The organism is Azospira sp. I09 (assembly GCF_009177135.1).
Classification (GTDB): Bacteria; Pseudomonadota; Gammaproteobacteria; order Burkholderiales; family Rhodocyclaceae; genus Azospira; species Azospira oryzae.
Window position 1 is genome coordinate 2,357,234 of record NZ_AP021844.1, and the last position, 54,710, is coordinate 2,411,943.

Here is a 54,710-nt window from a genome sequence, read left to right on the forward strand (position 1 = left end):
CACGCTGGGGCGCTCGCCGCACTGGTCGCGGAAGACGTCGCAGACCGCGTCCTTGATGCGCAGGGTGATGAACTCCAGGCTCTTCAGGGGCGACTTGATGGCGGTGACGTATACCCGGATGGTGCGGCTGACGTCGAAATGGCGGGGCCAGTCGATCTTGCTCGCCTGCTTGTAGATGTCCTCCTCCTTCAGGTACTTGCCGAAGGAGAGCTGCAGCATGAGCCGGGTGGCGATGCGGGAGTTGAGGTTGGTGCGGTACACCGTCTCCCAGGTGCCGCGGCAGGCGACGCCGCTGGCGACGATGCGGATGTCGCTGGCGCCGGCAGCGGTGAGGTCTTCCGCCAGCAGGGCTTCCAGACCCCGGGGACAGGTTGCGAAGAGTTTGAACATGGAAGCAGCTTTCAGAAGGGTTTGAGGACGACCAGGAAGACCACGACGAAGAGGATCAGCACCGGCAGTTCGTTGAACCAGCGGAACCAGACATGGCTGCGCCGGTTGGTACCGGCGGCGAACTGCTTGAGCAGGGTGCCGCAGTAGGCGTGGTAGCCGATCAGCACCAGCACCAGGGTCAGCTTGGCGTGGAGCCAGCCGCCGGCAAAGCCGTAGCCGAGCCACAGCCAGGTGCCGAAGACCAGGGCCAGCACGCCCAGGGGGGTCATGAAGCGGAACAGCTTGCGCGCCATGAGCAGCAGCCGCTCCCGCTCCGCCGTGCTGTCCGCCGGCACCATGGCCAGATTGACGAAGATGCGCGGCAGGTAGAAGAGGCCGGCGAACCAGCTGGCGACGAGAATGATGTGCAGGGCCTTGAGGATCAGCATGGGGTTTTCTCCGAGAGGGCGGCGGCAATGCCGTCATCCACGTGGGGGTAAAGCAGGTGGTAGCGCAGTTCTTCTTTCAGGCGCCGGTTGGCCAGGCGCCGGGACTCGCTCATGAAGGACAGCTGCAGGGGCGACAGCACGGCAGCCGCCTCGGCCCGGCTCAGGCGCGGCGGCCGGGGCAGGCCGAAGGCATCCGCCACCCGGTCGAAATACTCGCCCATCTTCAGGCAGGAATCGTCGCTGGCGTTGTAGCAACGATTGGCCTGGCCCCGCACCAGGGCCGCCGCCGCCAGACCGGCCAGGTCGGCGGCGTGGATATGGTTGGTGAACACGTCGTCGGCCTCTACCAGGGCCGGGGTGCCCACCTGCAGCCGCGCCAGGGGCAGGCGGTCGGCGGCGTAGATGCCGGGGGCGCGCAGGATGCTGACCCGCACCCCGTTGTCGCGGCCCCAGCGGCGCAGGGCCTGTTCGGCGTCCAGGCGCCGCTGGCCCCGGGGGCTACGGGGGCGCGGCGGGGCGGTTTCGTCGGTGGCGGCCCCGGCCCGGTCCCCATATACCCCTGTCGTACTGATATAGGTGAGGGCCTGTGGTAGACTTTTCCGTGACTTATTTCCGCCTGCCGCCTTGCCCAGAGCGGCCAGCAAGTGCCGCGTGCGGGTATCCCGCAGGCCCCGGTCGGGCGGAGGAGCCAGGTGCAGGACCTGATCGAACACGCCGGCCAGGCGCCCCAGGGTGGACGGCCGGTCTAGGTCGCCCGCCAGCGGCACGGCGCCGGCCTGCCGCCAGCGCTGGTGCTGGGCCGGGTCCCGCAACAGGGCGAAAACGCGATAGCGCCGGAGGAGTTGGGGCAGGGCGCGCCAGGCCACATCGCCGCAACCGACAATCAATAATCTTTGCACCGCGGCATTTTAGCCGGTTCGGTGCCTTTGGAAGTCGAAAAAGGGGAACCATGAGCTTTTCCGTCACCATCGAACCCGGCCAGCACCATTTCGCGGCCGAATCCGACGAGACCATTCTGGAAGCCGCCCTGCGCCAGGGCCTGACCATGCCCTACGGCTGCCGCGACGGCGCCTGCGGCGCCTGCAAGGGCAAGGTGCTGTGCGGCGAGGTGGACCACGGCAAGTCCCAGCCCCATGCCCTCACCGAGGCCGACAAGGCCGCCGGCCTGACCCTCTTCTGCTGCGCCAAGGCCAAGACTGACCTGACCCTGGAATGCCGGGAAGTGCGTTCCGCCAGCGACATCCCGGTGAAGACCCTGCCCTCCCGCGTCGAAAAGATGGAGAAGGTGGCCGCCGACGTCATGGTGCTGCACCTGCGCCTGCCCGCCACCGAGCGCTTCCAGTTCCTCACCGGCCAGTACGTGGACATCCTGCTCAAGGACGGCAAGCGGCGCAGCTTCTCCCTGGCCAATGCGCCCCACGACGATGCCTTCCTGCAGCTGCACATCCGCCTGGTGCCCGGCGGCCTGTTCACCGAACACGTCTTCAACGGCATGAAGGAGCGGGACATCCTGCGCCTCAACGGTCCCCACGGCAGCTTCTTCCTGCGCGAGGATTCGGACAAGCCTATGATCCTGCTGGCAGGCGGCACCGGTTTCGCCCCCATCAAGGCCATCGTCGAGCACGCCCTGTATACCCAGAGCAAGCGGCCCATGGTCATCTACTGGGGCAACCGCAACAAGGCCGGCCTCTACATGGACGAGCTGCCCGCCCGTTGGGCCGCCGAACACAGCCACATCACCTATGTGCCGGTGCTTTCCGAGCCGGCCGCCACGGACGGCTGGAACGGCCGTACCGGCCTGGTGCACGAGGCCGTGATGCAGGACTTCCCGGACCTTTCCGGCCACCAGGTGTACGTCTGCGGCGCCCCGGTCATGGTGGAGGCGGCCAAGCGGGACTTCGTCGGCCGCTGCGGCCTGCCCGAGGCCGAGTTCTTCGCCGATTCCTTCACTTTCTCATCCTGATTTCCAGCCCCAGGAGGCGTCATGCCCGCCGAGGTCTTCATCACCCGCCAGCCCCTGGTCAACCGCCAGAGCAAGATCATCGCCACCCGGCTGCGTCTTTCCTTCCCGGCCGGGGTGGATCCCATGCCGGCCGCCGCCGAAGGACTGGGCGCCCTGGCCGACGTCTGGCCCCAGGGGGAGAAGTCGGTCTTCGTCAGCAGCGGCGCGCCCCTCTCGCCGGAACTGCTGAACTGGGAAATCCCCGCCAACGCCACTTTGGAGGTCCATCCCTTCGCCCTCACCACCGGCGACGGCACCCTCCTGGGCGAGTTGAAGAACCGCAATCCTTCCCTCTGTCTGGATTTCGGCGAGGATGCCGGTGAAGCCCTGGCCAGCGGCCTGCACTTCCGCTTCATCGGTTTTGACGTGGATGCCTATACCCCGGCCCAGATGGCCGCCCTGGTGGCCAAGACCCAGCAGGTGGGCATTCCCGTCGCCTTCAACGCCGACACGCCCCAGGAATTCCAGGCCTGCATGGATGCGGGCGTCTCCGCCGCCGCCGGCTGGTTCTTCAAGAACCTGACGGCACCGGCCGGCAAGACCCTCAACCCCAGCCACGCCCACATCGTGCGGGTGCTCAACCTGGTGCGCAACAACGAGGACACGGGCAAGATCGAAGCGGCCCTGAAGCAGGACGTGGCCCTCTCCTACAAGCTGCTGCGCTACATCAACTCGGTGGGCTTCGGCCTCTCCTGCGAGATCCAGTCCTTCAAGCACGCCGTCACCATCCTCGGCTACGAGAAGCTCAACAAGTGGCTCTCCCTGCTGCTGGTGACCGCCTCCAAGGACCCCATGGCCCCGGCCCTGATGCACACCGCCCTGACCCGGGCCCGCCTCATGGAGGCCCTGGGCCACGGCGTGGTGGACAAGTCCGAGTACGACAACCTGTTCATCACCGGCGCCTTCTCCCTGCTCGACCACATGCTGGGCGTGCCCATGGAACAGGTGCTGGAAGCCATGCACCTGCCCGAACCCATCAGCGAGGCCCTGCTCGGCCGCGGCGGCCTCTACGGCCCCTTCCTCGACATCGCCCTGGCCTGCGAGGACGGCGACGGCACCCGCCTGATCCAGCAGGCCGGCCTGCTGGGCCTCTCCGCCGCCCAGATCAACAAGGCCCAGCTGGAAGCCCTGAGCTTCGCCGACAAGATGGAATAAGGGCTTGCCGGCCTAGGCCGGCAAGCCCTGCGTCATCCGTCCCCATTTCCCTCCCCGACTCAGGCGGCGCCGACCTCCGCCTCGTCCGGCTGCCGCCGGCAATAGGCCAGGCAATCGGCCTCCGCCAGGGGCGGGCTGTAGTAATAGCCCTGGAAGACATGGCAGCCCAGATTGGCCAGGGCCTGCTTCTGCGCCGCCGTTTCGACGAATTCGGCGACGATGGCGATGTCCCGCGCCTGACCCAGGGCCGCTATGGCCCGGATGATGTCGCCATTGGTGGCGCTGTGCAGCACATCCCGGGTCAGGGAACCGTCGATCTTGATGACGTCGATGGCGAAGCGCCGCAGGTGCAGCAGGGAAGTGTGGCCCATGCCGAAGTCGTCCATGGCCAGCTTGAAGCCCATCCGCCCCAGGGCCTGGATGTTGCTGTCGATCACCGGGTCGTCGGGCATGACCTGGGATTCGGTGATTTCGATTTCAATCTCCGCCGGCTGCACCGGCGTCTCGGCCATGAGGCGGGCGATGCGCTCCGCGAAATCGCCGTGGGCCAACTGCAGGGGCGACACGTTGATGGCCAGGCTCAAGCCGGCAAAGCCGCTCTGGTTGAGGCGCGCCTTGAAGGCCAGGGCCTGGCGGAAGACCCACAGGCCCAGTTCGTTGATCAGCCGCCCCTCCTCCGCCAGGATCACCGCCATGGCCGGGGAGACGGAGGGGTGGGGCGCCTGGGGCCAGCGTACCAGGGCCTCGAAGCCGAGCAGCCGGTCGCGGCAGTCGTGCTTGGGCTGGTAGTGCAGCAGCAGCCGGCCATGGCGCACATCCTCCCGCAGCAGGCCCAGCACCCGCCGGCTGATGCTGCCCACTTCGTCCAGGCGCCGGATGGTGGATGTCTTGCTCGGCCGGTTGCCCAGCACCACTTCCGCCGCCCGCCGGAAGAGCCGGTCTTCCCGCGCCAGGCGCCGGGCCTCCGCCCGCCGCACGAAGGGCCAGTAAATGCCGATGCTGAGCAGCAACCCCAGCGCCTGCAGCAATACGCCCTTGATGGAACCGGTCAGCAGCCAGCCGGAGAGGAAGGGCGGAGTGGTCCACGGAATGCTGACCGGCAGCAGCTGCAGCCAGCCGGAGCTGACGGCGGCCACGGCCAGCAGGGCCAGCAGCACCGGCGTCAGGACGAAGGGCAGCAGGTAGAGGGGCGACAGCACCACGGGCAGGCCGAACAGCACCATTTCATTGATGTTGAACATGGCCGGCAGGGTCGCCACCCGGGCCACCTTGAGCAGGGAGCCGCTGCGCGACTGCAGGTAGATGGCCACCAGCAGGCCCAGGGTGGCGCCCGACCCGCCCATCAGGACGAAGGCGTCGAAGAGGGAGCGATTCACCAGGTAGCCGCCGGGCAGGTTCGGCACGGCAACGAAGAGATCGAGGCCGAAGGTGTCCAGGATGTGGCCGCCGTGGATGCCGACGAACCAGAACAGCTGGTTCACCAGGGTGACAAAGGTGATGGCCAGATAGTGGCCATGGGCGCTCTCCCTGGCGCCTGCGGCGACGCCGTCGAAGAGGGCCTGGGGTGTGGGCAGGGCGGCCAGGAAGCTGGCCACGGCCAGCACGATCAGGCCGGACACGGCGGTCGGCACGCTCAGGCGCAGGGCATTGTGCACCGCCAGGTCCGCATCCCGGGTGGCGCTGATGAGGGTCAGCCAGGAGCGGCGGGCGGCCCAGCGCATGAACTCGGCGGAGAAGAGGCCGACGCCGATGCCCACCAGCATCAGGTCGTAGCCGAGGCCGCCGTGGTGCTGGAAGATGGCCAGGGTGGCGAGCATGAAATTGATCAGGCTCGACAGGCCCACCGCCATGATCGACGGCCCGTCGTCCAACGGCTGGCCGACAGGCAGACGCTGGCGCAGGTGGATGGCCACCACGACCGCCAGGGAGAGGCCGAAGACGTCGTGGGTGCCGCCGATGATGAGGTCGAGGATGCCGGAGAAGGCCTGGCCGCTGCCGCCCAGCAGGAACTGCTGGAAGGCGGGCAGGGGAAAGTTGCGCGCCAGCACCGCCAGCACCCCGAACAGGGTCAGGGGAATCAGGGAGACGAAGGCGTCCCTGATCGAATAGATCCAGATTCTCGCGCGGCGCGACAGCTGCGATGTCATTCGGCCCCCGGGTGCCCGTTATTGGTACTGCTCGGTTCTTGTGTAGTCGGCCTCGGGCAATGCGGGAGGCTACATACAGGCGATGCCGCCAGCCCCTGCTGGTTGTGTTGGAATGGGGCCGCGGCCGGCGACAGACGGGGCCCATGGTTGCCGTGGCCCGGTCAAGCGCAGGCGTCATTATTACAAAGTCGTACCCTTTGTACATTGATGTCGTCATCGCGATGGCGGGCGGACAAAAGAAAAGGGCGCCGGATCGCAGGATCGGGCGCCCTCGTGCAACGGGCCATTCGTGGCTGCCCCAGGGCAGCGCAGCGCTTACTTCTTGGCGGGTTCGGCAGGCTTCGCTTCGGGCTTGGCGGCCTCGGCCTTTTCAGCCTTCTCGCCGGCCTGCTCGGCCTTCTTCTCCACCTTCTTGTGGCCGTGCTTCACGGCCGGCTTGGCCTCGGCCTTCGCTTCCGCCTTCACTTCGGCCTTCGGTGCTTCCACCGCGGCCTTGGCCGGTGCAGCGGCAGGCGCCGCAGGAGTGGCGGGGGTGGCCGGCGTGGCGGGAGCCTGGGCGAAAGCGGTACCGAAAGCAGCGAAGAGGGCAACAGCGATGAGGTTCTTGGTCATTTCTCTATCTCCTGAAATTTGGCTTGTCCTTCCGGTCGCGAAACCATTTCGCTCCCTTGAGGGCAATAACGCCAACCACCAACTTCCGGTTTGCAGGTGAACGGTAACTCCCCGTAACGCCGTGTAACGCGGCCGGGAGCAGGGTACTGCGTCAATTTGTCGCAGCGCCGCCAGGAGCGCCTTCATTACCATGGCGCCTTGACCAAGCTCGGCGACCGCCGGTCGCCCATTCGTCCCAGCCCGTGCGCATCCTTCCGTTTCTCGCCCTGCTGTTCCTGCTGGGCGCCTGCCAGCCCGCCGCCGAATCCCGGGGCACGGGCGCGCCCGTCGAATTTCATCTGCAGACTGCCGCCGGACCCCTCGACGGCCCCGCCGCCGACGGCCAGGTGCGCCTGCTTTTCTTCGGCTACACCAACTGCCCCGATCTTTCGCCCACGGCCCTGGCCACCGGCGCCCAGGCCCTCAACGGCCTGACCCCGGCGGAACGGGAGCGGGTGCGCCTGGTCCTGGTGACGGTGGACCCGGAGCGGGATACACCCACCACCCTGCAAGGCTATACGGCCTTCTTCCACCCCCTGCTGGTGGGCGCCAGCGCCACGCCGGAGCAGACCATCGCCCTGGCCAAGGCGCTCGGCACCGGCTTCGAGAAGCAGGCGCCACGCCCCGACGGCAGCTACTTCGTGGACCACAGCGGCAGCAGCTACCTGCTCGACGGCAGCGGCCGCCTGGCCGCCACCCTGCCCGCCGGCGCCTCGCCCCAGGAGATGGTGGCCGCCATCCGGAGCCTGTTGTGACGCAGCGCCCCTCGGCCCGCTTCGGCGCCTTCCTGGCCGTGCTGCTGTTGCTGTTCCTGGCCATGCTGGCCGACGCCCGTCGAATGGCGCCGCCGCGGCAGCAGGAGCAGGCCGCACGGGCCGCCCTGGTGCAGCAGCTGGGCCTGAGCGACCTGGCCCTGTTCACCGAGGCCCGCTACACCCGGCACCTGTCCCTGGCCGATCTCCATTCGCCGTTCCAGGACCATCCCCTGGCCCTGGACCACTTCCCCTCCGGCTCCGTCGTGCCGCCGCCCCCCGCCCGTCTGCCCCACTATGCGCCCCTGGATCGAGAAACAACGCTACCTGATTGACTACACCCTGGCCGCCCTGGCCCGGCGCAAGGCCCGCAACCTGGGCCTGCTGGCGGTCTATGCCCTGCTGGTGTTCATGCTGGCCTCGGTCTCCCTCTTCGGTCAGGCCCTGCGCCAGGAAGCAGCGGCGGTGCTGGCCGACTCGCCGGAGGTGATCCTGCAGCGCCTGGTGGCGGGGCGCCACGACCTGATCCCGCCGGGCTACCTGGAGAAGATCGGCCGCATCCGCGGCGTGCAGCACCAGCAGGGGCGCCTGTGGGGCTACTACTACGATCCGGTGAGCAAGGCCAACTACACCCTGCTGGTGCCGGCCGCAGATGCGCCGGCACCAGGCCATCTGCGCCTGGGCGCCACCCTGGCCCGGGAGCGGGGCCTGCAGGCGGGCCAGCCCCTGTCCCTGCGCTCCTACGGCGGCAAGCTGTTCACCTTCACCGTGGACGAGGTGCTGCCGGCCAGCAGCGAACTCATCAGCGCCGACCTGGTCCTGCTCGGCGAGGCCGATTTCCGCGCCTTCTTCGACTACCCGGCCGGCCACTACACGGACATCGCCCTGTCGGTAGCCAATCCCCAGGAGGTGCGCAACGTGGCGGCCAAGCTCAGCGCCGCCCTGCCCGACGCCCGCCCCATCCTGCGCGAGGAGATGCGCCGCACCTACGCCAGCCTGCTGGACTGGCGCGAGGGCATCGCCCTGGCCCTGCTGGCGGCGGCCCTGCTGGCCTTTGCCATCCTGGCCTGGGAGAAGGCGTCCGGCCTTTCCGCCGACGAGCGGCGGGAGATTGGCATCCTCAAGGCCATCGGCTGGGAGACCGGGGACGTGCTGCGCATGAAGCTGTGGGAAGGCCTGCTGATTTCCTTCAGCGCCTTCCTCCTCGGCCTGGTGGGGGCCTATGTCCATGTCTTCCACTTCGGCGCCCGCCTCTTCGAGCCGGTGCTGAAGGGCTGGGCGGTGCTTTATCCCCGCTTCACCCTGGCGCCCCAGCTGGACGGCCTGCAGCTGTTCACCCTCTTCTTCTTCACCGTGGTGCCCTACACCGCCGCCGTGCTGGTGCCCATCTGGCGCGCCGCCATCATCGATCCCGACGCGGCCATGCGCGGCTGACCGGGGGACCTGCCATGATCCAGCTCACCGACATCCACAAGGCCTTCAACCAGGGCCAGCACAACGAATACTGGGCCCTCTCCGGCATCGACCTGGAGCTTGAGGCCCGGCGCGTCACCGCCTTCCAGGGCCCCAGCGGCTCGGGCAAGACCAGCCTGCTGACCATCGTCGGCTGCCTGGCCCGCCCCACCCGGGGCCGGGTGCGCCTGCACGGGGAAGACATTTCCGGCCTGCCGGAGCGCTTCCTCACGGAAATCCGCCGCCGCACCTTCGGCTTCGTCTTCCAGCAGTTCAACCTGATCCGTGGCCTCTCGGCCCTGGACAACGTAATGCTGCCGGCCTACCCGGAGGGCAAGCCCCACGCCGAACTGCTGCAGCGGGCCGAGACCCTGTTGGAGCGCCTGCAGCTGGGCCACCGCCGCCATGCCCGGGTGGAGTGGCTGTCCGGCGGCGAGCAGCAGCGGGTGGCCATCGCCCGGGCCCTGATCAACGACCCCGCAGTGATCATCGCCGACGAGCCCACGGCCAATCTGGACACCACCCTGTCCAAGCAGTTTCTCGCCATCCTGGAGGAGCTCAGCGGCGAGGGCCGCACGGTGCTGCTGACCAGCCACGACCCCCTGGTGATCAAGTCCAGCGCGGTGCACCGGGTGGTGGGCCTGCGCGACGGCCGCCTCTGCGAGGATTGAGCCATGCTCTTCCAGCCCTCGGTCATCGCCCTGCTCCTGGCGGCCACCCTGTCCCTGGTGATGGTGGCCGCCGCCGCCCCCTTCGCCTGGCAGATCCTGCGCCGCTGGGACCTGGGCAGCGGCAGCGAACTGCAGCTGCAACTGGAGCGGCGCACCTATCTCTTCTCCACCCTGGCCGCCTTCGTCTGCGCCAGCCAGCTGCTGGCCCTGCTGCTCTTCGTGTTCACCGCCGACCGGCTCTCCGCCATGTTCGTCGGCGCCATGTGCGCCGTCGGCGCCCTCAACGCGGATGCCTGGGGCTTTCCCGCCCTGCTGCTGCAGGTGGCCCTGTTCTTCCTCGCCGCCCTGTGGCTGGTGCTGAACCACGTGGACACCCGGGCCCGCAACTACCCCCTGGTGCGCCTCAAGTACGCCCTGCTGCTGGGCCTGACGCCCCTGCTGGCCCTCTCGGCCTGGCTGCAATGGTCCTATTTCCGCGGCCTCAAGGCAGACATCATCACCTCCTGCTGCGGCAGCCTCTTCTCCGGCGACAGCAACCATGGCGTCGCCGGGGAAATGGCGGGACTGGCGCCCCTGCCGGCCATGCTGTGGTTCTACGGCAGCCTCGGCCTGGCCGCCCTGCTCACCGCCTGGCACGCCTGGAGCGGCCGCCTCGGCCTCCTGGCCGGGCTCAGCAGCGGCGCCGCCTTCGTCGGCGGCATCGGCGGCATCGTTTCCTTCCTCTCGCTCTACCTCTACGAGCACCCCCACCACCACTGCCCCTTCTGCATCCTCAAGCCCGAGTACGACTACCAGGGCTACGCCCTCTACCTGCCCCTGTTCGCCGCCACGGCGGCCGGCATGGGCAGCGGCGTGCTGCAACTGGTGCGCCGGGTGCGAGGCCTGGAGCAGATCGCCCCGGCCGCCTCGCGCCGCCTGGCGACGGTGGCGGCCTGGGGCTTCGGCCTGCTGCTGTGCCTGGCCGCCGGCATGATGGCCGGCTCCCGGCTGGTGCTGCTGGAACCCTGAACGGCGCGCCTCAGCTAGCGGCGCCGTCCTTCTTGCGACGTAGCCGCTCCTGGTCATTGCGGTAGCGGCGACCCAACTGCTCCGCCTTCTCCGCCATGGACGCGGCCAGGGCCTCGTCGAAGGTGGCCAGCTCGCCGCCCTGCTCCTGGCGCACCCGCTGGGCCGCCACCGGATCGGCAAAGACGTACTTGCTGCGCCGGGTCATGGTGCCCGGCAGGCGACTGCCCAGCAGATAGGTGGCGGCGGCGACATCCACCAGGGGCTTGGGCTCGCCGTCGGCGCCGTAATCGGGCCCGTAGATGGCCTTGAAGCCCCGCCGCCGCTCCCGCAGCATCATCTCGGCCGTGCATTCCAGGGAGCAGGTGCCGTCCACGTGATCGTCGGCGTAATGGGTCAGGTGACGGGCGTAATGGAAGCGACGCCGGTCCATGTTGCAGACGACGCAGCGGGGATACTTTTCCAGCTCGTGGTCCAGGGGCGCCGGGTCGGCGCCGGGCTCGGCACCGCGGCCGGCAGCAGGCTCGGCCGCCTCGGCCTGCCCCACCACCGTCAGCGCCAGCAGGCCCTTGAAAAGGGTACGGCGATCCATATGCATTCCTCCAGGCAGAAGGACCGGGAGGGCTGCCCGGTCCCGGGGTTGCTCAGTAGCGGGCGCGGAAGGTCAGCATCAGGTTGCGCGGCTCGCCGTAGAAGTTGTAGGCGGTGAAGGTGCCCACCGTGGCGTAGTAGTTCCGGTCGAAGAGATTGTTGGCGGCCAGGCTGACCGAGTAGTTCTTGTCGATCTGGTAACCAACCAGGGCATTGACCACGGCGTAGCCGCCCTGGGTCTCCACATTGCGGTTGCCGCGGGAACTGCCGGCGCCGCTGCTGACGATGGTGCCCAGCCCCAGGTTGAGGCCCCGCAGGCTGTCCTGGTTGAAGCGGTAGTTGGCCCACAGTTTGAGGCTGTCCCGCGGCGACTGGATGGAGTACTCCTTGCCCTGCAGGGTCCGGTCCGACAGGTAACGGGTTTCCAGGCGGGTATAGCCCGCCATCAGTTCCAGGCCGGCCATGGGGCTGCCACTGACTTCGGCTTCCCAGCCCTTGCTCTCGATTTCCCCGGCGTTCAGGTAATAGGGCGTCGAGGCGGCAGGGTAGGCCGGGTCCCGGTAGGCCCGGTTCTTGTCCCGGATGTTGAAGAAAGCCAGGGAAGCATTGAGGCGGCCGTCAAAGAACTCACCCTTGCTGCCGACCTCGTACTGCTTGCCGACGCGGGGATCCAGGGCGTTGCCGTCGGCCTTCAGCTGGGTCTGGGGCACGAAGATGTCCGCGTAGCTGCCGTAGAGGGAAATCTGCCGGGTCACATCCACGATCAGGCCGCCGTAGGGCGTGAACTGGTTATTGGCCTGGGCACCGTCACGCCAGGCGGATTGGGTGGACGGGGAAACGTTACGGCTCTTGGCCTTGAAGTTGGTGGCCCGGCCGCCCAGCACCAGGGTCACCGGGTCCGCCAGGCTGAGGCGCAGCTGGGAATAGACGCCGGACTGGGCCCGCTCGCTTTCGCTGCCGGAGGTGTAGGTAAAGGAAGGCTCCGGCAACGACGCGGCATCGGCCAGGGAAACGTTGGCCACGGTGGACGCACTGCCGCTCTTGCTGCGGCTGTTGTAGACCTCCGCATTGACCCCCAGCAGCAGGTTGTGGGTCCGCCCGAAGAGGTCGAAGGGACCATTGATGAAGGCATCCAGGCCATCCCGCCGGTCGTCGCTGGTGTATTGGCTGCGGTTGTAGGCATCCACGGTGCCGGTGGCCCGGTTCACCCCAGAGCTGGGCCAGGCATCCTTGGAGAAGGAATTCTGGGTGCGGTGGCTGTAGGACGCCTTGGCCACCCATTTGTTGGCAAAGCGATGCTCGACGCTGGCCGAGGTTTCCTCGGTGTAGTAGCTGTAGACCACCCAGTCCGGCACCACGTTGGTGGAACGGTCCACCTTGAGGAAATTGCCGTCCTTGTATTTGGGCAGGCCGGAGGAAGGCGCCTTGCTGCGGCTGTCCTGGGCGGCAAAGGAGAGGGACAGGGTGGTGGCGGGGGAGAGATCGTATTCCAGGGCGCCGAAGGCCAGCCATTTGTTGGTGCGGGCCCGGTCGTAGTAGTACTGGCGATCCTCGTCGCTGACCACCAGCCGGCCCCGCAGGCTGCGCTCCGCGTTGAGGGGCGCGGTGATGTCGCCCTCGACCCGGTTGTTGTTCCAGGAGCCGGTGGAGGCCGTGACGGCGGCGGCGAAGGTATCCCGGGGGCGCTTCTTCACCAGATTCACCACCCCGCCGGGTTCGCTGGTGCCCTGCAGGATGCCGGCCGGACCGCGCAGCACCTCGACCCGGTCGTACAGGGCCAGGTCGAACTGGTGCACCGCCGTCAGGCCCGAGTAGGAAGGCACCCCGTCCTGCATCACGCCCAGGGTGAAACCCCGGGACAGGTACTGGGACTGGGTGGTGTCATTGGCGATGACATTGACCCCGGTCACCTGCTGCAGGGCATCCACCATGGTGACCATGCCCTGGTCGTCCATCTGCTGCCGGGTGAGGACGGACACCGACTGGGAAATCTCCCGCGGCGTCAGGGCCACCTTGCTGGCCACGGTGGCGGCGGCGGCCGCATAGGTGCCGCTGCCTTCGGTTTCGGCCCGCAGGCGCTGGCCGTGCACCAGCACCTCCGGCAGCACATTGCCCGAGCGGCTGCGCCGCTGGATCACGTAGCTCCCCGGGGCGGTGCTGTGGAAGACGAAGTCCGTGTCCTGCAGCAGCTTCTGCAGCGCCGCTTCCGGCGTCAGGCTGCCTTGCAGGCCACGGCTGCGGGCGCTCTGCAGTTCCGCCGCGTCGAACAGGATCTGGATGCCCGTCTGCCCGGCCAGACCCTGCAGGGCCTCGGCCAGGGGCTGGGGCGCCAGGTCCAGCGTACGCGCCCCCTGGGCCCATGAGTTCCCCGCCACGGCTGCCGTCACCAGCGCCACCATCCCCATCATTTTTTTCATTGCTCGCCTTTCACTCACTGAGACTCCGGCTGTTTGCCGGCATGGGGAGTGAGACGTTGGCGCAATGAAAACCCTGACACGGGTGGGCAAAAATATTTATTCCGCACCGCCGCGGCGCAGCAGATAGGTGCGGTCCCGGCCCTCTTCCCGGGCCAGGGGATAGAGCAGCAGCAGGGCGTCGAGCAGCCCCTCCCGGTCCGCCATACGGAAGCTGCCGCTGATGCGTAGTTCCGCCAGGGAGGGGTCCTGCAGCAGCACCGGACGCTCGTGCTGGCGATTGACCTGCGCCAGTGCCTGGGCCAGGGGCGTGGCCTGGAAAATCCAGCGCCCATCGAGCCAGGGCGCCACCTGCCCCGGGGCCACCGGCTGCACTGCGCTGCAGCCCTGGGGCCCGTGCTGCCATTGCTGGCCGCCCCCGATGGCCACGGGGGCGGCGCCGAGATGGGCTTCCACCCTGCCTTCCAGCACCCGCACCGTGAGGGACTGGCGCTCCCGGCTGACGGCGAAGGTGGTGCCGATGTCCCGCAGGGTGGCGGCGCCGGCCTGGACCGAGAAGGGCCGGGCATCGGCGGCGACGACGAAGCGGGCCTCGCCCCGCTCCAGGAAGAGGCGGCGCTGGTGCTGCGAATACTGGATGCGCAGGACGGTGTCGGCGTTGAGGTCGAGCCGGCTGCCGTCCGCCAGCAGCTCGCTGCGCATTTCGCCCACCGCGGTCTGCAGGCACTCCTGGCGGTCCATGGCCGGCAGGCCGAGCAGGGCGCCGCAACAGGCGAGGCCGGCCAGCCCGGCGGCCAGGGACTGGCGCCGGCTGCGGGGCTTGAGGCCGTCGAGCTGGGACCACAGTTCCTGGAAGCGGGCGTACTCCCGGGAATGGCGGGGGTCGGCGGCCAACCAGGCCTCGAAGCGGCGCTGCTCGGCAGCGGAGCATTCCGGCCGCTGCAGGCGCAGCAGCCAGCCCGCCGCCTGCTCCAGCACCGCCGGCAGGGGCTGGTCTTCAGGGGGCGTGCCGCAGGCGGACATGGTCAGTGCAGGCACAGGCGCAGCTGCACCAGGGCCCGGATCAGGTGTTTTTCGATGGCATTGACGCTGATGCCGTATTCCCGTGCCAGGTCGGCCTGGCGGCAGCCGTCGAACTTGTGGCGCAGGAACACCTCGCGGCAGCGGGGCGGCAGCTGTTCCACCGCCGCCGCCAGGCGGGCCAGGGTCTGCCGGGCGCTGGCCACCTGCTCCGGACCGGGGCGGGGGCAGGCCTGTTCGGCGCAGTCTTCCAGGGGCAGGATTTCCCGGGGGCGACCAGCCTGGGCCCGGTAGTGGTCCACCGCCAGGTTGGCGGCGATGCGATAGAGGAAGGCCCGGGGATTGCGGATGGCGTCCTTGCCGTCGCTCAGCATCATGCGCAGGAAGGTTTCCTGGGCCAGTTCCCGGGCGACTTCCCGGCAGGCCACCCGCTGGGCCAGGTAATGGCGCAGTTCGGCGACGTGCTGCAGGTAGAGATGGGCGAGCGCTTCACCACCGAGCATGGGTGGCTATCCATTAGGGCATAGAAAGAAGATCGCCATGCTAGAGCACGCCCCGCCCCGCACAAATGCGACATAGGGTCGCACTACCGCCCGCAGAGCCAGGCAGGGCGCGGCAATTTGCCGCACTCCGGCACTTTCGCCAACGCTTATATTCGGGGTCTGTTTTTCAGCAAGGGAGATAAGAAATGGATCGTCGCCAACTATTGAAGCTGTCCCTGGCCGCCGGCGCCGGGCTCGCCGCCACCACCGGCACCAGCCAGGCCGCCGCCTGCGACACGGACCGCACGCCCCAGCAGTTCATTCCCAAGACCGGGGTCGATGCCAATCCGCTGGACAAGGAATTCGAGAAGTATCCCAAGTGTCCCTACTGCGGCATGGACCGCAAGGAACACCACAAGGCCCGCATGCTGGTGCAGTACAGCGACGACCTGGCCGACGGCGTCTGCTCCATCCACTGTCTGAGCCTCAGCCTGGGCCTCAACATCGACCGGGAACCGAAGCAGATCTGGGGCCCCGACTATGGCTCCGCCGCCGAACCCCGGCCCCTGGTGCCGGTGGACAACCTGGTCTATCTCATCGGCGCCGACCTCAAGCACGCCATGACCAAGCGCAGCAAGCATTCCTTCGCCACCCCCAGCGTGGCCAAGGAATTCCAGGCCAAGTACGGCGGCAGCCTGGGCAACTTCAACGATGCCCTGCGCGAAGCCTATCTGGACATGGCCGGCGACGTGGCCATGATCCGCAGGAACCGGGAAGAACGCCGGCGCAAGGCCGCCCAGGCCAAGGGCTGAGATGGGACGCCGCCTCCTGGCGGCCTGGCTGCTCTGCGCCTGGATGGGTATCCAGGCCGCAGCGGCAGCCGCCGCGCCGCCCGCCAAGCCCGGTCCCCGGGACACCTGCCCGGTCTGCGGCATGCTGGTTTCCAAGTATCCCAACTGGGTCGCCGTGGTGCAGTGGAAGGACGGCCATGTGCATTTCTTCGACGGCGCCAAGGACATGTTCAAGTTCCTCCAGGACCTGCCCAAATACGCCCCGGGCCACCGCCCCGGCGACATCGAGGCCATCCTGGTGACCGACTTCTACAACCTGCGCCGCATTGATGCCCGCAAGGCCCTGTTCGTCCTCGGCTCCGACGTGCTCGGTCCCATGGGTCACGAACTGGTGCCCCAGGCCGACCGGCTGGATGCGGAAGAATTTCTCAAGGACCACAAGGGCAAGCGCATCGTGGACTTCGGCCAGGTGACCCCGGCCCTGATCCGCCAGCTGGACGCCGACTGAAACCGGCCGGACTCAGGGGGCGGCGCGCCGTCCCCTGATCACGCTGCCCACCATGGTCAGCACGAACAGCAGCAGGGCCAGACCGTTGCCGGCGCCGCCCCAGGGCCGCAGCCCCGATTCGGGCAGCAGGTCGCCCAGCAGGCGCAGGGCCAGGCTGCCGTGCAGCACCAGCAGGGGCCCGTAGAACACCGGGTGGTAGGGAATCTGCACCCGGGCCACGGCGGGGAAGATGATCGGCGCGTGGCCGAACACCATGGAAAAGACAAAGCCCACCAGCAGGGCATGCAGGGCTGCGTCGTAGTGGGGCCCGCTGCCGCTGAGGGCGCCGCCGCCGAGCAGCAGGCCGCCACCCAGGGCCAGCCAGAAATATCCCAACAACAGACACACCGCGATGAAGCGGGTCAGACCCTGCTGCTTCACCGTGCGCCGGGCAATGTCCTGTTTCAACAACCACAGGGCCAGGGCCAGCAGGCCGAGCCCGGCCAGGGCCGTGCCCGCGTCCGGCAGCAGGGGCGTCAGCAGCGCCCCCAGCAGCACCAGGGCCATGAACAGGGCGAAGAAGCGCTGCGCCAGGGGCGATGGCGGCAGGAAGCGGGAAAGCTCCAGGCGCTCGCCGGCAATGGTCAGGGCCAGGAAGGCGACCCAGGCGATCACCACCCGGGGCACCGGGAAGCCGGCCAGCCACAGGCCGTTGCCCAGCAGCCAGGAAGCAGCGCCCAGGGCCAGGGTCAGGTTGTGCAGGGCAGGCTGCTGCCGCCACACCCGCAGGGAGGCCAGCAGCAGGATGGCGGCAGCGCCGCAGGCCAGGCCGCCTGCCACCGCCGGCGGTGCGCCGAGCAGCAGGGCCAGGCCGGCAGCGCCGGCCAGGGCCGGCCCCAGGTAGGCCCAGCCGGTGGCCAGGGCCACCGCCCGTTCCAGGGCGATGACGGTGCCGAAGAAGGCGCTGACCATGAGGGGGCCGTGGAAGGCGGCGCCCTGGGCCGCCAGGGAGGCGGGCAGGGGAAAGGCCCAGCCCAGGCGCCACAGGCCGCCGCCGACGCCGACCAGAAGGGCAGCCATGGCCAGCAGCAGCAGGGGCAGGCGTTGCAGGGGACGCAGGCCGCCCCGGTGGGGGGCATTCATGGCTACTCGCCCCAGCCCAGGGTGTCCTTGGCCTTGGGGCTCATCAGGGCCGGCGACCAGGGCGGCTCCCACACCAGTTGCAGGTCCAGGTCGTAGGGTTCCGGCACCAGGGGCTCCAGGGCCGCCCGGGCCTCGTCCATGACCAGGTCGCCCATGGGGCAGGCCGGGCTGGTCATGGTCAGGCGCACCACGACGCCGTTGTCGCCGATATCGATGCCGTAGACCAGGCCCAGGTCCACGATATTCACCCCGACCTCCGGATCCACCACCTGGCGCAGGACGGTGCGCAGGGCTTCTTCAGTCGGCAGGGACATGGTCATTCTCCTAGGTAGGCGGCTTTGACGCGGGGGTTGTCGAGCAGGGTGCCGGCCGCATCGGTGAGGGTGATGTCACCGGACTCCATGACGTAGCCGCGGCGGCTCACCTGCAGGGCCAGGCGGGCGTTCTGCTCCACCAGCAGGATGGTCATGCCCTGGCTGGCCACCTCTTGTACCACCTCGAAAACCTTTTGCACCATGATCGGTGCTAAACCCATGGAAGGTTCGTCCAGCAACAGCAGCCTGGGCCGACTCATCAGGGCCCGGCCCATGGCCAGCATCTGCTGCTCGCCGCCGGAGAGGGTGCCGGCCAGCTGGCCATGGCGTTCCTTGAGGCGGGGCAGGAGGGCGAAGATGCGTTCCAGGTCGTCGGCGATCTCGGCCTTGTCATGGCGGCAGTAGGCGCCCATTTCCAGGTTCTCGGTCACCGTCAGGCGGGCGAAGACGCCCCGTCCTTCGGGCACCAGGGCGATGCCCTGGCCCACCAGCTCGTGGGGTGCCAGGGCCGAGATTTCGCGCCCCTGGTAACGCACGCTGCCGCCGGCGGCATCGAGCTGTCGGGCCAGGGCTTTCAGGGTGGAGGTCTTGCCGGCGCCGTTGGCGCCGATGAGGGCCACGGTTTCGCCCGGGTCCACATGGAAGGTGATGCCCTTGACGGCCTGGATGCCACCGTAGGCGATACGCAGACCTTCGACGATGAGCAGAGGTTCAGCCATGGGCCACCTCGCTGCCGGCGGGTTGGGCTTCGGCGCCCAGATAAGCGGTAATCACGCGGGGATCCTTCTGCACCACGGCGGGCACGTCCTCACAAATCTTTTCGCCGTAATCGAGCACGGCCACCCGGTCGCACAGGCCCATCACCAGCTTCACGTCGTGCTCGATCAGCAGCACGGTGATGCCGTCCTTGCGGATGCCTTCGATGAGGGTGCGCAGTTCGCCGGTTTCCGAGGCGTTCATGCCGGCAGCGGGTTCGTCCAGGGCCAGCAGCCTGGGCTCGGTGGCCAGGGCCCGGGCGATTTCCAGGCGGCGCTGGTCGCCGTAGGAGAGATGCTTGGCCAGGTCGTGGGCCCGGTCGGCGATGCCCACGTAGTGCAGCAGTTCCTCGGCCCGGCGCTGGATGGCCGCCTCCTCCGCCCGGGTGCCCGGGGTGCGGAAGATGGCGCCGAAGACGCCGGCCCGAGTACGCTGGTGGCGGCCCACCATGACATTCTCCAGGGCCGTCATGTGGGCGAAGAGGCGGATGTTCTGGAAGGTGCGGGCAATGCCCCGGGCCGCCACCTTGTGGGGGGCCGAGGTGTCCAGCTCCGCTCCGGCGAAGACGATGCGCCCGCCGTTGGGCACATAGAGGCCGGTGAGGCAGTTGAAGAAGGTGGTCTTGCCGGCGCCGTTGGGACCGATCAGGCCGTAGATCTCCCCTTCCCGGATGGTCAGGGAGACGCCGCGCAGGGCCTTGACCCCGCCGAAGTGCTTGGCCACGTCGCTGGCCTCGAGGAGGATGGGACGCTCGCTCATCACTTGCTCCCTCCCTGCAGTTCCCGTTTGCGCGTGGCCGAGGGCCACAGGCCGGCGGGGCGGTAGAGCATGACGGCGATCAGGGCCAGGCCGAAGAGCAGCATGCGCAGGCTTTCCGGGTCCACCACCACCTTGCCGAAGGCGTACTTCTGCAGGGGCACGGCGGCATGGCGGAAGGCTTCGGGCAGGATGGTGAGGAGGATGCCGCCGAGGATGACGCCGGGAATGTGGCCCATGCCCCCCAGCACCACCATGCACAGCACCATGATGGATTCCATGAGGCCGAAGGACTCGGGGCTGACGAAGCCCTGGAAGCTGGCGAAGAGGCCGCCGGCGACGCCGCCGAAGGTGGCGCCCATGGAGAAGGCCAGCAGCTTGATGTTGCGCACATTGATGCCGCAGGCCTTGGCGGCGATCTCGTCTTCCCGGATGGCGACCCAGGCGCGGCCGATGCGGGAATCCTCCAGGCGGATGGTGACGAAAATGATGACCAGGGCCAGCAGCAGGAACAGGTAGTAGTAGGCGTGCAGGGAAGGCACCGTGACACCCAGCACCGAGAGGGGCTTGGCCAGGGTGACGCCGCCGACGTGGAAGGGGTCGATGCTGGAAATGCCCTGGGGCCCGTTGGTGATGTTCACCGGCGCATTCAGGTTGTTCATGAAAATGCGGATGATCTCGCCGAAGCCCAGGGTGACGATGGCCAGGTAGTCACCCCGCAGGCGCAGGGTCGGCGCCCCCAGCAGGGCCCCGGCACCGCCCGCCACCACGGCCCCCAGGGGCAGGATGGCCCACACCGGCCAGTGCAGGCCGAAATGGGGGCTGGCCAGGAGGGCGTAGAGATAGGCGCCGACGGCATAGAAGGCGATGTAGCCCAGGTCCAGGAGGCCGGCAAAGCCGACCACGATGTTCAGCCCCAGGGCCAGCATGATGTAGAGCATGGCGAAGTTGAGGATACGCAGCCAGGCATTGCCCAGGCCGGCGCCGACGAGGAACGGCAGCACCGCCAGGACGATGCCGATGGCGGCGTAGCCGGCCCAGAGGACGCGGCGGTCGTGCTTGAGGTCGTTCCAGCTCATGCCCGTTCCGCCACTTTCTCGCCCACCAGGCCGGAGGGACGGAAGACCAGCACCAGGATCAGGACGAAGAAGGCGAACACATCCTGGTAATGGGAACCGAGGAAGCCCCCGGTGATGTCGCCGATGTAGCCGGCCCCCAGGGATTCGATGAGACCTAGGAGGATGCCGCCGATCATGGCCCCGGCCAGGTTGCCGATGCCGCCCAGCACCGCGGCGGTGAAGGCCTTGAGACCGAGAATGAAGCCCATGTAGTAGTGGGCGATGGAGTAGTTGGCGCTGACCATGAGCCCGGCCACGGCGGCCAGGGCCGAGCCGATGACGAAGGTGAGGGAGATGATGTGGTTCACATTCACCCCCATCAGCTGGGCGATGGCCGGATTCTCGGCGGTGGCGCGCATGGCGCGGCCCAGGCGGGTGCGGTTGATGAGCAGCAGCAGGCCGGCCATCATGCCGGCGGCCACCAGGACGATGATCACCTGCAGGTCGGTGAAGGTGGCGCCCAGCACTTCGTGGGCCTCGGCCGGCAACACGGCGGGGAAGGAATGGTAGCTGCGGCCCCAGACCATCATGGCCAGGTTCTGCAGCACGATGGAGACGCCGATGGCGGTGATCAGGGGGGCCAGCCGGGGCGCCTTGCGCAGGGGCCGGTAGGCGATCTTCTCGATGCCGTAGCCGATGGCCATGCACACCGGGGCGGCGGCCATGAGGCCGATCAGGGCGATGACCGGGCCCGGCAGGCCGGAGCCGGCCAGCAGCTTGACCACGGTAAGGGCGGTGAGGGCACCGATCATGACCACTTCGCCATGGGCGAAGTTGATGAGGCCCAGGATGCCGTACACCATGGTGTAGCCGAGGGCCACCAGGGCGTAGATACTGCCGAGCACCAGGCCGTTGATGATTTGTTGCAGAAAAATGTCCATGGAATTCCTGTGCGGACATGCAAACGGCGCCATAGGGCGCCGTTTGCAATGGGGAGGTTGGCTAGGAGCGGCTTACTTCTTCTCGCCAGCCGCAGCGGCAGGAGCGGAGGCGGGAGCCGCGGCGGCCGGTGCAGCCGCTGCCGGCGCTTCGGCAGGAGCCGCTGCCGGCGCCGCCTCGGGAGTGCCGCCCAGGGTTTCCACGTACTCGATCTTGCCGCCCTTGTACTCGTAGAAGGAAATGGCGCCGTCCTTCAGGTCGCCGAACTCGTCGAAGCCGATCTTGGCGGTGACGCCCTGGAAGCTGGTCTTGCCGATCTCCGGCAGGTACTTGGCCGGCTCCACGGAATTGGCCCGCTTCATGGCATCCACCAGGACCATGGTGGCGTCGTACACGTAGGGCGCGTAGAGCTGGATCTCGCTCTTGAACTTGGCGACGAACTTGTCCTTGAAGGCGGTGCCGCCGGGCATCTTGTCCAGGGGCACGCCGGGCAGGGAGCAGTACTGGCCTTCGGCAGCGGCGCCGGCCAAGGTGATGAAGTTGGGCGTGCAGCCGCCGTCGCCGGTGAGGAACTTGGCCTTCAGCCCCAGTTCCTTCATCTGCTTGGCCATGGGGCCGCCCTGGGGATCCATGCCGCCGTAGAAGATCAGGTCCGGCTTCTTCGACTTGATCTTGGTCAGGATGGCCTTGAAGTCGGTGGCCTTGTCATTGGTGTACTCGCTGGCCACCACCTTGAGGCCGGCTGCTTCGGCAGCCTTCTTGAACTCGTCAGCCAGGCCCTGGCCGTAGGCGGTGCGGTCATCGACGATGGCCACACTCTTGGCGGCCAGGGTCGTGGCAGCAAACTGAGCCAGGGCCTTACCCTGTTGCACGTCGTTGGCCATGACGCGGAAGGCGGTGGCAAAGCCCTGCTTGGTGTAGGTGGGGTTGGTGGCGGAGCCGGAAATCTGGGGAATGCCGGCATCGAAATAAATCTTGGAGGCCGGGATGGTGGTGCCGGAGTTGAGGTGGCCGATGACGCCGTTAACCTTGGCGTCGACGAACTTCTGGGCCACGGTGGTGCCCTGCTTGGGGTCGGCCTGGTCATCGTCGGAAATGAGCTCGAACTTGACCTTGGCACCGCCGATCTCCAGGCCCTTGGCGTTCAGTTCCTCGATGGCCAGGGTGGCGCCGTATTCGTTGTCCTTGCCGATGTGGGCCTGGGGGCCGGTGAGGGGAGAGGCATGGCCGATCTTGACGGTGATCTCGGGCTTGGCGGCAGGAGCTGCAGCCGGGGCGGCCTGGGGTGCGGGTTCTTCCTTGTTGCCGCAACCGATCAGGGAAATGGCGGCGGCCAGGGCCAGGATGGTGCCGGGAATGCTGTTCATGCGCATAACGGAAACTCCTCTCGGGCTTATAACGGATTACGGTGTCGGGGAAGAAAGATACAGCGAATGATTCTCAGGGCGCCCCCCGCCCTTGTCAATATGCAGGATACAAGGTCGGCGCGGGCCTCCGGACGGATTCCGGACAATAAAAAAGCCAACCCGGAGGTTGGCTTTTCGTAAGCGAGACCTTAACGGCTCACTTCAGGCTCAGGACCCAGTGAGCCAGCTTCTTGGCTTCATCCGGGGTCACGTTGTTGGGGGGCATGGGCACGGTGCCCCAGGAGCCGCTGCCACCCTTCTGGATCTTCTCGGCCAGCTTGCCTTCGGCAGCCTTGTCGCCGGCGTACTTCTTGGCCACGTCCTTGTAGGCGGGGCCCACCACCTTGGTGGCGATCTGGTGACAGGTCATGCAGTTCTTGGCCTTGGCCAGGGCTTCGTCAGCCTGGGCAGCGCCGTTGATCAGGAGGCCAGCGGCGGCCAGCAGGGACACGTAAATCGCTTTCATGCTCTCGCTCCGTAGTGAGAATGGTGAATATGCTGTGTAGCGCGGGGATGTTAATGCACTTTCAACGGTTTGGCCAACATGCCAAGCAGGGCTTCCAGGCCGTCGATGGGTGGCAAGCAAGTAACGCCGGCACAGACCCAGGCGTTGACACGTTCCGTCTCCGGTTTGCGCAAGGGGGCCGGCCGTTCGTCCCCGCCCGTAGGGGCCACGGCGAGCAGCCAGGGCGCCGGCAGGCGGCCGATTTCGTCCTGCCAGCGGGCCAGCTCCGCGGCCGGTCCCTGCAGCACGGCCAGGGCCGGGGGGCTCAGCTCGTCACTGAGAACGTTGAGCAGGCCCGGGTGGGCGCCGGGATGCTGGCGCAGCTCGGGCAGGAACAGGGCCAGGGCGCGGCGGGCGGCGGCGGCATAGCGGGGCTCGCCGCTAAGCAGGGCCAGGCGCCCCAGGGCAAAGGCGGCAACGCCGTTGCCCGACGGCGTTGCATGGTCCTCCACCGGCTTGGTGCGGTGGATCAGGGCCTCATGGTCGTGGGCGGTGAAGAAGAAGCCGCCTTCCTCCCGATCCTCGAAGTGCTGCAGCAGGGCGTCGGCCAGGGCCACGGCGCAGCGGTAGTCGGCATCGCGCCAGCCGGCCTGGAGCAACTCCAGCATGGCCACCAGGAGGAAGGCATGGTCGTCCAGATAGGCCGGCAGGCGGGCCCGGCCATCCTTCCAGGTCGCCAACAGGCGCCCCTCACGCCACAGGTCCTGCTGCAGGAAATCGGCCGCCCGGCAGGCCAGGCCCAGCCATTCGGGCCGGCCGAAGGCCCGGGCGGCCCGGGCCAGCCCCTTGATGGCCAGGGCGTTGCAGCCGGTCAGCACCTTGTCGTCCCGCCCCGGGCGGATGCGCTCGTTGCGGGCCGCCAGCAGGGTGTGCCGGGCCCCTTCCAGCTGTTGGCGAGCCTCGCCGGGCGTCAGGCGCAGGCGTTCGGCCACCTGCTCCAGGGGCTGCACCTGGCGCAGGTGCCATTCGGCATCCTCGAAATTGGGCGGACCATCCAGGCCCCAGTGGATGGAAGCCACATCCCATTGCTGGGGCGGCAGCAGGGCATGGACCTCCCGGGCGGTCCATAGGTAGAAGCGGCCTTCCTCGCCCTCGCTGTCCGCATCCAGGGCGGCGGCGAAGGCCCCGCCGGGCAGCGCCATTTCATGCTGCAGCCAGGCGACGATGCCCTCGGCCGCCTGGCGGAACACCTGCTTGCGGCTCAGGGCCCAGGCTTCGGCGTAGAGGTGAAGCAGCTGGGCGTTGTCGTAGAGCATCTTCTCGAAGTGGGGAATGCTCCACTGGGCATCAACGCTGTAACGATAGAAGCCGCCGCCCAGGTGGTCGTGGATGCCGCCCTCGGCCATCCGTTCCAGGGTGGTCAGGGCCATGTCCCGGGCGTGGGGATCGCCGGTGGCGGCATGGCGGCGCAGGAGGAAGTCCAGGGCGGCAGGCCGGGGAAATTTGGGGGCGCCGCCAAAGCCGCCACGGCGCCGGTCGTAGTTGGCGTCCAGCTCCGCCACGGCCTGGGCCAGGGGGTCCGCATTGAACAGGGGCTCGCCCCGCACCGCCCGGGGCAGGGTGCTGCCGAAGGCCTCGCGCATGGTGCGGCCCTGCTCGGCAATCTCGTCCTGCTTCTCGGCAAAGGCCCGGGCCACGCTGTGCAGCACTTCGACAAAGGCCGGCAGGCCGTGGCGGGGTTCCCGCGGGAAATAGGTGCCGCCGAAGAAGGGCATGGCGTCCGGCGTCAGGAACATGGTCAGGGGCCAGCCGCCGGGGCGGCCGACCAGCATCTGGTGGGCGGTCTGGTAGACCTGGTCCAGGTCGGGGCGCTCCTCCCGGTCCACCTTGATGTTGATGAAGAGGCGGTTCATCTCCGCCGCCACGGTTGCATCGGCGAAGCACTCATGGGCCATAACATGGCACCAGTGGCAGGCCGAGTAGCCGATGGAGAGCAGGATCGGCCGGTTTTCCGCCCGGGCCCGGGCCAGCGCCTCCTCGCCCCAGGGATACCAGTCCACCGGGTTGTCGGCGTGCTGCAGCAGGTAGGGGGAGGTTTCTGCGGCGAGGCGGTTGGGCATGACGGGCAGTCGGCTAGAGAGGTTGTGTCTGGGACAGCATCCGGGGCGGGGGGTTCAGGCCTCGGCGCTTTTCGCCAGGGCATCCACCAGGGCGACGGCGAAGCCGGACAGGCTGGCCCGGTTGCGGACGCAGATCTGCAGGTCGCGCCGGGCCCACGGCTCGGACAGTTCCAGCACCGTGGGCGGCCGTTCCCGGTCGGCGAAGACCAGGGCCGAACGGGGCACCAGGCCGATGCCGACGCCGGCTCCCACCATGCGCAGCACGGCGCCGAAACTGCGCACCTGGATGCGCACGTTGAGGTGGCGTCCCTGGGCCGCCGCCGCATTCATGGTGAAGGTGTGGATGGCGCTGCCGGCGTGGAGCATGACGAAAGGGTAGTCCAGCACGGCGCCAAAACCCAGCCCGGCAGGCTCGTCGCGACGGGCTTCCAGGGGATGGCCGGCGGGCACCACCAGCACCAGGCGGTCCTGGCGGTAGGGCAGCAGTTCCACCCCGGAGCTTTCCACATGGCCCGCCACCACCCCCACTTCCACTTCGCCGCCGGCCACGGCCAGGGCGATATGGGGGCTGGTGTGCTCCTCCAGGGTGACGCTGACCTGGGGGTGGTCCCGCAGGAAACCGGCCAGGTCCATGGGCAGGAAGGTGTGGGTGGCGTGGGTATTGGCCCACAGGCTGACGTGGCCGCGGATGCCCTGGGCGTAGGGCGCCAGGTCGGCATGCATCTGCTCCAGCTGGGCAAACACTTCCCGGGCGTGGCGCAGCAGGGATTCGCCGGCCCGGGTCAGGGCCACGCCCCGGGCCTGGCGGGTAAGCAGGGGCGTGCCCAGGGCGTCCTCCAGCTGACGGATGCGGTGGCTGGCGGAGGAGGGCGCCAGATGGGCCTTCTCGGCACCCCGGGTGAGGTTGCGCTCCTCCGCCACGGCCAGGAACAGTTTCAGGTCGACAAGATCGTAGCGCATGGAAGGTTTCGGCTTTGACGAAGGCTTGCTTGGGAGTTTACCAATTGTTCCAGCTTTGGCGGGGGCTGAAAATCCAAACACTTCGTCTTGCCCGAATCGAACTCCATGCCCTGGAAACACTGGAACTCCGACCGCATCGGCGTCGCCCTGGCCGTCCTGGCGGCGTTCGGCTTCTCCTTCAAGGCCATTTTCGTCAAGCTGGCCTATGCGGCCGCCCCGGTGGATGCCGTCACCCTGCTCTCCCTGCGCATGGTCTTTTCCCTGCCCGCCTTCCTCTGGATCGGCTTCACCGCCGGCAACGCCGCCCCCCTGACGCGACGCGACTGGGGCACCCTGGTGGTGCTCGGCGTCCTCGGCTACTACGCCTCCAGCATGCTCGACTTCCTCGGTCTGCAGTACATCTCGGCCGGTCTGGAACGGCTGATCCTGTTCACCTATCCGACCCTAACCGTGCTCATCGGCGTGCTGTTCATGGGCCAGTCCCTGGAGAAGCGCCAGGTGGGCGCCCTGCTGCTGTCCTACGCCGGCATCGGCCTGGCCTTCGCCCACGACCTGCAACTGGGCGGCGACGTGGCCACCCTGCTCACCGGTGCCGCCTTCGTCTTCGGCTCGGCCCTCACCTACGCCATCTACAGCGCCGGCGCCGAACCGGCCATCCGCCGCCTCGGCTCGGCCCGCTTCGCCGCCCTGGCCATGCTGGTGTCCACCACCGCCACCCAGCTGCACTTCTTCGCCACCCAGCCCCTCTCCGCCCTGGTGCAACCTCTGCCCATCTATCTCTACGGCGCCGCCATGGCCCTTTTCTCCACGGTGCTGCCCATCCTCTGGCAATCCGCAGCCATCCGCCGCATCGGTGCCGCCCGGTCGGTGCTGATCGGCACCCTGGGACCCGTCCTCACCATCTTCTTCAGCTGGTGGCTGCTGCAGGAGCCCGTCTCCGCCGCCCAGCTGGCCGGCGCCGGCCTGGTCCTGGCCGGCGTCCTGCTGGTCAGCCGCAGCAAGCGCAAGCCCGCCTAGGCCTGGCCTAGGGGAAACTCCTCTGGTCAGACGGGCCGCCTTGTGCTGCAATCGGCGCTGTGCCCCTGCGGCCCAACCCACCCCTGCAAGGAGATGCCCATGCGCAAGACCCTGACCCTGGCAGCCGCTGCCGTCATTGGTTCCGCCCTCTGTGCCGCCCCGGTGCTGGCCCAGGAATCCCCCACCCTGAAGAAGATCAAGGACACCGGCTCCATCACCCTGGGCCATCGGGAATCCTCCATCCCCTTTTCCTACTATGACGACAAGCAGCAGGTCATCGGCTATTCCCACGAAATGATGTTGAAGGCGGTGGACGCCATCAAGGCCGAACTGAAGCTGGCCAAGCTGGACGTCAAGCTGATGCCGGTCACCTCGGCCAACCGCATCACCCTGTTGCAGAACGGCACGGTGGACATGGAGTGCGGCTCCACCACCAACAACCTGGAACGGCAGAAGCAGGTCGGCTTCTCCACCAGCATCTTCGTCATCGGCACCCGCCTCATGGCAAAGAAGGACGCCGGCGTGAAGGACTTCCCCGACCTCGCCGGCAAGAACGTGGTAACCACCGCCGGCACCACTTCCGAACGCCTCATCCGCAAGATGAACGAGGAAAAGCAGATGAAGATGAACATCATCTCGGCCAAGGACCACGGCGAATCCTTCCTCACCCTGGAAAGCGGCCGCGCCGTCGCCTTCATGATGGACGACGCCCTGCTCTACGGCGAAATGGCCAAGGCCAAGCGTCCGGGCGACTGGGTCGTGGTCGGCACCGCCCAGTCCAAGGAAGCCTACGGCTGCATGCTGCGCAAGGACGACGCCGGCTTCAAGAAGGTGGTGGATGCGGCCCTGACCAAGGCCATGACCTCCGGCGAGGCGGAGAAGATCTACAACAAGTGGTTCATGAACCCCATTCCGCCCAAGGGGCTCAACCTCAACATGCCGCTCTCCGACGACATGAAGGCCCTCTACAAGGCTCCCAACGACAAGGCCTACGAGTAAGCCGGGTCTGATCGGCAAGGCGGAAGGGCGATGCCCCTCCGCCTCCTTCTCCCTCTTCCCGTCGGGGTTCCATCATGAACTACAACTGGAACTGGTCGGTCTTCCTCACCCTCGTCCCCTCGGGGGAAACGACCTACCTGGGCTGGCTGTTCACCGGCCTGCAATGGACCGTCGCCCTGTCCCTTTCCGCCTGGGTCATCGCCCTCGTGGTGGGGTCCGTCGTCGGCGTCCTGCGTACCGTGCCCAACCGCTGGCTGTCCGGCTTCGCCGCGGTGTACGTCGAGTGTTTCCGCAACGTGCCTCTCCTGGTGCAGCTGTTCTCCTGGTATTTCGTCCTGCCCGAACTGCTGCCCCCGGCCCTGGGCAACGCCTACAAGCAATCCGACCCGCTGCTGCAGCAGTTTCTCGCCGCCATGCTCTGCCTGGGCCTGTTCACTGCCGCCCGCGTCGCCGAGCAGGTGCGTGCCGGCATCGAATCCCTGCCCCGGGGCCAGAAGAACGCCGGCCTGGCCATGGGCTTCACCCTGGCCCAGGTGTATCGCCACGTGCTGCTGCCCATGGCCTTCCGCATCATCGTGCCGCCCCTGACCTCCGAATTCCTCAACATCTTCAAGAACTCGGCCGTGGCCACCACCATCGGCCTCATCGAACTGTCGCGCCAGGCCCAGCAACTGGTGGACTACACGGCCCAGCCCTACGAAGCCTTCATCGCCGTGACCCTGCTCTACGTCTGCATCAACGTCACCGTGATGTTCCTCATGCGCCGCCTGGAAGAAAAAGTCCGGGTCCCAGGCTTTATCGGAGGCAAGTGAGCCATGTACGAATTTGACTGGAGTTCCATTCCCGGCGCCCTGCCCCTGCTCGGCAAGGGTCTGCTGGTAACCCTGGAAGTGACCCTCACCGCCATCGTCGTCGGCATCGGCTGGGGCACCCTGCTCGCGGTGGCCCGGCTGTCCAGCAACAGACTGCTGTCCTTCCTTGCCGCCGGCTACGTGAACCTGTTCCGCTCGGTACCCCTGGTGATGGTCATCCTGTGGTTCTACCTGATCGTGCCCCAGGCCCTGAAGGGCCTCTTCGGCCAGGATATCGGCGATATCCGCCTGGTCTCCGCCCTGGTGGCCTTCGCCCTGTTCGAGGCCGCCTACTATTCGGAAATCATCCGGGCCGGCATCCAGAGCGTGCCCAAGGGGCAGGTCGCCGCCGGTCTGGCCCTGGGCCTGACGCCGGGCCAGACCATGCGCCTGGTGGTGCTGCCCCAGGCCTTCCGCAACATGATTCCGTTGCTCCTGACCCAGGCCATCATCCTCTTCCAGGACACCTCCCTGGTTTACGTGATCGGCCTCTCGGACTTCTTCGGCACCGCCTACAAGGTCGGCGACCGGGACGGCAGACTGGTGGAACTGCTGCTCTTCGCCGGCGCCGCCTACTTTGTCATCTGCTTCACCGTCTCCCGCCTGGTGAAGCACCTGCAAGCGAGGTTCATCAAATGATCGAGATCAAGAACGTTTCCAAGTGGTACGGCCAGTTCCAGGTGCTGACCGATTGCACCACCGAGGTGAAGAAGGGCGAGGTGGTGGTGGTCTGCGGCCCCTCGGGTTCGGGCAAGTCCACCCTGATCAAGTGCGTCAATGGACTGGAACCCTTCCAGCAGGGCGACATTGTGGTGAATGGCACTTCCGTCGGCGACCCCAGGACCAACCTCTCCAAGCTGCGTTCCCACGTCGGCATGGTGTTCCAGCACTTCGAGCTGTTTCCCCACATGACCATCACCGACAACCTGACCATCGCCCAGGTCAAGGTGCTGGGCCGCAGCAGGGAGGAGGCCACGGACAAGGGCCTCAAGCTGCTTGACCGGGTGGGCCTCAAGGCCCATGCGCACAAGCATCCGGGCCAGCTTTCCGGCGGCCAGCAGCAGCGGGTGGCTATCGCCCGGGCCCTGGCCATGGACCCCATCTGCATGCTCTTCGACGAACCCACCTCGGCACTGGACCCGGAAATGATCAACGAGGTGCTGGATGTGATGGTGGAACTGGCCCAGGAAGGCATGACCATGATGTGTGTCACCCACGAAATGGGTTTTGCCCGCAAGGTGGCCCACCGGGTGATCTTCATGGACCAGGGCCGCATCGTCGAGGATGCGGCCAAGGACGACTTTTTCGGCAAGCCCCACTCGGAGCGAGCCCAGCAGTTCCTGGCCAAGATTCTGCAGCACTAGGCTGTCGCAACGGCCAGGCCGCGCGCCCGTCCGCACCAAACAAAAACGCCCGCTGCAGCAGCGGGCGTTTTCATTGCCGGATGGCCCCGGCGGGGCCGGAGAGAAGCTCAGACCGTGGCGCTGGCCTTCTTCAGCACGGCGTAAATCTCGTCCTTCAGCGCCAGCTTTTCCTTCTTCAGGGCTTCGATTTGCTCCGGGGAGCCGGATTCGATGCGGGACTCCATGTTTTTGACCTTCTGGTCGATCTCGTTGTGCTTCTGGAAGAGATTCTGGAAGTGGCGGTCGCTGGTCTTGAGTTGGGAAATCAGGTCGCGGTATTCAGGAAACATGATGACGCTCCACACTGGGTTGTTATGTAAATCGACAGTTCCATTGTACGAGCCTCGCCGCCAGAACAAAACCTCCATGGCCGTCTCCGCGCCGGCAAAGAAAAACCCCGGCCGCCACGGCGCGGGGGTTGCCCCTGACCTTTGCACAGCACCCCCGAGGGGTACGCCGCCAGCGACCGGCTCAGCGGTTGCCGAGCCCCAGACGCTGCCAGATCTCACTGGTCAGGCCGGACTGGTTCATGGAATAGAAATGCAGCCCCGGGGCGCCGCCGGCCAGCAGCTTCTGGCACAGCTCGGTGACCACATCCAGGCCGAAGGCCTTGATGGAATCGGCATCGTCGCCGAAGCCTTCGAACTTCTTGCGCATCCAGCGTGGGATTTCGGCGCCGCAGGCATCGGAGAAGCGGGCCAGCTTGGCAAAGCTGGCAATGGGCATGATCCCCGGGACGATGGGGATGGTCACCCCGGCGGCCCGCACCGCATCCACGAAATGGAAGTAGGCGTCGGCGTTGTAGAAGTACTGGGTGATGGCGGAATTGGCACCCGCATTGACCTTGCGCACGAAAGCCTGCAGGTCGTCGTCGGCGCTGCGGGCCTGGGGATGCCATTCCGGATAGGCGGCCACTTCGATATGGAAGTGATCGTCGGTCTCGGCCCGGATGAACTCCACCAGCTCGTTGGCGTAGCGGAATTCGCCCGGGTCGGCCATGCCGGAGGGCAGGTCGCCGCGCAGGGCCACCACGCGACGGATGCCCTCGGCCTGGAACTCGGCCAGGATGCCGCGGATGGACTCCCGGGAGGAGCCGATGCAGGACAGGTGGGGCGCCGCATCCAGGCCGGCGGCGACGATTTCGCGCACGGTGGAGAAGGTACGCTCCCGGGTGGAACCGCCGGCACCGTAGGTGACAGAGAAGAAGGCCGGCTTCAGGGCCGCCAGCTTGTCCCGCACCAGGCGCAGCTTCTCCACGCCTTCCGCCGTCTGGGGCGGAAAGAATTCGATACTGAACGTCTTGTCGTTCATGGCGTCTGCCTTTCCTCCAGCAACTGCAGCCGGGTACCGGGCGGCAATTCCTGGGAAGCTTTGGTGATGAGGCCGACGGGTCCCCGGACCCAGCCCTGACTGATCAGGTCCCGGGCCAGGGCGCGGGAGGCGGCCAGACCCTGTTCCACCAGCAGCACGTCGGCGCGCACGCCCTTGCGGACGTGGGGCACCGCCTCCTGGCGCACCTTGGGTGGCGGACGGGAACTGCGGCTATGGAACGAGTTCATGGACATGGCGGGTCCCGACCCATCGTCTGCAGGCCGCCTCCGGCAAGGGAGACGGCCCGGCTACGGCTTAGTAGCGGTAGTGGTCGGCCTTGTAGGGGCCTTGCACGGGCACGCCGATGTAGTCGGCCTGCTGCTGGGTGAGGGTGGTCAGCTGCACGTTGAGGGTCTTCAGCTGCAGGCGGGCCACCTTCTCGTCCAGGTGCTTGGGCAGGGTGTAGACACCCACCGGGTAATCGGCAGTCTTGGTGAACAGCTCGATCTGGGCGATGGTCTGGTTGGCGAAGGAGGAGCTCATCACGTAGCTGGGGTGGCCGGTGGCACAACCCAGGTTCACCAGGCGGCCCTTGGCCAGCAGGATGATGCGCTTGCCGTCGGGGAAGATGACGTGATCGACCTGGGGCTTGATCTCTTCCCACTGGTACTTTTCCAGGGAAGCGACGTCGATTTCGTTGTCGAAGTGGCCGATGTTGCAGACGATGGCGTTGTTCTTCATCTTCACCATGTGGTCATGGGTGATGACGTGGAAGTTGCCGGTGGTGGTGACGAAGATGTCGGCCTTGTCGGCAGCGTATTCCATGGTGACGACGCGGTAGCCTTCCATGGCGGCCTGCAGGGCGCAGATCGGGTCGATCTCGGTGACCCAGACCTGGGCGGAGAGGGCGCGCAGGGCCTGGGCGGAACCCTTGCCCACGTCGCCGTAGCCGCAGACCACGGCGATCTTGCCGGCCACCATGACGTCGGTGGCGCGCTTGATGCCGTCCACCAGGGATTCGCGGCAACCGTAGAGGTTGTCGAACTTGGACTTGGTGACGGAATCGTTCACGTTGATGGCGGGGAACTTGAGGTCGCCGCGGGCGTGCATCTGGTACAGGCGGTGCACGCCGGTGGTGGTCTCTTCGGTAACGCCCCTGATCTTTTCCAGACGCACGGAGTACCAGGTGGGGTCCTGGGCCAGCTTGGCCTTGATGGCGGCGAAGAGGATGGTCTCTTCTTCGGAACCGGGCTTGGCCAGGACGGAAATGTCCTTCTCGGCCTTGGCGCCCAGATGCAGCAGCAGGGTGGCATCGCCGCCGTCGTCCAGGATCATGTTGGAATAGCCACCGTCGGCCCATTCGAAGATGCGGTGGGTGTAGTCCCAGTACTCGGTCAGGGTCTCGCCCTTGACGGCGAAGACGGGGATGCCGGCAGCGGCGATGGCGGCAGCGGCGTGATCCTGGGTGGAGAAGATGTTGCAGGAAGCCCAGCGCACTTCGGCACCGAGAGCCACCAGGGTCTCGATCAGCACCGCGGTCTGGATGGTCATGTGCAGGGAGCCGGTGATGCGGGCGCCCTTCAGGGGCTGGCTCTTGGCGTACTCCTCGCGGATGGCCATGAGACCGGGCATTTCGGTCTCGGCAATCTTGATTTCCTTGCGGCCCCAGGCGGACAGGCCCAGGTCGGCGATCACGTAATCTTTGAATTCAGCCACAGCAGTGCTCCTTAAGAACTGTGGCCGGGGAGGGGAGGGAGTGCGATAGCAGGGCTCACCTGGCCCCCTGCGCCCGGCAGGGTTGTAAAGGTGAGCGCCGTTGAAACTGGTCTCCCCTGGCGGGGCAGACATCCGAGCCTGGGACCTTGCCGGCCTCGCAGCGCTCCTCGGAAGTGGCGGATTATAGACGGAAATACCGGTCGGGGAAATTCCCCGGCCGGCCCTCCCGCACCGGGCTCAGGCCGCCGCCGTGCTCCAGATTTCGTCCACGTTGCCAATACCCCACTTGGCCGGGTCCTCCCGGCCGGCGATCTTGTCGTGCACGCCGGGACGGGACAGATCCAGCAACTCCGGCGCAATGTGGGCATTGGACTTGGTGGAAAAGAATACCTTGACCCGGGGCGCCAGCAGGGACTTCTCGCTCTGCTCCACCACCACCCCCAGCCGCCCCGATTCGAGGCGGACGAAGGAGCCGATGGGGTAGATACCCAGGCTCTTGACGAAGGCCTGGAAGACCCGCGGATCGAAATGCCCGTCGGCCCACTCGGCCATCTTCTTGATCGATTCGGCCGGGTCCCAGCCGGCCTTATAGGGGCGGTTGGAGGTAATGGCGTCATAGACGTCGCAGACCGCCCCCATCTTGGCCAGCAGGCTGATCTCGTCGCCCTTGAGGCCCTTGGGGTAGCCGCCGCCGTTCATCTTTTCGTGGTGGTGCAGGCAGACGTCCAGTGCCTCCGGCGGCACCCCCTTGCCTTCCAGCAAGACCTTGTGCCCTTCGGCGGGGTGGGTCTTGATGACCGCAAATTCTTCGTCGGTCAGCTTGCCCGGCTTGTTGAGGATTTCGGCCGGGATGAAGGCCTTGCCCATGTCGTGCAGCAGGCCGGACAGGCCCGCCAGACGGGTCTGCTGCTCGTCCAGGCCGAGCTGGCGGGCCAGGGCCACCATCAGGGCGCAGACGGCGACCGAGTGCATGTAGGTGTAATCGTCGGCCGTCTTCAGGCGGGCCAGGCTGATCAGGGCACCGGGATTGCGGGCCACGGAATCGGCGATCTCCTCCACCAGCACCTGGGCCTGCTCCGCATCCACGGCCTTGCCCATGCGGGCCTCCTGGAACATGGACACCACGGCCTTCTTGGCGCTGTTGCAGATTTTCGCCGCCCGCTGCATCTCCACCGCGGTGCTGGTGCGCTCCAGGGAGCGGGTGGCCTGGGCCTCCCGCACCTGTTCCTCGGCCACCAGGGCCTCGGACTCGGTCTCGCTGATGGCCGCCTCGCCGGCTTCCACGTCCAGCCCCTTGCCGGCATCGATCCAGACTTCGGTGATGCAGCTGGCGCGAATGGCGCGGATGTCCTCCGGGTCCTTCAGGACGAAGGAGTTGCGCCAGAACGGATGATCGATCCAGGCGCCACAGAAGGACTTGAGATACATGCCGACACGCAGTTGTTCGACATGGATTTTCTTGAGCATGGGGGACGGGCAGGAGGCGGAAAACCTCCATTTTATGCCCAGGGGAAGGCGAATTGCGGAAATTACCCCCGCCCCTGGGAATCACCCCAGGGGCGGGGACCAAGGCACTAGGGCTGGGCGGCCTTGGCGGCCTCCAGGTTTTCCCGCATGAAACGCTTGTTGATCTTGCCGATGCTGGTACGGGCCAGGGTCTTGACGAAGGAAACCTGCATCAGCACCCCGTAGCGGGAGACCCCCAGGGTTTCCGCCAGGTGGGCGGCATGGTTGCGGATGGCGTGCTCGGTGACCTGGCCTTCCATTTCCGGCTTCAGTACCACCAGGGCCAGGGGCCGCTCGCCCCACTTCTCGTCCTTGACCCCGATCACCGCCACCTCGTGCACCGCCGGGTGCTGGCCGATGATGTCTTCCAGCTGCAGGGAGGAGGTCCACTCGCCACCGGTCTTGATCACGTCCTTGATGCGGTCGGTGATCTGGATGGAGCCGTTGGCGTCGATGTTGCCGATGTCGGCGGTGTGCAGGTAGCCCCCACCCCACAGCTCTTCGGCCGCCGCCGGATCCTTCAGGTAGTCCTGGGTCAGCCAGGGGGAGCGCACCACCAGTTCGCCGACGGCCTGGCCGTCGTGGGGCTGGGGCCGCATTTCCGGATCGACGATGCGCAGGTCCACCAGGGGCAGGGGCAGGCCGGTACGGGCGCGCAGGGCAGCCTGCTCGGCCAGGGGGGCCTGCAGCTTGGCCGTGGGCAGGTGGGCCACGGACAGGATGGGACAGGTCTCCGACATGCCATAGCCGGTGAAGACGTCGATCCCCTTTTCCAGGGCCGCCACCGCCATGGCCTGGGGCAGGGCGGAGCCGCCGATCATAACCTTCCAGCCGGACAGGTCCGTCTCCCTGGCCAGGGCATGGTTGAGCAGCATGTGCAGGATGGTGGGCACGCAGTGGGAGAAGGTGACCCGCTCCCGGGCCTTCAATCGCAACAGCACCTCGGGCTGGTAACGTCCCGGGTAGACCTGCTTCAGGCCCAGCATGGTGGCCACGTAGGGCAGGCCCCAGGCATGCACGTGGAACATGGGGGTGATGGGCATGTACACATCGTCCCGGTGCAGGCGGCCCTGTACCGGCGAGGTACCGAGGCCGGTGGCCGCGCCCATGGTGTGCATCACCAGTTGCCGGTGGCTGAAATAGACCCCCTTGGGCAGGCCCGTGGTGCCGGTGGTGTAGAAGGTGGTGGCCTTGGCGTTCTCGTCGAAGTCGGGGAAGTCGTAATCGGTGGCGGCAGCGGCCAGCAGCTCTTCGTACTCCCCGGCGAAGGAGACGGGGGCCTGCATCTTCTCCGGATTCTCATGGTCGCCGTGGATCAGGACGAAGGTCTTGACGCTCTCCAGGCGCTCCGCCATGGCCTGCAGCAAAGGAAAGAACTCGCTGTTCACCAGCACCACGTCGGCCCGGGCATGGTTCAGGGTGTACAGCATCTGCTCCGCCGTCAGGCGCACATTCACCGTCTGCAGCACGGCGCCCATCATGGGCACGGCGAAGAAGCATTCCAGATAGCGGTGGCTGTCCCAGTCCATCATGGCCACCGTATGGCCGGGCTCCACCCCCAGGGCCGCCAGGGCGTTGGCCAGGCGGCCGATGCGCTGCTGCAGGGTGCGGTAGGTGTAGCGGACGCTGTCCCGGTAGACGATTTCCTGGTCCGGTGCATGGGCCAGGGGGGTGTGCAGCAGATGCTTGATCAGCAGCGGGTAGGAATAGGCGGACGGAGTGGTCTCGATGAGTTGGACCGGCATGGCGTTCTCCCTCGTTTTTATTTATGTCGGTACGGCTGTGTTCTCAAGGGGGATGTTACAGGAGGGTGACAGGCACCGTAAGGCGCGGCCCGCGCCGCCCCCCGATCTGCAGGCAATAAAAAAGCCCGCCCCCGGCAGGGGACGGGCCTGTGACGACTGCGGCCGGGCTTAGAGGCCGGCGTCGCTCTTCAACAGGGCGGCGCGGTCGGTGGCTTCCCAGGTGAATTCCGGCTCGTCGCGGCCGAAGTGGCCGTAGGCGGCGGTCTTCTCGTAGATGGGACGCAGCAGGTCGAGCATGTTCACGATGCCCTTGGGACGCAGGTCGAAGTGCTTGCGCACCAGGGCGGTCAGGGTCTCGTTGCTCACCTTGCCGGTGCCGAAGGTCTCCACCATGATGGAGGTGGGCTCGGCCACGCCGATGGCGTAGGAGACCTGCACCAGGCACTTGCTGGCCAGGCCGGCGGCGACGATGTTCTTGGCCACGTAACGGCCGGCGTAGGCGGCGGAACGGTCCACCTTGGAGGGGTCCTTGCCGGAGAAGGCGCCGCCGCCGTGGGGCGCGGCACCGCCGTAGGTGTCCACGATGATCTTGCGGCCGGTGAGGCCGCAGTCGCCCTGGGGACCGCCGACGACGAAGCGGCCGGTGGGGTTCACCAGGTACTTGATGTCGCCCTTGATCAGTTCCTTGGGCAGCACCGGCTTGATGATTTCCTCGATGGTGGCTTCCCGGATGGCTTCCAGGCTCATGTCCGGGGCGTGCTGGGTGGACAGCACCACGGTGTCGATGGAGTCGGGCTTGCCGTCCACGTAGCGGATGGTGACCTGGGACTTGGCATCGGGACGCAGCCAGGGCAGGCGGCCGTCCTTGCGCAGCAGGGCCTGGCGTTCCACCAGACGGTGGGAGAGGAAAATCGGCAGAGGCATCAGGGACGGGGTTTCGTCACAGGCGTAGCCGAACATCAGACCCTGGTCGCCGGCGCCCTGGCCCAGGTTGTCGTCGTAGGCCTTGTTCACGCCCTGGGCGATGTCCGGGCTCTGCTTGTCGTAGGCCACCAGCACGGCGCAGCCCTTGTAGTCAATGCCGTATTCGGTGTTGTCGTAGCCGATGCGCTTGATGGTGTCCCGAGCCACCTGGATGTAATCCACGTTGGCATTGGTGGTAATCTCGCCCGCCAGAACCACCAGACCGGTGTTGCAGAGGGTCTCGGCGGCGACGCGGGAATGCTTGTCCTGGGCCAGGATGGCGTCCAGGATGGCATCGGAGATCTGGTCGGCGACCTTGTCGGGATGGCCTTCGGAAACGGATTCCGAGGTAAAGAAGTATTCAGCCATATGTACTGCTCCTAAAGAATTCCCCGTATTACTTGACCGGCGCGACCGGCTCCGGGGGAGAGCAGGCGACGCTTTAGCAGTATTTGTGAACCGCCCTGCAAGTTGTCCTGATTAACTCGGCGGCCGATAATTCTATTTTTTCGCCGGCCCCGGGTCAAACCCGTCGCTCCCGGCAATTTGAGCGCCATCAAAAATACGTTCCGCGAGCCCACCCCTTGAGCCTTCTCTTCCGCCTCCTCGCCTGCCTCCCTCTGGCCTGGCTCCACGCCCTGGGCGCCCTGCTCGGGCGCCTGGTGTACCGCCTGTCCGCCACCTACCGCTCCCACCTGCAGCAGAACCTGGCCCTGGCCTACCCGGCCGACGCCGCCACGGACCTGATCCCGGCCATTGCCCGGGAGGCGGGCAAGGGCGTCCTGGAACTACCCAAGGTCTGGCTGCGCCCCCTGGAGGAAGTGGCGGCCAGGGTGGTGCAGGTGAGCGGCTGGGAGCTGGTGGAGGCGGCCTGGGCGGAGGACGAAGGCATCATCTTCCTCACTCCCCATCTGGGCTGCTTCGAGATCACTGCCCAGTACTATGCCCGGCAGGCGGCCCGGGCCCGGCCGGCGGCCCCCATCACCGTGCTCTTCCGCCCGCCCAAGCTGGAGTGGCTGGGCCGCATCATCGCCGCCGGCCGGGCCCGGGGCGAACACCTGAAGCTGGCCCCGGCCGACCTTTCCGGCGTACGGGCCCTGATCCGGGCACTGAAGCGCAAGGAGGCGGTGGGCCTGTTGCCGGACCAGGCCCCCGGTGCCGGCGAAGGCAAATGGCTGCCCTTCTTCGGCCGCCCCGCCTACACCATGACCCTGGCGGCCCGCCTCTCGGAAGCCGGCGGCCGGGTGATCTTCGCCTACGGCGAGCGCCTGCCCCAGGGCCGCGGCTACCACCTGCACCTGCAGGCGCCGACCCAGCCCCTGACGGGCGACACGGTGGCCCGGGCGGCCCAGATCAACCGGGAACTGGAAACTCTGATCCGCCAGTGCCCGAGCCAGTACCTGTGGGGCTACAACCGCTACAAGCGCCCCCGGGGCGCCGAACCGGCGCCGACAGCAGCGGAGGATTGCCGGTGACCCGTCTCGCCCTGGCCCTGCTCTGGCTCTGCCACTTCCTGCCCCTGCCCCTGCTGCGGGCCCTGGGCGCCGCCTTCGGCTACCTGCTGTACCTGCTCGGCGCCGAACGGCGGCGGGTCACCCACACCAACCTGGCCCTGTGCTTTCCCGAACTTGGCGCAGGGGAACGCCGGCGGCTGGCCCGGCGCCATTTCGTCGCCTTCGGCCAGTCCTTCCTGGACCGGGCCCTGCTCTGGCACGCCTCCCCGGCCCGGCTGCAACGCCTGATCCAGGTGGAAGGCTGGGACAACCTGCCCCGGGACGGCGCCCCCACCCTGGTCCTGACGCCCCATTTCCTCGGCCTGGATGCGGGCTGGAGCGCCCTGACCCGGGACCGTCCCATGCTTTCGGTCTATTCCCAGCAGAAGAACCCCCACTTCAACGCCGCCCTCTACGCCGGCCGCATGCGTTTCAACACCCCCAACCTGCTCTCCCGCCAGGACGGCATGCGCAAGGTGGTGAAGGCCATGGCCGAGGGGCGGCCCTTCTACTACCTGCCGGACATGGACTTCGGCCCCCGGGACGCCATTTTCGTGCCCTTCTTCGGCATCCCCGCCGCCACCATCACCGGCGTCGCCCGCCTCGCCGCCCTGGGCAAGGCCCGGGTGGTGCCCTGCATCGCCGAGATGACGCCCCGCGGCTACCGGGTGCGCCTGCTGCCGGCCTGGGAACATTACCCCAGCGGCGACGTCACAGCCGATACCCGCCGCGTCAATGCCTTCATCGAGTCGGAGGTACGGCGCATCCCGGAGCAGTACTACTGGGTACACAAGCGCTTCAAGACCCGGCCCCCAGGCGAAGCCCGTTTCTACTGAGCAGCACCGCGAAAGACCCGCCATGCCCTCCTCCGCACCGTCCATCCCCCTGATCCGCCCCGTCGCCCGGGAAGAGGTGGGCGCCATCGCCCAACTGGCCCGCACGGTCTGGCAGCTTGCCTACCGGGACATCATCAGCCAGGCCCAGATCGACTACATGCTGGGCCAGCGCTACGGCGCGCCCCGCCTACTGGAAGAGCTGGCCCGCCCCGACATCTGGTGGGACCAGGCCTTCGTCGGCGCCCGCCGCCTCGGCTTCGCCGCCACCCAGGCCACTGCCACCCCGGCCGAATTCAAGCTGGACAAGCTCTACGTCCATCCCGAGGCCCAGCGCCAGGGCATCGGCAGCGCCCTGTTGCAGCACTTGGCCCAACGCTGCCGGGCCCGGGGCGGCAAGCACCTGATCCTGGCGGTGAACAAGAACAACGCCCAGGCCATCGCCGCCTACCGCAAGAACGGCTTCGAAGTACGGGAATCGGTCTGCGTCGAGATCGGCAACGGCTTTGTCATGGATGACTTTATAATGGCCCGGTCCCTCGCTTGAAAGCACGCAGGCCAACGCCATGAAACTCGAATTCACCAAGATGCACGGACTGGGCAACGACTTCGTCGTGCTCGACGGCGTGCGCCAGAACATCACCCTCACCCCGGCCCAGCTGCGCTTCCTCGCCGACCGCAACTTCGGTGTCGGCTGCGACCAGATCCTGCTGGTGGAAAAGCCCGGCCAGGCCGGCATCGATTTCCGTTACCGCATCTTCAATGCCGACGGCAGCGAAGTGGAGCAGTGCGGCAACGGCGCCCGCTGTTTCGTCCGCTTCGCGCACGAACAGGGCCTCACCGACAAGCGGGAAATCAAGGTGGAAACCAAGTCGGGCATCATCAGCCCCCGCCTGGAGGCCGACGGCAACGTCACCGTGGACATGGGCAAGCCCGTCTTCGCTCCGGACCGCATCCCCTTCGTTTCCCCCACCGACGCGGTGATCCAGCCCCTGCAGGTGGGCGACCAGGAGGTGGCCATCACCGCCGTCTCCATGGGCAATCCCCACGCCGTGCAGGTGGTGGAGGACGTGGATACGGCGCCGGTGGCCATCCAGGGCCCCATGATCGAATCCCACCCGCGCTTTCCCCAGCGGGTCAATGCCGGCTTCCTGCAGGTGGTGGACCGGCACAGCGTGCGCCTGCGGGTCTATGAGCGGGGCGCCGGCGAGACCCTGGCCTGCGGCACCGGCGCCTGCGCCGCCGTGGTGGCCGGCATCAGCCGCGACCTGCTGGATTCCCCGGTGCGCGTCAGCACCCGGGGCGGCGAACTGAGCATTGCCTGGAACGGCCCCGGCACCCCGGTGCACATGACCGGCCCGGCCGTCACCGTCTTTAGCGGAGAAATCGAACTGTGAGCGACATCCAAACCCCGCGCCTCTCCGGCGCCGACGTGGCCGAATACCTGGAACACAACCCCCAGTTCTTCGAAGAGCACGCCGACCTCATCTCCCGGCTGGTGATTCCCCACCCCCACGGGGGCCGGGCCATCTCCATCACCGAGCGGCAGATGCTCACCCTGCGCGACAAGAACAAGGCCCTGGAAGGCAAGATGGCCGAACTGCTCGGCTTCGGCGAAGCCAACGACGCCATCAGCGAAAAGATGCACCGGCTGGCGGTGGCCCTGGTGGCCGCCACCACCTTCCAGGCGGTGATCCACATCCTGGATTTCCACCTCAAGGAAGACTTCGCCATCCCCCACGTGGCCCTGCGCCTGTGGGACCAGCCGGAAGGCGTCGGCGAGCTGCCCGAGTTCGCCGCCGTCTCCGAGGAACTGCAGGTCTTCGCCGAAACCCTGGGCCGGCCCTACTGCGGCTCCACCTCCGGCTTCGAGACTTCCACCTGGTTCGGCGACACCTCCGCCCACATCCGTTCCCAGGCCCTGGTGGCCCTGCGCAACGGCGGCGGCACCTTCGGCATGATCGCCATGGGCAGCGAGAGCATGGACCGCTTCTACGCCGACATGGGCACCCTCTACCTGGAACGGCTGGGCGAGATCGTCTCCGCCGCCATCGGCCGGGCCCTGCGCCACTAGGCAAGGCGGGCTCCATGGACGGCCACAGCCTCGCCGGAGCCTTCCTCGACGAACTGGCGACCCAGCGTCGCCAGTCGCCCCACACCGTCAGCAACTACCGCCGGGACCTGGGCAAGCTCCTGGCCCTGGCCGCCGAGCTGCCGGGCAGCCCGGGCCTGGGCGAACTGCAGTCCCACCACATCCGCCGCTTCGTCGGCCTGCTCCACGGCCGCGGCCTGGCGGGCCGCTCCCTGGCCCGCAGCCTGTCGGCCTGGCGTGTCTTCTACCGCTGGCTCGGCCGCCACGGCCACGCCGGCCACAATCCCTGCGAAGGGGTGCGGCCGCCCAAGAGCCCCAAGGCCCTGCCCCGCACCCTGTCGCCGGACGAGACGGCCCGCCTGCTGGAAACCTCCATCGATCCGGACGATCCCCAGGAGCTACGGGACCAGGCCATGTTCGAGCTGTTCTATTCCTCCGGCCTGCGCCTGGCGGAACTGGCCGAGCTGGATGTGGATGCCCTGACCGACATCGGCGGCGGCGAAGTCCGGGTCCACGGCAAGCGGGACAAGGAGCGGGTGGTGCCCGTCGGCAGCAAGGCGCGGCAGGCCCTGGCCGCCTGGATGGCGCGGCGGGCCGAGCTGGCCCGGCCGGAGGAGAAGGCCCTCTTCGTCGGCGCCCGGGGCCGGCGCATCGCCCACGGCATCATCCAGCAGCGCCTCTCCCGCCGGGCCCTGCTGGCCGGCCTGCCCAGCCACGTGCATCCCCACATGCTGCGCCACTCCTTTGCCAGCCACGTGCTGCAGTCCTCCGGCGACCTGCGGGCGGTGCAGGAGATGCTCGGCCATGCCAGCATCGCCTCGACCCAGGTCTATACCCACCTGGATTTCCAGCACCTGGCCCAGGTGTACGACACCGCCCATCCCCGGGCCAAGCGCAAGTAAGGCCATGGCCAAGCCCGATCCACGCCAGGACCTGAGCCGCTACCGGCGCAACCAGCAGGGCGAGGTGGACAGCGCCGCCCTCTACCTGGCCATGGCCGAGGCGGAGGCCAGGCCGGAACTGGCCGCCATCTACCGCCGCCTGGCCGCCGCCGAGGCGGCCCACGCCCAGTTCTGGCAACGCCGCCAGGAGCGGGCCGGGCAACCGGCCCCGAACCTGGGTCCCACCTGGCGCGCCCGCATCCTCATCTGGCTGGCCCGGCACCTGGGCGCCGCCAGCGTCCTGCCCACCGTGGCGGCCCGGGAAAGCCTGGACCAGACCAGCTACGACGACCAGCGGGAATCCCGCTACACCGACCTGCCGGCCCAGGAGCGAGCCCACGCCCGCCTGCTCTTCCGCCTCACCTCCATGGGCAACGGCGGCCGCTGGGACGGCGGCGCCTATGCCCGCCTGGAAGGGCGCCACGGCGCCGGCGGCGGCAATGCCCTGCGGGCCGCCGTGCTTGGCGCCAACGACGGCCTCGTCTCCACCCTCAGCCTGGTCATGGGGGTGGCCGGCGCCCAGTTCTCCAATACGGCCATGCTCGCCACCGGCCTGGCCGGCATGCTGGCCGGCGCCTGCTCCATGGCCATGGGCGAATGGATCTCGGTGCAGAGCAGCCGGGAAATGTACGCCCACCAGATCGCCGCCGAAGCGGAGGAGCTGGCCGAAGTGCCGGCGGAGGAGCAGGCCGAGCTGGCCCTCATCTACCAAGCCAAGGGCTTCACCGCCGAGGAGGCCGCCGCCATTGCCGCCCGGGTCATCCAGAACCAGGAGACGGCCCTCGACACCCTGACCCGGGAAGAACTGGGCATCAACCCGGACGACCTGGGGGGCTCCGCTGGCACCGCCGCCCTGGCTTCCTTCGCCGTATTCCTGGTGGGCGCCCTCATTCCCATCCTGCCCCTGCTGTTCCTCCAGGGCAGGGCCGCCGTCATGGGCAGCGCCGTGGCCAGCGCCCTCGGGCTGTTCCTCATCGGCGCCGCCATTTCCATTTTCACCGGCCGCCATCCGGGCCGGGCCGGCCTGCGCCAGCTGCTCATCGGCATGGCCGCCGCGGCCGTCACCTACGGCGCCGGCTACGCCGTCGAGGCCTGGCTGGCCGCCTGACCGCCCCTATCGGCGCGGGCCGTGGCGCCGTACGGCATCGCCCGGTACACTGCGCACCTTTGCCGCCGCCGCGGCGCCGCTTTGCAAGGTCTGCCCATGTCCCAGCTCATCCTCTTCCCCGGCAAGGAACGCTCCCTGCTGCGCCGCCATCCCTGGATCTTCGCCGGCTCCGTCGGCCGGCTCAAGGGCAAGGCCCGGCCCGGCGACACGGTGGAGGTGCTGGCCGACGACGGCAAGTTCCTGGCCCGGGCCGCCTACAGCCCCGATTCCCAGATCCGGGCCCGGGTGTGGACCTTCAATGAAAACGAGACCATCGACGACGTCTTCTTCAAGCGCCGCATCGCCGAGGCCGTGGCCCGGCGCCGCAACCTGCCGGAGTTGAAGAACGAGGAAGGCGTGCGTCTGCTGCACGGCGAATCCGACGGCCTGCCCGGGGTCGTCTGCGACCAGTACGGCGACACCCTCTCCCTGCAGCTGACCTCGGCCGGCGGCGAGAAGTGGCGCAAGGCCATCGTCAATGCCCTGGTCCAGGCCACCGGCTGCTCCCGCATCTACGAGCGCTCCGATTCGGACGTACGCCGCCTCGAAGGCCTGGAGCCGGTCACCGGCTGGCTCCACGGCGAGGCCCCGGCCGGCGACCTCTCCATCATGGAGAACGGCGTGCGCCTGCTGGTGGATGTGGTGGGCGGCCACAAGACCGGCTTCTACCTGGACCAGCGGGATAACCGCCTGCTCACCGGCGCCCTGGCGGCGGGCAAGAGCGTGCTCAACTGCTTCTGCTACACCGGCGGCTTTTCCCTGCAGGCCCTGGCCGGTGGCGCCGCCTCCGTGCTTTCCATCGACTCCTCCGGGCCGGCCCTGGAGACGGCTAAACGCAACGTAGCCCTCAATCCCCAGCTGGATGCCGCCCGCGCCGAATGGTGGGAAGCCGACGTGTTCGCCGCCCTGCGGGAGCTGCGCAAGGCCGAGCGCAAGTTCGATCTGATCGTGCTCGACCCGCCCAAGTTCGCCCCTTCCGCCGCCCACGCCGACCGGGCAGCCCGGGCCTACAAGGACATCAACCTGCTGGGCTTCCGCCTGCTCAATCCGGGCGGCCTGCTGTTCACCTACTCCTGCTCCGGCGGCATCGGCAACGAGCTGTTCCAGAAGATCATCGCCGGCGCCGCCCTCGACGCCGGCGTGGATGCCCGCATCCTGCGCCACCTGGCGGCCGGTCCGGACCACCCCATCGCCCTGGCGGTGCCGGAAGGCGAATACCTCAAGGGCCTGCTCTGCCAGGTGTGACCCCCGGCGCCTCGCCACGGCTGCCGCTGCAATAGCGCCGGCAATATTCCTTCGACATATTTTCATTCCGGGCCTATGCTGCATGGGCAGTCGGCGCGGCCGCCCATCGATGTCGTAATACATTGGTAACAAAGCACTTTCCAACAAGACCGCCCGCCGCCTGCAACGCACGGCATCGGGCGGCATGGCGGCTGCCGCGACCGATATCCATCCTCCGCCGCCACTGAAGGAGTGCATCATGGCTATTCTGAGTTTCAACGGCCGGGTCAATATCGCGGTCCGCATCGTCACCGAACAGTACCCCGCCGCCAAGCTGTACGAAGCCGACGGCATCGCCTCCAAGGGCCCCACCACGGACCCGGCCCAGATCGACCAGCTGCGCGTGGTGTTCCAGAATTCCAACAACACCACGGTCATCATCAAGTCCACCGGCTACGGCGAATTCGGCGCTCCCGTGCTCATTCCCGAACCCTGGCTGGAGGACGTGGTGATCCAGTGGCCGGTGCCCATGGACCTGCCCGAAGCCAACAAGCTGAAGGAACAGGCCGGCTTCACCCAGGCCTACGGCGCCGTGACCCTGCGCAATCCCCTGGGGCCCAAGCTGGGCAATCCCTACTTCATTTTCGGTGGCAACCCGAGCCAGCCCTACGTCTTCGTGGACGTGGTCACCGGCCAGGTGCACCAGGGCCGCTGATCCTCCGGCGGCGTTCCAGGGCCGGCGCCTCCCGCAGGAGGGCCGGCCTTTTCCATCCCGAAACGGGCTAGTCAGGGAGTGGCGAAAGGCACTACAGTGCCCGGACCCGCGCTTATCTTGACCGCCATGACCTCCTCCCGCACCGCCCTGTTGCTGCTCCTGGCCGCCGCCACCCTGGCCCTGCTCGGTCTCACCGGCTACCGCCCCTATGACCGGGCCACCTGGCTGCTGGAGGTGTTGCCGGTGCTGATCGCCCTGCCCCTGCTGGCCCTGACCTGGCGCCGCTATCCCCTGACCACCCTGCTGTATGTCTGCATCTTCATCCACGGGGTGATCCTCATGGTGGGTGGCATGTACACCTATGCCCGGGTGCCCGTGGGCTTCCAGGTGGCCGAATGGCTGCACCTGCAGCGCAATCCCTACGACAAGCTGGGCCACCTCTTCCAGGGCTTCACCCCGGCCCTGATCGCCCGGGAAATACTGCTGCGGGGCGCCTATGTGCGGGGACGCAAGATGCTGTTCTTCCTCGTCACCTGCGTCGTGCTGGCCATCAGCGCCACCTATGAACTGCTGGAATGGTGGACCGCCCTGGCCTTCGGCCAGGGGGCGGATGACTTCCTCGGCACCCAGGGCGATCCCTGGGACACCCAGTCGGACATGTTCTGCGCGCTGCTCGGCGCCCTCCTGGCCCAGCTGGGACTGGCCCGCTGGCAGGAGCGGCAGATCGCCGCCCTGCCCCGTCCGAAAGCCTGAGGGGCGAAAAAAAAAGCGCGGATCGCTCCGCGCTTTTTCATTTGGGGACCGAGCCGCCTCAGTGCACCCGCTTGCGCTTGGTGTACTCCTGCACCAGGGCCAGCAGCTCGTCTTCCTGGTAGGGCTTGCCCAGGTAGTGGTTCACCCCGATCTCAAAGGCGTAGTTGCGGTGCTTGTCCGCCGTGCGGGAGGTGATCATGATGATGGGCAGGTGCTTCAGGCGCTCGTCCGCCCGCACGTTGCGGGTGAAGTCGAAGCCGTCCATGCGCGGCATCTCGATGTCTACCAGCAGCACGTCGGGCATGGTGTCGATCAACTGTTCCAGGCCATCCACGCCGTCCTTGGCCGTCAGCACGTGGTAACCCTCGCGGGACAGCAGGCGGCTGGTGATCTTGCGCACGGTGAGGGAGTCGTCCACCACCATCACCGTCGGCAGGGTCTGGGCTGGCGTTTCTTCCACCGGCACCGACTCCAGGGGCGCCGCCGGGGTGTGCACCGCCACGCTGGCTTCGCTGCGGGCCGCCAGGGCCACCGGGTTGAGGATCAGCAGCACCTGGCCGTCGCCGAGCACGGTGGCGCCGGCAATGCCGATCACCCGGGCCAGCTGGGGGCCGACGTTCTTGACCACGATTTCCTGGTTGCCGAACAGCTCGTCTACCTGGATCGCCGCCCGCTGCGTGCCGGAGCGCAACAGCAGCACCCAGGACAGGCGTCGGGCTTCGGGCAGGGCCTGGGGTTCGCCCAGCAGGTGGGGCAGGAAGTGGTAGGGATAGCGGTTGCCCAGCCATTCCACCTGACCGGTCTCGCGGATGCCGGCCAGGACCTGTTCCTTCACTTCCTGGACCTGGGCGATCATGGCCGAGGGGATGGCGTAGCGGCGGTTGCCGACGCGCACGATGAGGGCCTGGGTGACGGCCAGGGTCAGGGGCAGGTAGATGCGGAAGGTGAGGCCCTTGCCGGCCACCGACTGCATTTCCAGGCGGCCGCCCAGGTTGGTCACTTCGGTGCGCACCACGTCCATGCCGACGCCGCGGCCGGCGATCTGGGAGACCTCGCCGGCGGTGGAAAAGCCGGGAGCGAAAATCAGGTCGGCCAGGCGGGCGTCGTCCGCCTCCTCGCCGGCAGCCAGCAGCCCCTGGCTCTCGGCCTTGGCGCGGATGCGCTGCAGGTCCAGGCCGGCGCCGTCGTCGGCCATGGTGATGATGATTTCGTTGCCTTCCTGGGCCACCTTCAGTTCGATCTCGCCGATCTCTTCCTTGCCGGCGGCGAGGCGGCCTTCCCGGCTTTCCAGGCCGTGGGCGACGGAGTTGCGCAGCATGTGCTCCAGGGGGGCGACCATCTTGTCCAGCACGCCCCGGTCCAGTTCCACCTGACCGCCGACGATTTCCAGGTTGGCCCGCTTGCCCACTTCCTTCGCCGTCTGCCGCACGATGCGGTGCAGACGCTCGGTCTGGCTGCTGAAGGGCACCATGCGCACGCTCATCAGGGACTGCTGCAGCTCCCGGTTGAGGCGGGCCTGGGCGATGATGGCGGCGTTGGCTTCGTCCAGGTTCTTCAGCAGGTTCTGCTGCACCGTGGCCACGTCGTTCACCGACTCGGCCATCATCCGGGTCAGTTCCTGGAAGCGGGTGAAGCGGTCGAACTCCAGGGGGTCGAAGCCGGCATGGGCCACTTCGGCCTCGGCGGTACGGGCCTGGATCTGGGTCTCGGCCTGGATTTCCACCTCCCGCAGCTGGCGCCGCAGGCGGATCACGTTTTCCGTCAGGTCGAGCAGGGAATCCTTGAGGCTGCGCATTTCCCCTTCGATGCGGGCCCGGGCGATGGACAGCTCACCGGCCTCGTTCACCAGCCGGTCCATCAGGTCGGAGCGCACCCGCAGGGTGGCGCGGGAGGCGGCTGCCGCATCGACTTCCGGCTCGGCCGCTGCAACCTGCACTGTGGCTGGGGCCTCGGCTGCAGGCCGCTCCGGCTGGGCCACTGCGGCAGGCATCTCGGCAGAGGCAGGCGCTGCCTGGGTTTCCGGCATGGCCGGTGCGAGATCGGCTTCCGCCGTCTCCGGCAGGGCCAGTAGTTCCACCGGCAGGGGTGTATCCAGGGTGTCACCGGAAGCCAGGCGCTCGACGATCTGGGCGATGGCGTCGAAAGCGATCTGGATTTCCTCGATCAGGGCCGCTTCCGCCGCCCCGGCCTTGTGGGCCTGCTCGACCCGGGTTTCCAGGGTGTGGGTCAGCTCCCCCAGGTTCATGGCGCCGGCCATGCGGGCCGAACCCTTGAGGGTGTGCAGCAGCCGGGCCAGGGCCCGGGCCACGTCGGCATCGTGGGGATCGTCGTGCCACAGGCGCAGCTGCTCGGTGATGCTCTGGGTCAGCTCCTGGGCTTCCTCGAGGAAGATGGGCAGCAGTTGCTCGTCCAGGTCATCCTTGAGCTGCACCGGCGCCGGCGGGGCGGCGGGGGCTGCAACCGGAGCGCCGGCGCTAACCACGGCCGGCACTTCGTTGCCGTCGCCGTTGTCGTTGAGGGCCGCGGGGAACAGGGTGTCCAGGGCATCCGCCAGGTGGGAGGCGGGCTCCGGCGGCTGCTGGGCGGCAACGCTGGCCACCATTTCCTCCAGGGAGGAGATGGCCAGGCGGATGATTTCCAGGGCTTCCAGGCTGGCCGGATGGGCCGACTGATCGCGCCGCAGCAGGGCGTGTTCCAGGGCCCGGCCAAGGCGGTTGATGGCGTCCAGACCGATGGTGCCGGCGATGCTGCCCAGGGTGTGGGCGGCCCGGGTGAAGGGCTCGGCCGTGGGCATTTCCGGGTCGGTCTCGAGCAGGCCGAACTGGCGCTGCAGGGCTTCCAGGTGGCCCTGGGCCTCTTCCATGAAAATCTGGTAGAGGGTGGAGGAGACCTTCAGGGTCGGCCGCGGCGGCGGTGGCGCTTCTTCGGCCTCCAGCTCGGGCAGGATGTCCTGGGCGGCGGGCGCCGGGGGCGTCAGCTCGATCTCCTGGGCCATATCCGGCACAGTCTCGGACGGAGCCTCGACTTCGCCGTCGAAGGCGATGTCGAGGGCAGGCTCGCTCTCCAGCGACAGCGGCGATGACTCCGGGGCTGCTGCGACGGCGGGCTCGGCCGGCAGTTCCGTCAGGGCGATTGGTTCGTCGGTGGCGGCGACTTCCGGCAGGAGCTCCACCGCGGCAGGCATCTCCAGCTCACCCAGGTCGTCCAGGGGCGGCAGTTCCAGGGTTTCCAGATCGCCGGAGAGCTCGTGTTCTTCGTCCAGCTCCGGGACAGCGGCTTCCAGCCCGGCTTCCGGCCGAGCTTCTGCCATGGCTGGCGCCGCCTCCGGGGCGGCATCCCCCAGGTCGAAATCAAAATCCAGGGCGGCGGGCGTCACTTCCTCCAGGGCCGGCAATTCTTCCAGGGCCAGATCCACATCGGCCGTCGCGGCGACGGGAGCTTCCTCCAGTTCCGGCAGGGTCAGTTCCTCGATCTCCGGCACCGCCTCGAGCGCTGTCGCCGCGTCGGTTTCCTGCACGGCAGGCACCTCGGCCTCCGTCATGAAGTCGCGCATGTCGCTGGCGATCACCGGCGTCACTTCCATGGCCGGGGGAGTCAGGTCCACAGAGGCCCCATCCAGGTCCACCTCCAGGCCCAGGTCAGCGAAGGGGGTGCTCTCCTCCAGGGACAGTTCGGGCAGGGCAGAGGCCGGCGCCGCCTCGGCCACCGGCGCCGGCGGGGTTTCGGCCCCGCGCATGGTGTCGGCCTTGGTCACCAGGGCCGCGGGATCGGGGGCACCGCCTTCCCGGGTTTCCAGGTAGCGGACCCAGGCGGAGAAGAGGACATGGGCCTCTTCGATGAGGGCGAACAGTTCCGGGCTGACGTCGTATTCCTGGCGCAGCCACAGGTTGAGCACCTGCTCGATGGCCCAGGCGGTTTCGCCCAGGTCCTTGAGTCCGACCATGCGGCCGCTGCCCTTGAGGGTGTGGAAACTGCGGCGGATGGTGGTGAGGAAATCGACGTTGTGGGGCTGCTCCCGCAGCAGGCCGATGTGGCTGCCGATGGTGCCGAGCACTTCCTGGGCCTCCTCCAGGAAGATGGAGAGCAGCTCCGCGTCCAGCTCCTCTTCCGAGGCCTGGGTCAGCTTGATGGTTTCGGCGGACGGCGCCGGGGCGGCAGCCACCTGGGGCTTGATCTCGGCCAGGGCCGCATCCAGGGCAGGAGCGGCGGCATCCAGGTGGGGCGCGGCCTCCAGGGCCGACAGGGCTGCCTTGGCCTGCTGTCCCAGGGACTTGTCGGCCACTAGGTCAGCGTCCTTCTGCAGGGACTCCAGGTTCTGCTTCAGTTCCTGGCGCAGGTTGGCGTCGGCGGGCTGTTCCTTCAGCGCCTCCATCAGGGCCTGGGTTTCCTTCTTCTGCTTTTCCAGTTCCTGTTCCACCGACGGGGCGGCGGCTTCCACCACCTCTTCGACCTCTTCCTCCTCCCGGTTGCCCTGGGGTCCCAGGCCGCGGGAGAAGGCGGAGAAGTCGGCGCTGCCCTTGGCCAGTTCCCGGGGCAGGGCTTCGACGAAGAAGCCGAGGGCGGAAAGCTGGCTGGCGACGGCCTCGAAATCGGCCTCCACCGGCTCGTAGTCGGGGGCGGAGAAGCGGGCGATGCGGGCGCTGCAATCGGCCAGGGTGGCCACGGCCGCGTCCTGGCCGAGGATGGTGAGGGCGCCGGTGACCTGCTTCAGGGGCATGTCCAGGCCGGCCAGGTCACCGCGGCGGGAAACGTCGCGGAAGAAGGCGTCCAGCACCTGTTCGATCTGCACCAGGTTGGTCTGGATTTCCTTGGCCACCTGGCTGTTGAGCAGGCGCTCCTGGGCCCGGCGGGACATTTCGTCCAGCCCCGGCACCTCGGCCCCAGTCTCGGCCGGCTGGCCGCTGACACAGGCGTGCAGGCGGGCCACCATGACGTCCACCTGGTGGGCGAAATCCTGGCCCAGGTGCTCGAAATTTTCCTGGGCATTGGCCGCCAGCAGAATGCCGGTGGCCAGTTCCATGCCCATCACCTCGCTATGGCGGGCGGGCTTTTCCACCAGCCAGTTGGCGGTGCCCAGCAGGGCTTTGCAGAGGCGGTGGAAGTCGTGCTGGCCCAGCTGCTCCGCGCCTTGGGCCAGATGGCCCACCTGTTCGCGGAAGGTCGGCAGGGCGGAGCCGGTGCCGGCGCAGAACTTGCCCCAGGCCTCCTCGGCGGCGGCGATGTGCTCGCGCAGGCGGCGCAGCACCAGTTCCTGGGCCGGCGTGGCGTGGATCACCCCGTCGCCGTCCACGGCGGGCAGCAGGTCGCCCAGGGCGAAGGACTGCTTGAGGCCGCTCACCACGCCATCCTGACTGTCGGCCACGGCGACGTGATAGAGGGCGTCGCGCATCAGGCGCTCGGCGAAATTGCGGGAGCCTTCGATGAGCCGGCGGATCTGCAGGTCGATGCGGGCGCACAGCTGCTTGATGTCGTTCTCGCCGGTGACGGCGCCTTCGGCCAGGGCGGTGATGAAGCCCTGGGCCACCCACCAGAAGGAGCGGGCGGCGGGCAGATCCTGGGTGGCCTCGATGGCGGTGATGGCATCGCGCATCAGGGCCAGGCCGGCGCGGTCACCGCGCAGCCAGGCCAGCAGGCCCCGCTGGAAGCGGCTGCGCTCGGCCCGCAGGCGCTTGTTCAGCTCGGCCGGCGGCAGAGCGGCAGCCTGGCGCCGGGGCGGACGCACCGCCAGGTCGGGGAAGAAGAGGTCGGTGGGATTGACCCGCTCCAGACCCCGGGCCTGCTGCACGGACTGGTACAGGTCCCACAGGCGCAGGGGCTGGTTGGGCTCACCGTTGAGCAGGTCGTCCAGGTAGTGGCGGATGGCCTGCAGGGAACGCCGCACCAGATCGACGGCGGCATCGTCGGCCGGGCGCTTGCCCGACTCCAGGTCGGCCAGGAAGGCTTCCAGGGCTTCGGTGAACTGGGTCACCCCGTCCAGGCCGACAATGGCCAGGGCACCATGGACCTGGTGCAGATGGGTGCGGCCGAACTTGATCTGGGACAGGTCGCTCCGGTCCCCGCCCAGGTACTGCTGCAGGGACTGGTCGGCCCGCTCCAGGGCGGCGTCGATCTCGCCCTTCACCCAGGTGAGGGGCCCGACGTCGAATTCGGTGACTGCGCTCATGGGGACCTTGTTTTCTGATTAGCGGAACAACGCTTACGCGACCTTGAAGCCGGCCACCGATCCCTTCAGTTCGGTTGCCAGACCGGCCAGTTCGCCCACGGCCTCGGCCGTCTGCTTGGTACCGGCGGTGGTCTGTTCGGTCACGTTGAGGATGTCCTTCATGGTCTCGGCCACGCCGGCTGCGGACTGGGCCTGCTGCTGGGTGGCGCTGGAGATGTTCTCGATCAGGCTGGCCAGGTTCTGGGACACGGAACCGATCTCGGCCAGGGCCTGACCGGCGGCGTCGGACAGCTTGGCCCCTTCCACCACGCCCTGGGTCGATTCTTCCATGGCGGAAACCGCATCCTGGGTATCGGTCTGAATGGTCTTCACGATGGCCGCAATCTGCTTCGTGGCTTCGGCGGAACGTTCGGCCAGGCGCTGCACTTCTTCTGCCACCACCGTGAAGCCGCGGCCGGCCTCGCCGGCGGAGGCGGCCTGAATGGCGGCGTTCAGGGCCAGCACGTTGGTCTGTTCGGTAATGTCGGAAATCAGTTCCACGATTTCGCCGATCTCCTGGGAGCTTTCGCCCAGGCGCTTGATCCGCTTTGCCGTTTCCTGAATCTGTTCGCGAATTTCGTTCATGCCCTTGATGGAATCCTGCACGGCCTGGGCGCCCTTCTCGGCGGCGGACAGGGACTGGCGGGCCACCTGGGCCGACTGGGTGGCCTCGGAGGACACCTGGTTCATGGAACTGGCCATGGTCAGGACGGAGCGGCCGGCTTCCTCAATTTCCTTGGACTGGCGCTCGGCAGCGGCCAGCAGTTCCTCGGAGGTCTTGCGGGCCATTTCGGTGGCCAGGGTCACCCGGTTGGCGGCGTCGTTGATGCGGCCCACCAGCACCCGCAGTTCTTCAATGGTGTAGTTGATGGAGTCGGCGATGGCGCCGGTGATGTCCTCGGACACGGTGGCGGTGACGGTCAGGTCGCCGTCGGCCAGGTCGCCCAGTTCGTTCATCAGGCGCAGGATGGCGTCCTGGTTCTGGCGGTTCAACTGCTCGGATTCCAGGCGCAGGCGCTCGGCTTCCTCGGCACGGCGGCGGGAGTCTTCCAGGTAGATCTTGGCCATCAGCACCAGGGCGCCCAGGGCCACCAGCACCATCACCACCAGGATGACGATGTACAGGGCCCGCTCGGCCAGTTCGGCCTGGTAGGCGTCGGCCAGCTTGTCGGTGGCTGCCAGCAGTTCGTCCGAATCCTTGAAGATGGCGGAACCGGACTGCTTGGCCAGCACCAGGCGCTGCATGTTGCCGAGAATGCCGGACACGGCGTCCTGGTATTCCTTGAAGGCGCCTTCCAGCTCGCCCAGCTTGGTGCGGGTGTCGCCGTCGGAGGCGGCCTTGAGGGTTTCGTTACCCTTGATCAGGCCGTTCAGCAGGTCGCGGAAGGAGTTGGTGTCCTTGCCCAGGAGGAAGGCCACTTCCGGGTCGATGGCGTCGCCCACCAGCAGGGCGGAGGCGTTCTT

At 67.7% G+C, this 54,710-nt stretch carries 52 protein-coding genes and 1 riboswitch (2 of these 53 running past the window's edge); of the genes, 24 read left to right on the forward strand and 28 right to left on the reverse strand.

All coding sequences use genetic code 11. The annotated features are described in order from the left end of the window. The 3 genes in view from AZSP09_RS11010 to AZSP09_RS11020 are tightly spaced (at most 11 nt apart) and all read right to left on the reverse strand, a layout consistent with a single transcriptional unit that may run on beyond the window. A protein-coding gene (locus AZSP09_RS11010) for a THUMP domain-containing class I SAM-dependent RNA methyltransferase (protein WP_152090058.1) crosses the window boundary here: on the reverse strand, positions 1-390 show its 5' portion. 783 nt of this gene lie to the left of the window's left edge; 390 of the gene's 1,173 nt are visible here — the first part of the coding sequence; its start codon is at positions 388-390; its stop codon lies off the left edge, out of view. A gap of 11 nt (positions 391-401) precedes the next feature. After that, on the reverse strand, positions 402-818 hold the full coding sequence (locus AZSP09_RS11015) for a CopD family protein (protein ID WP_014235718.1): 417 nt from the start codon (positions 816-818) through the stop codon (positions 402-404). Further along, on the reverse strand, positions 812-1,717 hold the full coding sequence (locus AZSP09_RS11020) for an NAD-dependent epimerase/dehydratase family protein (RefSeq protein WP_152090059.1): 906 nt from the start codon (positions 1,715-1,717) through the stop codon (positions 812-814). Before AZSP09_RS11020 ends, AZSP09_RS11015 begins: the two co-directional genes overlap by 7 nt. A 50-nt stretch (positions 1,718-1,767) precedes the next feature. Here AZSP09_RS11020 and AZSP09_RS11025 point away from each other — a divergent pair, with 50 nt between their 5' ends. Beyond that, a complete protein-coding gene (locus AZSP09_RS11025) occupies positions 1,768-2,781 on the forward strand; it encodes a CDP-6-deoxy-delta-3,4-glucoseen reductase (protein ID WP_152090060.1) in 1,014 nt (337 codons plus the stop codon). Positions 2,782-2,802: 21 nt separating this feature from the next. After that, positions 2,803-3,975, forward strand: coding sequence for an EAL and HDOD domain-containing protein (locus AZSP09_RS11030; RefSeq protein WP_014235721.1), 1,173 nt, complete (start codon positions 2,803-2,805; stop codon positions 3,973-3,975). Positions 3,976-4,034: 59 nt separating this feature from the next. Here AZSP09_RS11030 and AZSP09_RS11035 read toward each other — a convergent pair whose 3' ends face one another. Next, on the reverse strand, positions 4,035-6,122 hold the full coding sequence (locus tag AZSP09_RS11035; RefSeq protein ID WP_152090061.1) for an EAL domain-containing protein: 2,088 nt from the start codon (positions 6,120-6,122) through the stop codon (positions 4,035-4,037). A gap of 315 nt (positions 6,123-6,437) precedes the next feature. After that, the gene (locus AZSP09_RS11040; protein WP_014235723.1) at positions 6,438-6,734 is read right to left on the reverse strand and encodes a hypothetical protein; all 297 of its coding nucleotides are present in this window, start codon (positions 6,732-6,734) and stop codon (positions 6,438-6,440) included. A gap of 242 nt (positions 6,735-6,976) precedes the next feature. Here AZSP09_RS11040 and AZSP09_RS11045 point away from each other — a divergent pair, with 242 nt between their 5' ends. From AZSP09_RS11045 to AZSP09_RS11065, 5 genes are read left to right on the forward strand one after another with little or no spacing between them, the layout of a single operon-like run. Next, positions 6,977-7,528 carry an SCO family protein gene (locus AZSP09_RS11045; protein WP_152090062.1) on the forward strand — a complete coding sequence of 184 codons (552 nt, stop codon included), beginning with the start codon at positions 6,977-6,979 and terminating at the stop codon, positions 7,526-7,528. Then, positions 7,525-7,860 (forward strand): hypothetical protein, encoded by a 336-nt coding sequence (locus tag AZSP09_RS11050; RefSeq protein ID WP_152090063.1) that lies wholly within the window; start codon positions 7,525-7,527, stop codon positions 7,858-7,860. The genes AZSP09_RS11045 and AZSP09_RS11050 overlap by 4 nt, the downstream gene beginning before the upstream one ends. Continuing rightward, the gene (locus AZSP09_RS11055) at positions 7,823-8,959 is read left to right on the forward strand and encodes an ABC transporter permease (RefSeq protein ID WP_152090064.1); all 1,137 of its coding nucleotides are present in this window, start codon (positions 7,823-7,825) and stop codon (positions 8,957-8,959) included. The genes AZSP09_RS11050 and AZSP09_RS11055 overlap by 38 nt, the downstream gene beginning before the upstream one ends. A gap of 14 nt (positions 8,960-8,973) precedes the next feature. After that, positions 8,974-9,648, forward strand: a complete 675-nt coding sequence (locus tag AZSP09_RS11060; RefSeq protein WP_152090065.1) for an ABC transporter ATP-binding protein — start codon at positions 8,974-8,976, stop codon at positions 9,646-9,648. A 3-nt stretch (positions 9,649-9,651) separates the two neighbouring features. Further along, positions 9,652-10,656 (forward strand): hypothetical protein, encoded by a 1,005-nt coding sequence (locus AZSP09_RS11065; RefSeq protein ID WP_152090066.1) that lies wholly within the window; start codon positions 9,652-9,654, stop codon positions 10,654-10,656. 10 nt (positions 10,657-10,666) lie between these two features. On the opposite strand, the gene AZSP09_RS11070 is transcribed toward AZSP09_RS11065, so the two are convergent. The 4 genes from AZSP09_RS11070 to AZSP09_RS11085 all read right to left on the reverse strand — a co-directional run bounded on the left by AZSP09_RS11070 (position 10,667) and on the right by AZSP09_RS11085 (position 15,181). Further along, complete coding sequence (locus AZSP09_RS11070) at positions 10,667-11,245, reverse strand: nitrous oxide reductase accessory protein NosL (protein WP_152090067.1); 579 nt, start codon at positions 11,243-11,245, stop codon at positions 10,667-10,669. A 52-nt stretch (positions 11,246-11,297) separates the two neighbouring features. Next, positions 11,298-13,661 carry a TonB-dependent siderophore receptor gene (locus AZSP09_RS11075; protein WP_152090068.1) on the reverse strand — a complete coding sequence of 788 codons (2,364 nt, stop codon included), beginning with the start codon at positions 13,659-13,661 and terminating at the stop codon, positions 11,298-11,300. Positions 13,662-13,757: 96 nt separating this feature from the next. Beyond that, positions 13,758-14,696 (reverse strand): FecR family protein, encoded by a 939-nt coding sequence (locus tag AZSP09_RS11080; RefSeq protein WP_152090069.1) that lies wholly within the window; start codon positions 14,694-14,696, stop codon positions 13,758-13,760. Beyond that, the gene (locus tag AZSP09_RS11085; protein ID WP_152090070.1) at positions 14,684-15,181 is read right to left on the reverse strand and encodes an RNA polymerase sigma factor; all 498 of its coding nucleotides are present in this window, start codon (positions 15,179-15,181) and stop codon (positions 14,684-14,686) included. The genes AZSP09_RS11080 and AZSP09_RS11085 overlap by 13 nt, the downstream gene beginning before the upstream one ends. A 185-nt stretch (positions 15,182-15,366) precedes the next feature. Here AZSP09_RS11085 and AZSP09_RS11090 point away from each other — a divergent pair, with 185 nt between their 5' ends. Both AZSP09_RS11090 and AZSP09_RS11095 read left to right on the forward strand, forming a co-directional pair. Next, complete coding sequence (locus AZSP09_RS11090) at positions 15,367-15,972, forward strand: nitrous oxide reductase accessory protein NosL (RefSeq protein ID WP_152090071.1); 606 nt, start codon at positions 15,367-15,369, stop codon at positions 15,970-15,972. A 1-nt stretch (position 15,973) separates the two neighbouring features. After that, a complete protein-coding gene (locus tag AZSP09_RS11095) occupies positions 15,974-16,459 on the forward strand; it encodes a nitrous oxide reductase accessory protein NosL (RefSeq protein ID WP_152090072.1) in 486 nt (161 codons plus the stop codon). A 12-nt stretch (positions 16,460-16,471) separates the two neighbouring features. Here AZSP09_RS11095 and AZSP09_RS11100 read toward each other — a convergent pair whose 3' ends face one another. From AZSP09_RS11100 to AZSP09_RS11145, 10 genes are all read right to left on the reverse strand, one after another. Beyond that, positions 16,472-17,581: a hypothetical protein gene (locus AZSP09_RS11100; RefSeq protein WP_152090073.1), complete on the reverse strand. Its 1,110-nt coding sequence runs from the start codon at positions 17,579-17,581 to the stop codon at positions 16,472-16,474. A 2-nt stretch (positions 17,582-17,583) separates the two neighbouring features. Continuing rightward, on the reverse strand, positions 17,584-17,895 hold the full coding sequence (locus tag AZSP09_RS11105) for a metal-sulfur cluster assembly factor (protein ID WP_014235736.1): 312 nt from the start codon (positions 17,893-17,895) through the stop codon (positions 17,584-17,586). A 2-nt stretch (positions 17,896-17,897) separates the two neighbouring features. Continuing rightward, positions 17,898-18,614 carry an ABC transporter ATP-binding protein gene (locus AZSP09_RS11110; protein WP_014235737.1) on the reverse strand — a complete coding sequence of 239 codons (717 nt, stop codon included), beginning with the start codon at positions 18,612-18,614 and terminating at the stop codon, positions 17,898-17,900. Next, positions 18,607-19,410, reverse strand: a complete 804-nt coding sequence (locus tag AZSP09_RS11115; RefSeq protein WP_130459744.1) for an ABC transporter ATP-binding protein — start codon at positions 19,408-19,410, stop codon at positions 18,607-18,609. Before AZSP09_RS11115 ends, AZSP09_RS11110 begins: the two co-directional genes overlap by 8 nt. After that, complete coding sequence (locus AZSP09_RS11120; protein WP_014235739.1) at positions 19,410-20,486, reverse strand: ABC transporter permease subunit; 1,077 nt, start codon at positions 20,484-20,486, stop codon at positions 19,410-19,412. Before AZSP09_RS11120 ends, AZSP09_RS11115 begins: the two co-directional genes overlap by 1 nt. Then, positions 20,483-21,406, reverse strand: a complete 924-nt coding sequence (locus AZSP09_RS11125; RefSeq protein WP_014235740.1) for a branched-chain amino acid ABC transporter permease — start codon at positions 21,404-21,406, stop codon at positions 20,483-20,485. Before AZSP09_RS11125 ends, AZSP09_RS11120 begins: the two co-directional genes overlap by 4 nt. 72 nt (positions 21,407-21,478) lie before the next feature. Then, complete coding sequence (locus tag AZSP09_RS11130; protein ID WP_152090074.1) at positions 21,479-22,777, reverse strand: branched-chain amino acid ABC transporter substrate-binding protein; 1,299 nt, start codon at positions 22,775-22,777, stop codon at positions 21,479-21,481. 190 nt (positions 22,778-22,967) lie between these two features. Next, positions 22,968-23,276: a c-type cytochrome gene (locus AZSP09_RS11135; protein ID WP_152090075.1), complete on the reverse strand. Its 309-nt coding sequence runs from the start codon at positions 23,274-23,276 to the stop codon at positions 22,968-22,970. Positions 23,277-23,326: 50 nt separating this feature from the next. After that, positions 23,327-25,375 carry a thioredoxin domain-containing protein gene (locus AZSP09_RS20615; protein WP_152090076.1) on the reverse strand — a complete coding sequence of 683 codons (2,049 nt, stop codon included), beginning with the start codon at positions 25,373-25,375 and terminating at the stop codon, positions 23,327-23,329. Positions 25,376-25,429: 54 nt separating this feature from the next. Then, positions 25,430-26,335, reverse strand: a complete 906-nt coding sequence (locus AZSP09_RS11145) for a LysR family transcriptional regulator (RefSeq protein ID WP_014235744.1) — start codon at positions 26,333-26,335, stop codon at positions 25,430-25,432. Positions 26,336-26,440: 105 nt separating this feature from the next. Between AZSP09_RS11145 and AZSP09_RS11150 the strand changes: the two genes are divergently transcribed. The 5 genes from AZSP09_RS11150 (at position 26,441) to AZSP09_RS11170 (ending at position 30,566) form a co-directional block, all read left to right on the forward strand. Next, on the forward strand, positions 26,441-27,352 hold the full coding sequence (locus AZSP09_RS11150; protein WP_152090077.1) for a DMT family transporter: 912 nt from the start codon (positions 26,441-26,443) through the stop codon (positions 27,350-27,352). A gap of 99 nt (positions 27,353-27,451) precedes the next feature. Continuing rightward, the gene (locus tag AZSP09_RS11155; protein WP_014235746.1) at positions 27,452-28,351 is read left to right on the forward strand and encodes a glutamate/aspartate ABC transporter substrate-binding protein; all 900 of its coding nucleotides are present in this window, start codon (positions 27,452-27,454) and stop codon (positions 28,349-28,351) included. 74 nt (positions 28,352-28,425) lie between these two features. Further along, positions 28,426-29,163 carry an amino acid ABC transporter permease gene (locus AZSP09_RS11160; RefSeq protein WP_152090078.1) on the forward strand — a complete coding sequence of 246 codons (738 nt, stop codon included), beginning with the start codon at positions 28,426-28,428 and terminating at the stop codon, positions 29,161-29,163. A gap of 3 nt (positions 29,164-29,166) precedes the next feature. Continuing rightward, on the forward strand, positions 29,167-29,841 hold the full coding sequence (gene gltK, locus AZSP09_RS11165) for a glutamate/aspartate ABC transporter permease GltK (RefSeq protein WP_014235748.1): 675 nt from the start codon (positions 29,167-29,169) through the stop codon (positions 29,839-29,841). Then, positions 29,838-30,566: an amino acid ABC transporter ATP-binding protein gene (locus tag AZSP09_RS11170; protein WP_014235749.1), complete on the forward strand. Its 729-nt coding sequence runs from the start codon at positions 29,838-29,840 to the stop codon at positions 30,564-30,566. Before gltK ends, AZSP09_RS11170 begins: the two co-directional genes overlap by 4 nt. Before the next feature lie 107 nt (positions 30,567-30,673). On the opposite strand, the gene AZSP09_RS11175 is transcribed toward AZSP09_RS11170, so the two are convergent. The 7 genes from AZSP09_RS11175 to metK all read right to left on the reverse strand — a co-directional run bounded on the left by AZSP09_RS11175 (position 30,674) and on the right by metK (position 38,215). Then, positions 30,674-30,895 carry a YdcH family protein gene (locus tag AZSP09_RS11175; RefSeq protein ID WP_014235750.1) on the reverse strand — a complete coding sequence of 74 codons (222 nt, stop codon included), beginning with the start codon at positions 30,893-30,895 and terminating at the stop codon, positions 30,674-30,676. Between the two features lie 181 nt (positions 30,896-31,076). Beyond that, a complete protein-coding gene (metF, locus tag AZSP09_RS11180; RefSeq protein WP_152090079.1) occupies positions 31,077-31,916 on the reverse strand; it encodes a methylenetetrahydrofolate reductase [NAD(P)H] in 840 nt (279 codons plus the stop codon). Next, entirely contained in the window at positions 31,913-32,170 is a 258-nt protein-coding gene (locus AZSP09_RS11185; RefSeq protein ID WP_014235752.1) for a S4 domain-containing protein, read from the reverse strand. The genes metF and AZSP09_RS11185 overlap by 4 nt, the downstream gene beginning before the upstream one ends. Before the next feature lie 61 nt (positions 32,171-32,231). Then, complete coding sequence (gene ahcY / locus AZSP09_RS11190; protein ID WP_152090080.1) at positions 32,232-33,632, reverse strand: adenosylhomocysteinase; 1,401 nt, start codon at positions 33,630-33,632, stop codon at positions 32,232-32,234. Positions 33,633-33,717: 85 nt separating this feature from the next. Beyond that, positions 33,718-33,807, reverse strand: a riboswitch (S-adenosyl-L-homocysteine riboswitch). A gap of 62 nt (positions 33,808-33,869) precedes the next feature. Continuing rightward, the gene (locus tag AZSP09_RS11195; protein WP_152090081.1) at positions 33,870-35,099 is read right to left on the reverse strand and encodes an HD-GYP domain-containing protein; all 1,230 of its coding nucleotides are present in this window, start codon (positions 35,097-35,099) and stop codon (positions 33,870-33,872) included. A gap of 107 nt (positions 35,100-35,206) precedes the next feature. Beyond that, a complete protein-coding gene (locus tag AZSP09_RS11200) occupies positions 35,207-36,883 on the reverse strand; it encodes a fatty acid--CoA ligase (RefSeq protein ID WP_152090082.1) in 1,677 nt (558 codons plus the stop codon). A gap of 168 nt (positions 36,884-37,051) precedes the next feature. Beyond that, positions 37,052-38,215 carry a methionine adenosyltransferase gene (metK, locus tag AZSP09_RS11205; protein ID WP_014235756.1) on the reverse strand — a complete coding sequence of 388 codons (1,164 nt, stop codon included), beginning with the start codon at positions 38,213-38,215 and terminating at the stop codon, positions 37,052-37,054. A gap of 215 nt (positions 38,216-38,430) precedes the next feature. On the opposite strand from metK, the gene AZSP09_RS11210 reads away from it, so the two are divergent. From AZSP09_RS11210 to AZSP09_RS11255, 10 genes are all read left to right on the forward strand, one after another. Next, positions 38,431-39,321, forward strand: a complete 891-nt coding sequence (locus AZSP09_RS11210; RefSeq protein ID WP_152090083.1) for a lysophospholipid acyltransferase family protein — start codon at positions 38,431-38,433, stop codon at positions 39,319-39,321. Further along, positions 39,318-40,175, forward strand: a complete 858-nt coding sequence (locus tag AZSP09_RS11215) for an LpxL/LpxP family acyltransferase (protein ID WP_152090084.1) — start codon at positions 39,318-39,320, stop codon at positions 40,173-40,175. Before AZSP09_RS11210 ends, AZSP09_RS11215 begins: the two co-directional genes overlap by 4 nt. Before the next feature lie 22 nt (positions 40,176-40,197). Continuing rightward, positions 40,198-40,719: a GNAT family N-acetyltransferase gene (locus AZSP09_RS11220; protein WP_152090085.1), complete on the forward strand. Its 522-nt coding sequence runs from the start codon at positions 40,198-40,200 to the stop codon at positions 40,717-40,719. Between the two features lie 19 nt (positions 40,720-40,738). Further along, entirely contained in the window at positions 40,739-41,569 is an 831-nt protein-coding gene (dapF, locus tag AZSP09_RS11225) for a diaminopimelate epimerase (protein ID WP_152090086.1), read from the forward strand. Then, a complete protein-coding gene (locus AZSP09_RS11230) occupies positions 41,566-42,246 on the forward strand; it encodes a DUF484 family protein (protein WP_014235761.1) in 681 nt (226 codons plus the stop codon). The genes dapF and AZSP09_RS11230 overlap by 4 nt, the downstream gene beginning before the upstream one ends. Before the next feature lie 14 nt (positions 42,247-42,260). Continuing rightward, positions 42,261-43,166: a tyrosine recombinase XerC gene (gene xerC / locus AZSP09_RS11235; protein ID WP_152090087.1), complete on the forward strand. Its 906-nt coding sequence runs from the start codon at positions 42,261-42,263 to the stop codon at positions 43,164-43,166. A gap of 4 nt (positions 43,167-43,170) precedes the next feature. Beyond that, positions 43,171-44,313, forward strand: a complete 1,143-nt coding sequence (locus AZSP09_RS11240) for a VIT1/CCC1 transporter family protein (protein WP_152090088.1) — start codon at positions 43,171-43,173, stop codon at positions 44,311-44,313. Between the two features lie 96 nt (positions 44,314-44,409). Next, positions 44,410-45,597, forward strand: coding sequence for a class I SAM-dependent rRNA methyltransferase (locus AZSP09_RS11245; protein WP_152090089.1), 1,188 nt, complete (start codon positions 44,410-44,412; stop codon positions 45,595-45,597). A 238-nt stretch (positions 45,598-45,835) separates the two neighbouring features. Continuing rightward, positions 45,836-46,291, forward strand: coding sequence for a hypothetical protein (locus AZSP09_RS11250; RefSeq protein WP_014235765.1), 456 nt, complete (start codon positions 45,836-45,838; stop codon positions 46,289-46,291). Positions 46,292-46,417: 126 nt separating this feature from the next. Continuing rightward, positions 46,418-47,044 (forward strand): DUF2238 domain-containing protein, encoded by a 627-nt coding sequence (locus AZSP09_RS11255; protein WP_152090885.1) that lies wholly within the window; start codon positions 46,418-46,420, stop codon positions 47,042-47,044. Between the two features lie 58 nt (positions 47,045-47,102). On the opposite strand, the gene AZSP09_RS11260 is transcribed toward AZSP09_RS11255, so the two are convergent. Continuing rightward, positions 47,103-53,207, reverse strand: coding sequence for an Hpt domain-containing protein (locus tag AZSP09_RS11260; RefSeq protein WP_152090090.1), 6,105 nt, complete (start codon positions 53,205-53,207; stop codon positions 47,103-47,105). Positions 53,208-53,240: 33 nt separating this feature from the next. Next, a protein-coding gene (locus AZSP09_RS11265; protein ID WP_014235768.1) for a methyl-accepting chemotaxis protein crosses the window boundary here: on the reverse strand, positions 53,241-54,710 show its 3' portion. The gene runs 729 nt beyond the window's last position; the window shows 1,470 of its 2,199 coding nt (coding positions 730-2,199); the start codon falls outside the window, past its right edge — the gene reads right to left on this strand; its stop codon occupies positions 53,241-53,243.

What these genes read in the sequence shown, in the direction of transcription:
- AZSP09_RS11015 (WP_014235718.1), bottom strand. Translation starts at nt 818, where the DNA reads ATGCTGATCCTCAAGGCCCTGCACATCATTCTCGTCGCCAGCTGGTTC.
- AZSP09_RS11025 (WP_152090060.1), top strand. Translation starts at nt 1,768, where the DNA reads ATGAGCTTTTCCGTCACCATCGAACCCGGCCAGCACCATTTCGCGGCC.
- AZSP09_RS11030 (WP_014235721.1), top strand. Translation starts at nt 2,803, where the DNA reads ATGCCCGCCGAGGTCTTCATCACCCGCCAGCCCCTGGTCAACCGCCAG.
- AZSP09_RS11035 (WP_152090061.1), bottom strand. Translation starts at nt 6,122, where the DNA reads ATGACATCGCAGCTGTCGCGCCGCGCGAGAATCTGGATCTATTCGATC.
- AZSP09_RS11040 (WP_014235723.1), bottom strand. Translation starts at nt 6,734, where the DNA reads ATGACCAAGAACCTCATCGCTGTTGCCCTCTTCGCTGCTTTCGGTACC.
- AZSP09_RS11055 (WP_152090064.1), top strand. Translation starts at nt 7,823, where the DNA reads ATGCGCCCCTGGATCGAGAAACAACGCTACCTGATTGACTACACCCTG.
- AZSP09_RS11060 (WP_152090065.1), top strand. Translation starts at nt 8,974, where the DNA reads ATGATCCAGCTCACCGACATCCACAAGGCCTTCAACCAGGGCCAGCAC.
- AZSP09_RS11065 (WP_152090066.1), top strand. Translation starts at nt 9,652, where the DNA reads ATGCTCTTCCAGCCCTCGGTCATCGCCCTGCTCCTGGCGGCCACCCTG.
- AZSP09_RS11070 (WP_152090067.1), bottom strand. Translation starts at nt 11,245, where the DNA reads ATGGATCGCCGTACCCTTTTCAAGGGCCTGCTGGCGCTGACGGTGGTG.
- AZSP09_RS11075 (WP_152090068.1), bottom strand. Translation starts at nt 13,661, where the DNA reads ATGAAAAAAATGATGGGGATGGTGGCGCTGGTGACGGCAGCCGTGGCG.
- AZSP09_RS11085 (WP_152090070.1), bottom strand. Translation starts at nt 15,181, where the DNA reads ATGCTCGGTGGTGAAGCGCTCGCCCATCTCTACCTGCAGCACGTCGCC.
- AZSP09_RS11090 (WP_152090071.1), top strand. Translation starts at nt 15,367, where the DNA reads ATGGATCGTCGCCAACTATTGAAGCTGTCCCTGGCCGCCGGCGCCGGG.
- AZSP09_RS11095 (WP_152090072.1), top strand. Translation starts at nt 15,974, where the DNA reads ATGGGACGCCGCCTCCTGGCGGCCTGGCTGCTCTGCGCCTGGATGGGT.
- AZSP09_RS11100 (WP_152090073.1), bottom strand. Translation starts at nt 17,581, where the DNA reads ATGAATGCCCCCCACCGGGGCGGCCTGCGTCCCCTGCAACGCCTGCCC.
- AZSP09_RS11105 (WP_014235736.1), bottom strand. Translation starts at nt 17,895, where the DNA reads ATGTCCCTGCCGACTGAAGAAGCCCTGCGCACCGTCCTGCGCCAGGTG.
- AZSP09_RS11110 (WP_014235737.1), bottom strand. Translation starts at nt 18,614, where the DNA reads ATGGCTGAACCTCTGCTCATCGTCGAAGGTCTGCGTATCGCCTACGGT.
- AZSP09_RS11115 (WP_130459744.1), bottom strand. Translation starts at nt 19,410, where the DNA reads ATGAGCGAGCGTCCCATCCTCCTCGAGGCCAGCGACGTGGCCAAGCAC.
- AZSP09_RS11120 (WP_014235739.1), bottom strand. Translation starts at nt 20,486, where the DNA reads ATGAGCTGGAACGACCTCAAGCACGACCGCCGCGTCCTCTGGGCCGGC.
- AZSP09_RS11125 (WP_014235740.1), bottom strand. Translation starts at nt 21,406, where the DNA reads ATGGACATTTTTCTGCAACAAATCATCAACGGCCTGGTGCTCGGCAGT.
- AZSP09_RS11130 (WP_152090074.1), bottom strand. Translation starts at nt 22,777, where the DNA reads ATGCGCATGAACAGCATTCCCGGCACCATCCTGGCCCTGGCCGCCGCC.
- AZSP09_RS11135 (WP_152090075.1), bottom strand. Translation starts at nt 23,276, where the DNA reads ATGAAAGCGATTTACGTGTCCCTGCTGGCCGCCGCTGGCCTCCTGATC.
- AZSP09_RS20615 (WP_152090076.1), bottom strand. Translation starts at nt 25,375, where the DNA reads ATGCCCAACCGCCTCGCCGCAGAAACCTCCCCCTACCTGCTGCAGCAC.
- AZSP09_RS11145 (WP_014235744.1), bottom strand. Translation starts at nt 26,335, where the DNA reads ATGCGCTACGATCTTGTCGACCTGAAACTGTTCCTGGCCGTGGCGGAG.
- AZSP09_RS11150 (WP_152090077.1), top strand. Translation starts at nt 26,441, where the DNA reads ATGCCCTGGAAACACTGGAACTCCGACCGCATCGGCGTCGCCCTGGCC.
- AZSP09_RS11155 (WP_014235746.1), top strand. Translation starts at nt 27,452, where the DNA reads ATGCGCAAGACCCTGACCCTGGCAGCCGCTGCCGTCATTGGTTCCGCC.
- AZSP09_RS11160 (WP_152090078.1), top strand. Translation starts at nt 28,426, where the DNA reads ATGAACTACAACTGGAACTGGTCGGTCTTCCTCACCCTCGTCCCCTCG.
- gltK (WP_014235748.1), top strand. Translation starts at nt 29,167, where the DNA reads ATGTACGAATTTGACTGGAGTTCCATTCCCGGCGCCCTGCCCCTGCTC.
- AZSP09_RS11170 (WP_014235749.1), top strand. Translation starts at nt 29,838, where the DNA reads ATGATCGAGATCAAGAACGTTTCCAAGTGGTACGGCCAGTTCCAGGTG.
- AZSP09_RS11175 (WP_014235750.1), bottom strand. Translation starts at nt 30,895, where the DNA reads ATGTTTCCTGAATACCGCGACCTGATTTCCCAACTCAAGACCAGCGAC.
- metF (WP_152090079.1), bottom strand. Translation starts at nt 31,916, where the DNA reads ATGAACGACAAGACGTTCAGTATCGAATTCTTTCCGCCCCAGACGGCG.
- AZSP09_RS11185 (WP_014235752.1), bottom strand. Translation starts at nt 32,170, where the DNA reads ATGTCCATGAACTCGTTCCATAGCCGCAGTTCCCGTCCGCCACCCAAG.
- AZSP09_RS11195 (WP_152090081.1), bottom strand. Translation starts at nt 35,099, where the DNA reads ATGCTCAAGAAAATCCATGTCGAACAACTGCGTGTCGGCATGTATCTC.
- AZSP09_RS11200 (WP_152090082.1), bottom strand. Translation starts at nt 36,883, where the DNA reads ATGCCGGTCCAACTCATCGAGACCACTCCGTCCGCCTATTCCTACCCG.
- metK (WP_014235756.1), bottom strand. Translation starts at nt 38,215, where the DNA reads ATGGCTGAATACTTCTTTACCTCGGAATCCGTTTCCGAAGGCCATCCC.
- AZSP09_RS11220 (WP_152090085.1), top strand. Translation starts at nt 40,198, where the DNA reads ATGCCCTCCTCCGCACCGTCCATCCCCCTGATCCGCCCCGTCGCCCGG.
- dapF (WP_152090086.1), top strand. Translation starts at nt 40,739, where the DNA reads ATGAAACTCGAATTCACCAAGATGCACGGACTGGGCAACGACTTCGTC.
- xerC (WP_152090087.1), top strand. Translation starts at nt 42,261, where the DNA reads ATGGACGGCCACAGCCTCGCCGGAGCCTTCCTCGACGAACTGGCGACC.
- AZSP09_RS11240 (WP_152090088.1), top strand. Translation starts at nt 43,171, where the DNA reads ATGGCCAAGCCCGATCCACGCCAGGACCTGAGCCGCTACCGGCGCAAC.
- AZSP09_RS11245 (WP_152090089.1), top strand. Translation starts at nt 44,410, where the DNA reads ATGTCCCAGCTCATCCTCTTCCCCGGCAAGGAACGCTCCCTGCTGCGC.
- AZSP09_RS11250 (WP_014235765.1), top strand. Translation starts at nt 45,836, where the DNA reads ATGGCTATTCTGAGTTTCAACGGCCGGGTCAATATCGCGGTCCGCATC.
- AZSP09_RS11255 (WP_152090885.1), top strand. Translation starts at nt 46,418, where the DNA reads ATGACCTCCTCCCGCACCGCCCTGTTGCTGCTCCTGGCCGCCGCCACC.
- AZSP09_RS11260 (WP_152090090.1), bottom strand. Translation starts at nt 53,207, where the DNA reads ATGAGCGCAGTCACCGAATTCGACGTCGGGCCCCTCACCTGGGTGAAG.